Below are 43,295 nucleotides of genomic sequence, written 5' to 3'. Positions count from 1 at the left end.
TCGAGCTGGGTCAGTACGGTCGTGGGGGGCCGGGGGGGCGCGCCCGCCCCCGCGGCGACCGGGGCCGGACGGCGGGCCCGGGTGCGGGTGACCGCGGTCGCGGCCGTGCCGGCCGTCGCCGCGGCCGTCGTGGTCGCGCTCCCCGCCGGAGTACGTCCCGGCGTTCCCGTGATCCGCACCGGCGCGAACGGCCGTCCCTCCGTCGTGATCGTGCCGAACCGTCCGGGCTGGAACCTGGTGCGGGTCCCGGGGCCGGCCGAGCTGGGCACCGACCCCGGCGCGCTGTCGGCCGCGGCGCCGGTCCCGGGCGTCGAGGGATGGTGGGCGATGGCGCGGCTGGCCCCGGGCCCGGGACGGCTGTGGATCCGGCACGGCGGGCACGAGTCGGCGATCCGCGTCGACACCGGCACCGGCACCGCCCGGTCCACGATCTCCTGGAACGACGGGCCCGAGTGCGTGAGCGCCGCGCTCGGCGGGCTGGCCGCGGGCCGCGACCGCACGCCGCGCCGGTGCCCGGCCGACGCCCTGGACGAGCTGGACGCCGCGGCGCTCCGCTCGACCGTGGCGTTCGTCGCCCGGCGCGGGGTGCGCTCGGTCATGCTGCGCCACGACTCCTCCCCGCGTTCCCGGGAGGCCGCGCGGCGGGTGCGCGAGGCGGCCCGCCGGCTGGGCGTCGCGGTGACGGACGAGCCGCGGCCGGATCGTCCCGTCATCGTCGTCTCCGGATGGCGGGACGCGCACGCCGTCGTCGGCGACGTCGCGGCGGGAAGGGTGCGCGGCTCCGGCACGTACCTGGCCCCCTGGCTGCTCGCGCCGGGGCTGCTCACCCTCCCGGCCGGGCAGCTCGTACCGCTGCGCTTCTCCCCGCGCGGCGACCTGCCGATGGCGTACGCCGCGTCGCTGGCGGAGAGCTTCCCGGGGGAGCCGCCCACCGCCGTCGGGTACGACGCGTGGCTGGCCGCGGGCGGGACGGAGCGCCCCCGCACCGCCCGGCTGTACGCGGCGTCGCCGGTGCGCTTCCCCGCGCCCGGCGGCGCGGCCGGCCATCACACCGGGGACGGCTGGCTGCCCGGGGGCACCATCACCGCGATCTCGGGGCCGCTGCGTTAGCCGCGCGAGGGGCGAACGCACGCGGCGGTCCGCGACCGCGCGGGCGTCCTGGCCGGAACCGGCCCGTTCGGCTAGCATGACGGCATGGGCGTTGACTATATGAAATTCAAGCAAGCGGCGCGCGAGTCGTTCGAGGCCGGCGACTACGCGCCGATGGCCGAGCGGCTGGCCGGGGCCGCGGAGGAACTGGTCGCCGCCTGCGCGGCCGGCCCCGGGGTGCACGTCCTCGACGTGGGGGCCGGGACCGGCAACGCCGCGGTCGCCGCCGCGCGGGCGGGGGCGCGCGCCACGGCCGCCGACCTGACCCCGGCGATGGTCCGCGCCGGGCGGGAGCGGACCACCGCGCAGGGCCTCCCCGTCGAGTGGGACGAGGCGGACATCGAAGATCTCCCCTACGAGCCGGCGACCTTCGACCAGGTGCTCGCCGTGTTCGCCGCCAACTTCGCGCCACGGCCCCGCGCGGCGGCGGAGGAGATGCTGCGCGTGCTGCGCCCCGGCGGCGTCCTCGGCCTGGCCAACTGGACGCCCACCGGCTTCGCGGCGAGCATGTCGCGCGCCCTCGCGGACCTCGGCCCCGCCCCCGAGGCGTGCGACGACTTCTCCTCCCCGTTCCTGTGGGGCGACGAGGCGGAGCTGAAGGCGCTGCTCGGGCCGTCGGCGGAGCCGGTGCGGCTCGAGCGCCGGGGGCTCGTCTGGCATTACCCGTCCGCCGAGGCGCTGTGGGAGGAGTTCGAGCGGAACGGCGGTCCGGCGGCGGCCCGGGAGACCATGCCCGAGCGGGAGTACGCGCGCATCCGGGAAGCCGCGCTCGCGGTCGTCGCCGAGCACGCGGAGCCGGCGGCCGACGGCGGCATGGCCGTCACGAACGAGTACCTCCTGGCGGTCTTCCGCCGGACGGGCTGAGGCCGCGCCCCGGGCACGGCCGCCGTCCGCGGACGGGCCGTCCCGAACAACCCGTCCGCGGACGGCCGCGTCAGGCGGTGCCGCCTGCGGGCTCGGCCACCTCGCGTTCGGCGGTCCCGGCCGGCTCGGTCCGCTCCCCCCGGAGCCCGCGGACGGCCGTCAGGGTCACGCCGAGCAGCAGGAGCACGCCCAGCGCGGCGTACGCGTCGCCGGGAACGTGCTGGGCAAGGCTCCAGTCGAGCTCGCGGTTCTCCAGCATCGGCAGGCGCTCGTACCAGCCGTAGGAGAACACGGCGAACGTGACGGCGGCGGCGGCCGCCCACCCCCACGAGCGCGTCCGCAGCGCGCGCCCGGTGAGGACGACCAGTGCGGGGGCAACCCACACCCAGTGGTGCGTCCAGGCGATCGGCGCCGCCAGGAGCGCGCCCAGCGCGTTGATCATGAGGGCGAGGGCCGGGTCGCGCTCGCGCAGCGCCCACCACATCGCGACCGCCGTCGCGGCGACCACCAGCAGCACCAGCACGATCCACCAGGCCTGCGCGCCCGGCACGTCGAACCGCGCCAGCACGGCCCGCAGGTTCTGGTTGGCGGCCATCGGCACGCCGCTGAGCGCCCGCACCGGCGCCATGCCGCCCGAGAAGTAGTTCCACGCGGTCTCGGGCATCGCCGCGAACCCGACGGCGGTCGCCACCAGCGCGGTCGCCCCGCTCACCACCAGCGCGCGCACGTCCCGCCGCAGCAGGAAGAACAGCAGGAAGGCGGCCGGGGCCACCTTGACGGCCAGCGCGATGCCCACGAGCATGCCGCGCGGCCAGCGCGGCCGCTCGATGAGGCAGTCCAGCGCCACCAGGCCCATGAGGAGCACGTTGATCTGCCCGATGCCGAGCGTCTCGCGCACCGGATTGACCAGCACGGTCGCCACCGGCAGCGCCAGCATCGTCACCACGAGGGCGCCGCGGGCACCGCCGGACGGCCAGGTCCGCCGGGCCGCCGCGTACAGCGTCGCGGCCACCGCCAGCACCGACAGCGCGAACCACCCGGTCACCACGACGGACCAGGGCAGCACGCCGAGCGGGTACAGCAGCACCAGCGCGAAGGGCGGATAGATGTACGGAATGGCCCATCCGGCCCGGGTGGGCGGCAGCTGGCCGTACACGTCACCGCCCGCCAGCCACTCCTTCACCGCCACCCGGTACAGGTCGACGTCGATGTGCGGCAGCGGCATCGGCCGGACGCGCAGCAGCACGATGATCGCGATGATCTCGGCCACGACGCCGATGGCCATCAGCAGGCCGAACCGGCGTACCGCCAGATCCCCGGCACGCTCCATGATCGGTTTGCTCTCGGTCAACGCGCGTCACCCGCCCAACGTCCGGCTGCACTTCCCGCAGGCCGCGGTCCGGGTTCCGGAGCACCGCCGCCCGGCGCCAGTATCGCTATATATAATTATAGTGTCAATCCTCAAAACATGCGTTTTAGGAGATAATCTGGATAGATAGTTTATTTTTCGATACCAGCGAGAGGGGCGTGCCGTGCCGGGCCCTGACAACCCGCCGCTGCACATCGTCGTACCGGTGCGGAACGAGCAGGACAACGTGGAGCGCTTCTACCGGCAGGTGCGGGCCGAGGTCCGCCTCCCACGGCGCCTCATCGTGGTCTACGACGCGGACGAGCGGGCGACCCTGCCGCCGCTGCGCGCCATCGCGGCCGCGGACCCGACCGTCCGGCTGGTCGAGAACGCCTGGGGACGCGGCGGGCGCGGCGCCGTCCGCACCGGGTTCGCCCAGGTGGACGAGGGCCCGGTCCTGGTGGCGATGGCCGATCTGTCCGACGACCTGTCCCTCGTCCCCGAGATGTACCGGCGCTACCTCGCCGGCGCGGACATCGTCTGCCCGAGCCGCTGGGCGCCCGGCGGCCGGCAGGTCGGCGGGCCGGTGGTCAAGCGGCTGCTGTCCAGGACCGCCGGCGTCAGCCTGCACCGGCTGCGCGGCGTGCCCACCCGGGACGTGACGAACAACTTCCGGCTGTACGACAAGGCGCTCCTGGACCGGCTCGACCTGGACGAGAAGGGCGGCTTCGCCCTCGCCATGGAGATCACCGTCCGCGCGTTCATGGACGGCGCGCGCATCACCGAACTGCCCACGACATGGCGGACCCGCACCGCGGGCCGCTCCAAGTTCCGGATGTGGCACTGGCTGCCCGCCTATCTGAAGTGGTACCTGTGGGCCCTGTCGCACCGGCGGCGGGGACCGCGGCCCGCGCTCACCCGCGGCCGCCCCGAGGACGGCCTCCCCGGCCCCGCCGTCGGCTGACGCCCGCCGGGCGGCGCGGACGAGGCGGGCGCCCCCTTACCGCGCGACCGCCGGCTCGGGCGGGGGCGCCGGGTGCGGCACGACCGGTTCGATCCCGATCCCGGCGAGCTTCCTGCCCAGCATGCGCTGCAGGTTCCACGGCAGAATCAGCCCGTGGGTGACCTCGTCCGCGCGGAGCTCGGCGTCGTGCCGGATGCGCAGCCGGGAACCCGGGGTGTACTTGCCCACCTTCAGCGGCGAGGTGTCGGTGACGTACGCGAGCAGGGCGCCGTCGATGCCGCAGTAGTTGAGCAGGGTGTTGCCCTTGGTCGCGGCGCCGACGCCGACGATGCGCCCTCCCCCGGCCCGGATCTCGTACAGCCGGTGCATCAGGGACGTCTTCAGGCGGACCACCCGCCGCATGAACGCCCGGTAGGTCTCCGGCGCGAAGTAGCGCCGCTCCTCCTCCCGCCGCACGAGCTCCTCCACGCGGGGGTCCTCGGGCAGATGACGGGCGAGGTAGACGCGCATGGTGCCGCCCATGTAGGCGTTGAAGGACACGTGCGCGACCCGGAACCCGTACTCCGCCCAGAACCGCCTCAGCGGCGCCAGGAAGAAGTAGCACACGTGCTCCAGGTAGATCGTGTCGAACGACGTCTCCTCCACCAGCGTCCCCGCGTACGGCACCTCCAGGGCGAGGACCCCGTCGGGGGCCAGCAGCGCGTCGGTGTCGCGCGCGAAGGCGCGCTGGTCCTCGATGTGGTTGCCCACGTTCGTCCCGGTGACCAGCCTGGGGCGGGCACGGCGCACGATGTCGTCGACGACCCCGGCGTGCAGGAAGTCGGGAACGGTGGGAATCCCGGCGCGCTCGGCCAGCCGGGCGATGTTGGGCGAGGGGTCGATCCCGAGGACGGCGCAGCGGGCGTGCCCGGCGATCCCGGCCAGCAGCGTGCCGACATTGGAGCCGATGTCCACCACCAGGTCGCCGGGGCCGATGCCCGCGACCCGCACGGCGTCGCGCGCGAGCTCGTCGAAGTGCGCCAGGGAGACGGCGGAGTTGGAGGAGGTGTAGCTGTACTCGCTGGCCTGGTAGCGCGTCGCCGCGGGGACGACGTGCCCCGTCATCAGGTGGCCGCAGCGGGCGCAGGCGACCACCGTCAGCGGGTAACGCGTCTCGGGTTCGCGCAGCTGCGAACGCTTGAGGAACGTGTCGGCGAGCGGATGCGGGCCGAGATCGATGACCGGGGTCAACCCGGGCTCGCCGCACAGGAAGCACGCCCTGGTGATCATCGCGGTGCCCGGCTACCGCCGCCGGTACAGCAGCACCGTGAGCGGCAGGAAGACGATGGTCAGCGCCGCGCAGATGCCGAGGAGCACGCCGATCTCCCCGGCCGTCGCGGTCCCGTGCATGAGGCCGCGCGCGGCGGTGGCCGCGTGCGTGGCCGGGTTCAGGTCGACGATGAACCGCATCCACCCGGGCATCGTGTCCGGGTCGACGAAGATGTTGCTGGTGAACAGCAGCGGGCCCAGCACCATCATCCCGGCGGTGGTGATCGTGTCCGGGGTCGGGACGACCACGCCGAGCGCGGTGAACACCCACCCCACGCTGATCGCGAACAGCAGCAGGGCGAGCACGGTCAGCACCACTCCGCCCACCCCGGCGTCCGGCCGGAAACCCAGCGCCAGCCCGACGAGCACGCCCACCGTCAGCACGATGGTGTAGCGGACGACGCCGCCGAAGAGCGTGCCCACCACCGACGCGGGCTGCCAGAAGGGCAGCGTGCGGAAACGGTCGTGGACGCCGCCGGTGATGTCGGTGTTCAGCGCCGTCCCCGCGTACAGGGTGACGGTCATGACCGACAGCACCAGGATGCCGGGCAGCAGGTACTGGAGGTACTCGCGCGTGGACCCGCCGATCGCGCCGCCGAACAGGTAGGTGAACATCAGCAGGAACACCAGCGGCATCACGAAGATGTCGATGAGCTGCTGCGGTGCGTGCTTGATCTTGAGCAGTGCCCGTTCGCCGTGGACGAGCACCGCGGTCGCCGGGCCGGGCGGCGCGAACCGCTCGCGCTCCCAGAGCCCCCGCCCGGACGGGCCGGGCGCGCCGGGCGCGGCCCGCCGTGTCTCCTCCGTCGTCATCGCGCGTCCTCTCCCCTCGCGTCCACCGGCGCCGCCGGTTCGTCCCGCGGGTCCGCACCGGGGACCGGCACGGCGCGGGCTCCCTCGCTCCCCGCGACCCCGTCGGCGGCGGGCCGTCCGGTGAGCGCCAGGAACACCTCGTCCAGGCTCGGCTGGCCGAGCGCGAAGTCGCCGACGCCCACTCCCTCCCGCGACAGCCGCGCCAGCGCCCGTCCGGCGCCCTCGGCGTCGTCGGTGCGGACCGACAGCGCGGCGTGGTCCGACTCCCGCCGGACGGCCGCGCCCAGCTCCTGCGCCAGCACCCGCTCGGCCCGCTCGCGCTGTCCGGCGTCGATCAGCCGGACGCGCAGCACGCCCGCGCCGACCGAGGTCTTCAGCTCGCCGCTGGTCCCCTCGGCGACCACCGTGCCGTGGTCGACCACGGCGATCCGGTCGGCGACCCGGTCGACCTCGTCGAGGTACTGGCTGGTCAGGAGCACCGTGGTGCCGCCCCGGGCCAGCTCGCCGACCACGTCCCACACGTACGCGCGGCTGCGCGGATCCAGCCCGACGGTCGGCTCGTCCAGGAACAGCAGTTCCGGCGCGCCCACCAGGCTCGCGGCGATGTCCAGGCGGCGCCGCATGCCGCCCGAGTACGTGCGCGCCTGGCGGCCGGCCGCGTCCGCCAGGCCGAACGCGTCGATCAGGTCGCGGGCACGGCCGGCCGCCGACGCGCGCGGACGGCCGAGCAGCCGGCCCAGCAGCGTCAGGTTCTCCAGGCCGGTCAGGTCCTCGTCGACCGAGGCGTACTGGCCGGTCAGGCCGATCCGGCCGCGCAACGCGCCCGGATCCGCGACCGTGTCGTGCCCGAGGACCCTGGCCCGTCCGGCGTCGGGCCGCAGCAGCGTGGCCAGCATCCGGATCGCCGTCGTCTTCCCGGCCCCGTTCGGGCCCAGCAGGCCGAACACCGTTCCGTACGGGACGGTCAAATCCATGCCGTCGACCGCACGGACGTCGCCGAACCTCTTGACCAGACCGGCGGCCTCCACGGCCGCGTCGGCGTCTACCTCCACCGAATCCCTCCCGGCGTGCGTATCGGTTCGCGCTCGGGCAGTTCGTTTAGAAAGCTATAGGAGCCGATCGGAGGCGGCAACCTTCACCGGATCGACTTGCCGTCGGAGCCGTGCCCGGTCTGCCCGCTGAGCTGCACCCGCCGCATGCTCTCCCACGTCTCCGCCCACGGTTTCCGGAGGCCCGAGCACAGCCAGATCGGCTCCCCCGCCGAGCCGCGCTCCAGCCAGTCGCCATCGGGCACCCGTCCGGCCGGGCGCACGTCGTCGAAGTACTGGAGCAGGTCCGCCCGGTCGCTACCGATATATATGGCGTTCGTCGCCGACTCCGGAGGCCGTCCGAAATACCAGTAGCCGCCCTCCGGGCTGTAGGCGCGGGAGACGCCGTGCGACGGCCCGTACCGGTCGATCGCGGTGGCGAGACCGTACTGGTGCGAGACCACCGCCGTCGCGGACCGCCGGGCGGGCTCCAGCCGCTCGTGCACGTCGAACACGGCGGCGACCTGCTGCCGCCAGTGCGGCACCATCGTGTCGGCGGCCAGCGTCGGCGCCAGCGTGATGACGGTGGAGACCGCCAGCGCGGCCCAGAACACGCCCTTCGCCCACTTCGGCCGCGGCCTGCGCAGGAGCTCAACGGACGCCGCGGCCCAGCACAGCGGGAACAGGCCCATCGTGTAGTAGCCCTTGCCGTTGGCCGCGATGTAGAGCACCACCAGCCCGACGACGAACCATCCCAGGAACCGGTAGGGCCGCAGCTCGGGGGAGCGCAGCAGCCGCCAGGCCCCGTAGAGGAGCAGCGCCGCGGCCACCACGAAGCCCGCGTACACCAGGGACATCGGCAGCAGCGCGACCCGGTTGACGAACGGGTCGCCCTCGCTCGACGTCTGGCCGACGCGCTCGAGGTGCCGCCAGCCGTTCGCCGCGGACCACAGCACGGTGGGGACGAGCGACAGCACCGACACCGCTCCCGCCACCCACAGCATCGGCCGCCTCAGCAGCTCCCGGGGCCCGCACGCCAGGGTGACCACCACCGCCACCGCCCAGAACTCCAGGAAGTGGAGCGAGACCTGCAGGCCGACCGCGGTCACCGCGCCCACGCCCAGCAGGAACCGGTCGTCGCGCCGGTTCAGCCACATCACCAGCAGCAGGATGGCGGCCGTCCATGTCAGGACCTCGAACGGGTGGGCGTTCATCCGGCTGCCGAGGCTGAAGAACGACGAGGTGGCGAACACAAGTGCGGCCAGCACCTGCGCCCGGCGCCCTCCCCCGAGCTCCCTGGCCAGCAGCGCCGTGAGGACCAGCGCCGCGACGACGGCCAGGACCGCCGGAAGCCGCAGCACCGTCTGCGAACCGGACGCCAAGGCGTCCATGGCCCCGGCCAGGGCCGGCACGAGCGGCGGCTGGTCGGCCCACGTCGACCCCAGGTACCGCTCGCCGACCGCCAGGAAGTACAGCTCGTCGCCACCGTGGTCGAAAAGGGGGTTGGTCAGCACCCGAACGAGACCGGTCAGCGCCGCGACGGCCGCGACCGGCCGCCAGGCGACCGGCGGCAGCGGCCCGCGGCCGGGCACGGCGGACGCCGCGTCCGGCGGGCGCGCGCCCGGTTCGGTCCGCGGGCCGGCGCCGCCGCCCTCGACCGGCGGCTCGGCGCCGCGCACATCACTGATTCCCACTGGCCTGCTCCATCCTTGCGGTCGCGCTTCAGTCGGGCCGGGTCCCCGCGGCCACGAGGATCTCGCCGGTCGGCCGGACCGGCCCCTCCGGGAACTCCGCGGCGAAGGCGCGCACCGCGTCGTCGCTGATCGCCTCGCGGCGCTCCTCCTCCAGCGAGGAGTACAGCGCCAGCACCGGCCCGGCGGTGCGGACGAACATCGCCCACGCCTGGACCGGGTCGGCCGCCTCGAAGATCGGCGCCTCGAACACGCGGGTCTCGACGCCGGTGAATCCGGCGTCCCGCAGCAGCTCCGCCAGTTCGTCCGGCGACGACAGGTCCACCGGGCCGGGCTCGTCGCGGGCGGGGGTCGTCGTGGGCATGGGCAGGTGCCGGGCGAGGACCTCGTTGCTGAGCCGGAACGGCACGCAGCGGTCGGCGGCGCCGATCGTCATCGCGGCGAACCGCCCGCCGGGCCGCAGCGCGTCGCGCACCGCGCGCAGCGCCGCGGGCCGGTCCGGCATGTACTGCAGGCCCGCCCGGCAGGTCGCCGCGTCGAAGGCGCCCGGCGGCACCGCGAGGTCGCACTCGGTCTCGATCGTCCGGAACCGCGCGTTGGCGATGCCGGACTCCTCGGCGCGGGCGGCGGCCGCCGCCACCATCTCCGGGCTGATGTCGAGCCCGAGCACCGATCCGCGCGGGCCCACCCGCTCGGCGATCTCGAAGGCCGGGTTGCCGACCCCGCAGGCGAGGTCGAGGACCCGCGCGCCCGGCGCGACGCCGGCCAGCCGCAGCAACGCGTCGTTGATCGCCCGTCCGGGCTCGGTGAAGTTGGCCCGGTACCGGGCCCATCCGGGGGCCGACAGCGCCCACTCGGCGCGCTGCCGATCGCGCACGGCTTCGGCGTTCACGGTCCTCTCCTCACAGGGTGGCCCGGGTGCGGGCGCGGGGTCGTGGTCGGAGTCGGGGTCGTGGTCGGAGTCGGGGTCGGGCCGGGACGCGCGGGCGCGCCCCGGCGGGCGTCACCGGAGATCGGCGTCCGCGACCGCGAAGAGCACCCCGTGCGGACGGGCGTGGCCGCGCTCGCCGTGCGGCCACGAGGTGCGGTCGAAGTCGACGCAGGGTTCTCCGGTGACCTCGTCCCGGAACGCCCGGTCGATGCTGAGGCCGGTGCGCGGATGGAACCGGGTGATGCAGACCTTGTGGTCGCCGTCGATCCCCGTCTGCGCCACGAAGTAGTTGCTGGTGGCGATGCGGCGGATGCTCTTCGTCTCGTGGTAGCGGCCGTCCCACCCGAGCCGGAAGTTGTCCATCGCGCCCCAGTGCGGGCCGGTCCCGACCCGGCCCTGCGGGCCGCCGAGGCCGCCCTTGATCTGCTGGGCGTCGATCAGCGCCGGGCAGTCCCGCTCGGCGCCGCCCTCCGACACCTCGGCCGGCGCGTCGATCTCGCACCGGGGATCGTCGCCGGACGCCAGCAGCCTGCGCACGTCCAGGACGAAGACCATGCCGCTCGTCTCCCCCTCGGGAAGGCGGGGGTCCGAGCCCATGACCGCCTGGAACAGGTACCGGTCATCGGGGCTGACCTGGAGCCAGCTGCTTCCGGCGTTCGAGCCGGTCAGGTCCAGGCCGAGCCTCTCGTACGCGGCGGTGCTGTCGAACACCTCGCGCCACTCCGGCTTCTTCGCGGTGATGTCCGGCGTGTAGAACACCGCGCCCCCGGCCATCGTCGACGCGAACGCGCCGCGGTGCTCACGCCCGTGGGTGACCGCGGTTTCCATGACCATGCGGTCCTCGTCGAACGCGGGGAGCTGGTCGGGACGCGGCCCGGTGGGCAGTTCCGACACCGACAGCAGGCGCGGCCGGTCCCGGTCGGAGATGTCGAAGATCCGCAGGGTGTCCCGAAGGAGCCGGGGATCGCTCTGGTTGGTGTCGGGGTCGAGGTAGTTCCGCACCTCGGCGAAGTCGCTCATGATGAGCCGGTCGAGGTCCTCGCGCACCTGGATGCCGTGCGGATTCGCGCAGGTGGCCTCTTCGATGGGCGGGATGTTGCGGCATTTGTCGGGATCCTCGCCGCCGGCCAGGGCCGCGGGCGTCTCGCTCCGGGTCCGGCCGTCCGCGCCGATCCGGACGAGCTCGCCCGGGGAGCCGGCGAAGCCGTTGCCGATCCGCGTCTCCCCGTTGGTGTAGCGGCACGGACCCGACACGTCGGGCCCGCCCATGTACGAGCCGTAGGCGGCGCCGTCGCTCGTGGTCACGAAGGCGTCGGGCACCGAGCCGCACGGCGTGTCCTGGGAGAGGTTGACCCCGGTCAGCCGGATCTCGGGAAGCCGGGCGACGTCGAAGACGTACGTGGTGTCGGTGAACATCGTGCCCGCGAACACGCGGCGGCCCTTGTGCCACATGTACTGCATGTGGTGCGGCTCGCCGTTGACGAGCGGGCTGACCGTCGCCGTGTTGACGACCTGGCCGTACGTCCGCGACCCCTCGGTCGCGTCGATCACGGCGAGGAAGTCGGGGGCGGCGCCGTCGTCCCCGGACGCGGATCCGTGCCGGTGCCCCTTCGCGGCGCCGTCCTCCGGGTGGTTCGCGGCGCCCGTCCAGACGAGCAGCCATTCGCGGCGGGGGTGCCGCGGCACATCCCTTCGCACTATATGATTTGTCACCGAATACGTCTTGCCGTCGGATCCTTCAACGCTCGAGGTCGTCACCTTGACCTCGGCGCGGGCGGACCGGTGGAAGCCCACCAGCACGCTCGTCACCATGAGCACGGCGACGACCAGGGCGATCGCCGGTCGCCGCCACCGAAGCGTGGACGCGGGCACAGGGACCTCCTCAGTCACTATCCTTTAAAAAGATATAGTTAACTGTGGAAGGTGACAAGCCTCCGGATCGCGCTCATAACGGACGGCCGAGCGTCTCCAGGTACCAGTCGCGCGTACGGCGGACGCCCTCGCGCAGGTCCACCTCGGCGCGCCAGCCCAGCGCGGTCATCCGGCCGATGTCGAACCCGAGGGAGGCCCGGCCGTTGGGCCGCGCGTCGTCCCAGACGATCTCGCCGCGGTAGCCGGTGATCTCGGCGACGGTCTCCGCGAGCCGCCGGATCGTGACGGACCGGCCGCTGGCCAGGTTCAGCGGGCCGTCGCCGCGCAGCGCAGCGACGGCGAAGCCGCGGGCGGCGTCGTCGATGTACAGGAAGTCGCGGGACGGGCTGCCGTCGCCCCAGACGACCACCTGGTCGCGGCCCTCGCGGCCCGCCTGGACGAAACGCCGCACCAGCGACGGCAGCACGAACGTGGAGCGCTCGTCGAACCGGTCGCCCGGCCCGTAGACGTTGGTGCAGATCGGGTAGGCGTAGTCGAGCCCGTACTGGCCCCGGTACGCCTCCAGCATCGCGAGCAGGGCGCGCTTGGCCTGCGCGTACGGGCCCTCCGACCAGTGCGGCGGCCCCTTCCACAGGTCGTCCTCGCGCAGCGGCGGCGGCACCCCGTCCGGGTAGCCGCCGACGCTGCCCGCCACGACGACCTTGCGCGCCTCCGCCCGCCGGGCCGCCTCCACGACGGCGAGGCCCATCCGGACGTTCTCGTAGAACGCCTCCCCGCCGTGCTCGATCTTGCCGCGCACTCCGGCCACCCATCCGGCCAGGTGCACGACGAGCGTCGGCCGGAACGCCTCGAAGACCGCGCGCACCGCCGCCTCGTCCAGCAGGTCGCAGTCGGCCCGCCGCGGCGCGAGCAGCGCGGCGGGCCGCGCGTCCCGCAGCAGCCGCAGCAGCGCGGTGCCGATGAATCCGCCGGAGCCGGTGACGAGGACCCGCTCCCCGGAGAAGTCCCGGACGGCACCGGGCCCGGCGGCGCGGGACGGCCCGCGGCGATCGGCGGCGTGACTCGAACCGGCCACCGGACGGGCGTCAGCCGTGCAGCGCCCGGTAGTGCGCCTCGAGCTCCTCGACCCGGCCGGACGGGCGCGGGCCGCGGCCGCCGAGTTCGTCGGCGAGCCGTTCCAGCCTCGCGTGCCACTCGGCGAGGTCCCCGACGCGGCGGTCGGCCGGCTCGTCGCCGGGCAGCAGGTGGGTCAGGTGGACGCGCGCACCGCCCGGCCCCTGCTCCAGCCGCCAGCGCACCGTGCCGGCCGACTCCGTCCGGAACTCCAGCACCTTGGGCGCGTCCACCTCGGTGACGCTGCCGCCCGCCGCGCGGCCCGCCGTGAAGCCGGACGGGACGGCGTCGCCCGCCGCGAGGTCCGTCTCGTCGGGGGCGGCACCCGCCAGGGCCTTCCAGGCCGCGTCCTTCGGGTACGGCAGCTGGCGCTCGAAGGAGATCGTCCAGCCGTCCGGGCCGCGCTCCGCGGAGCCGTCCGGCGGGCCGAAGCTCGCGACGTACTCCTCGTGCAGGCTCGCGTAGTTCTCCGGGACGGTGACCTCCTTGCCGTCCAGCACCTGCTCGAGCGCGTCCAGGCAGGTCTCCCAGCCGGTGGCGAAGCTGGCCGCGCCCGCGCGGTCGCCGAAGGCGTTGACGAACACGAGGACGCACCCGTCGCCGTCCGGGGTCAGCTCGTAGCGCATCAGGCGGTCGTCGCCCGCCCCGTCCAGCGGCAGCCCCTCGCTGGACTCGACGAACTCCAGGAGGCGGGGCGGGTCGCAGGCGGTCACGGTGCCCGGCGGCATCCGGATGCCGCCGGGGAAGGACTGGCGGACCGTGCCGCCCTCGCGCAGCTCCAGCTCGATCTCGGCGGGGAACCACTCCGCGAGCACGGCCGGGTCGCTGACCGCGCGCCACACCCGGTCCACCGAGTGGGGCAGCCGCCGTTCGAACCGCACGCTGTACCGACCGTCGGCGATCTCCAGGGTTCCGGCAACGGGCATCTCACCCTCCGGTGATGCGTGTTGTGGATGTCGGACCACGGGGAAGCTATCACTTCAGGTACATATAGAGAAGCGGTCCGCCACGATGGGCGCGGCGCGCCCGTCACCGGCGGGCGCCCACGAGCAGGCCCCGTCCGAACGGGCCGCCTGGGAGCAGTTCGACCGTGCATCCCGCGCTGCGGAGGGCTCCCTCGTACTCCGCCCGCTCGAACAGCGTCACGACCTCCGTCTCGGTGAAGACGTCGATGCCCGTACGGGGATCCGCGACGACGAACCGGACGTCGATGTGGACGGCGCGCTCCTTGCGGGTGGAGTGGGAGACACGGGAGATGATCCGGTCCCCGTCCTGGACCAGGTGGCCGCCGACGTAGCCCTCGACGAACCGCTCCGGGAACCACCAGGGCTCGATCACCAGGACGCCGCCGGGGTTCAGGTGCCCGGCCATGCGGGCGACCGCCGCGTACAGGTCGCCCACTTCGGGCAGGTAGCCGATCGAGGACGACAGGCACGCCACGGCGTCGAAGGTCCGGCCGAGGTCGAAGTCGCGCATGTCCCCCGCGTGCACGGGCACTCCGGGGAGACGCCGCACCGCGATCTCCCGCATCGCCTCCGCGACCTCCAGCCCGGCGACGTCGTCGAACAGGGCGGCGAAGCGCTCCAGGTGGGCGCCGGTGCCGCACGCGACGTCCAGCAGCGACCGGGCGTCCGGACGGCGTTCGCGGACCAGCCCGGCGACCTGGCGGGCGTCGCCCTCCCAGTCCTTGCCGCGGCCGGTGAACACGGCGTCGTAGATTTCCGCGTGCCGTCGTCCGTAACCCATCGCCGGTCCCGTCCCGTCAGGCGTCGTGGGCGGCGGCCGGCGTGGGGGCCGCGCCGGAGGCGGGGGCGGACCGGCGCGAAACGGACGCGCGCACCGTCTCGACGATCAGGTCCACGTCGGCGTCCCCGAGTCCCTGGTGCAGCGGGAGGCAGAGCGTCCGGTCGGCGGCGTGCTCGGCGCCGGGGAGCCGGGCGTCCGAGCCGTAGATCGGGACGCGGTGCAGCGGCGGGTAGCGGAACGTGGCGTACACGTTCCGGCGGTACAGGTCCCGCGCGACCTCGTCACGGACGCGTTCCTCCTCGAACTGCACCCAGTACATGTAGTGGGAGGTGCGGTGCCCGGCGGGCGGCGGGGGCGGGAGCAGCAGGCCGGGCAGCCCGGCCAGCTCGGCGTCGTAGCGTTCGACGACCTCGCGGCGGCGACGCAGGAAGTCGGGGAGCCGGCGGAGCTGGACGCAGCCGATCGCGGCCGTCACGTCGTTCATGATCGAGCGGCGGGAGAAGGAACCGACCTCGAACTCCCACCACCGGGTGTCGGTCTCCTTCGCGTGGTCGAAGCCGCTGAACTGCTCCAACCCGAAGTAGGCCCGCTTGCGGCCGCGCCGCACGGCCTCGGGGTCGCGCGCGTACAGCATCCCGCCGTCGACGGTCACCGCGATCTTGCCGTGGTCGAAGCTCCACACCCCGAAGTCGCCGAAGGTCCCGCAGGCCCGCCCGCCGGCCCGCGAGGCCACCGCGCACGCCGCGTCCTCGATCAGCAGGAGGCCCCGGGCGCGGCACAGCTCGGCGATCGCGGCGATGTCGCCCGGGTAGCCGGCGTAGTGCAGGACGAGAACCGCCCTGGTCGCCGGGGTGAGCGCCGCCTCGACGTCGGCGGCGGACGGGTTGAGGGTGCGGCGGTCGACGTCGCAGAAGACCGGCCGCGCCCCGTGGGCCGCGACCGCGTTCGCCGCCCCGACGAAGGCGATGGCGGGCAGCACCACGTCGTCCCCCCGGCGGATCCCGGCCAGCTCCATCGCGAGGAAGGTGGCCTCCGTGCAGGAGTTGAGCGTCATGACCTGGTCGCGGCCGACGCCGAGGTGCGCGGCGAAGGCGTCCTCGAACGCGCGCACCCGCGGTCCCTTGCCGATCCAGTTGCTCTGGAAGACCTCGGCCACCGCCGCGAGCTCCTCCTCGCCCAGCATCGGCTGGAACGCGTTGATCATCCCGTTCTCTCCCGGAAGTCGCCGTCGCCCGCAGGGCCGTCGGATAGATACTTATATTTCATATAGTATGATCGCTTCTCGGATACGGGCAAGGGACGGCCCCGCAGGTGCAGCTCCGTCAGCTCGGCGACGGCGGCCGCCCCCGCGTCCTCGCGGCGGACCCGCCGCCCGAGGTCCGCCGCCCGCCGCACGATCTCCCGGCTCTCCAGCGCCTCCCGCAGGGCGGCCGCCAGGCCCGCGGCGGTCAGCCGCGACTGGGGCAGCGGCGGCGGGGCGACGCCGATCCGGTGCATGGCCCGCGCCCAGGAGGGCTGGTCGCCCCCGAACGGGCAGACGACCTGCGGCCGCCCGGACGCGACGGCGGGCGTGGTGGTGCCGCCGCCGTGATGGACGACGGCGCTCACCCGCGGCAGCAGCCACTCGTACGGCGCCTCGTCCACGAAGCACAGCCGCCGGGCCCGCGTCCCCGGATCGTCGACGCGGATCCCGCCCGCGCCGCCGACGACGACGGCCCGGACGCCCGCCCGCGCGACCGCGTCGGCGACGATGCGACCGCTCGCCGCCGGATCGCGCCCCACCGCGCTGCCGAACCCGATGCACACGGGCGGCTCCCCCGCGTCCAGGAACGCGGCCAGCGCGGCGGGCGGCCGCCAGCCGGGCGGCGGAGGCAGCCGCAGGTACCCGATGGTCCGCACCGCCGGCGGCCAGTCCGGGGGCGGCGGCAGGACGTGCCGGCTCGTGGCGTTGAGCACCAGCCGCGCCCCCTCGCCGACCCGCCGCGCCGCCGCGCGCCCGGACCGTTCGCGGGGCAGCCGCAGGGCCTCGCGCCGCCACCGGCCGACGGTCGGCGCGGTGAAGCGCCAGGCGAGCGCCGGCAGCTCGTACGTCGCGCGGTTGAGGCCGCGCGGGAGCCGCGCGGGAGCGGGGTACAGCGGGTTGGGAAAGGCGCTCGTCGGCAGGTACATCGGGTCCAGGACCACCAGCGCCCCGGGGACGCCCAGCCGTTCCGCCAGGTGGTGCCCCGCCATCGGGAACGCGTGGTGCGCCACCACGTCGGGCCGCACCGCCCGCGCCGCGTCCCAGGCGTCGTCGAGCACGCGCCGCAGGGCGGGTCCCCCGGCGGCGAGCGTCCGCACCAGCGACATCCGGCGCAGCACGCCGCGCCCGCCCGCCATGGTCTCGCGCAGGCCGGCGGCCAGTCCCGCGTCGAGGGCGGCGAACTCCACGCCGTGCGCGGCGGCGAACGGCGCGAACGGCGCCGGGCCCGCGAGGACGGCCTCGTGCCCGGCGTCCCGCAGCGCCCTGCCCAGTGCGACGAACGGCTCCAGCTCGCCCCGGGTCCCGTAGGTCAGCAGCAGCACCCGCACGGCGGTCTCCTCTCCGGCGGACGATCCCGGCCGGATCGTTCGCGGCGGCCCCCTTGGCGACGGATGCCCCGAATCTTAGTATATGTTTTTAAAGTTGAGGAGTCGTCGATGGTGCTACGGAACCGGAGCCGCGCGCAGCGTGAGCCCGCGCGGGCCGCCGGTGCGCGGCGGTCGCGGCTGATCGTCCTGGCCGCGGTCCTCGGGGTGGTGATGGACGGCGTCGACATGAGCGCGGTCGCCGTCGTCAACCCGCTCATCGCGCGCGATCTGGACGCCGGGCTGGCACAGCTCCAGTGGGTGACCAACGCCTACGTGCTGGCCACGGCCGTCGCGCTCATCACGGGCGGGACGCTGGGCGACCGGTTCGGGCACCGCCGGGTGTTCCTGGCCGGGCTCGGCGGGTTCGCGGTCGGGTCGGTGCTGGCCGGGACCGCCGGCTCCGCCGAAATGATGATCTTCTGGCGGGTGGTGCAGGGGGCGTGCGGCGCGGTGCTGATGCCGTGCTCCCTGGCGATCCTGCGGCTGGCCTTCCCGCCGGACGAGCTCAAGCGGGTCATCGGGATCTGGGGCGGGATGATGGCGCTCACCATCGCGGGCGGGCCGTTCGTCGGCGGCGTGGTGGCCGACCTGGCGGGCTGGCGCTGGATCTTCTTCGTCAACGTCCCGATCGCCGCGGCCGCCGCGATGGTGACCCTCGCGGCCGTCCCCGCCGGGCGGGCCGGGGCGGCGCACCGGCCGCTGGACCCGGTCGGCGCCCTCCTGCTCGGCGGCGTGCTGTTCGGTGCCGTCTGGGGTTTGATCCGCGTGCCCGGCGCGGGATGGGGCGATGCGGGCGTGCTCGGCGCGTTCGCGGCGGCGGGCGCGCTGCTGGTCGTGCTGGCGGTACGGTCCGCCCGCGTCCCGCATCCCCTCGTGCCGCCCGCGCTGTTCCGGTCCCGGCCGTTCTCCGTCGGCATGGTGATCTCGACCATCGCGCCCGTCCCCATGTTCGGGGCGGTCTTCTTCATCGGGCTCTACCTGCAGAACGTGCGGGGCCTCGGCCCGGCGCAGGCCGGCGGCGTCCTGGTGGCGGTGCTGGCGCTGTTCGCGCTCTCCGCCCCGGTGGCCGGGATGCTCAACCAGCGGCTCGGGCCCCGGCCGCCGCTGCTGTGCGGGGCGGCGCTGAGCACCGCCGGGCTGCTGGGGCTGTCGCGGCTGGACGTGGACACGCCGGTGGCCGCGCTCGTCCCGTTCCTGCTCCTGCTCGGGCTCGGTGTCGGGTGCACCGCCCCGGTCGCCGCCGAGGTCGTCGTCGCGAACGCCCCGCCCGAGCTGGCGGGTGTGGCGTCCGGGCTCCAGCACACCGCCGGGATGGTGGGCATGTCCCTCGGCATCTCGGTGTACGGCACGCTGGTGTCGGCGGGGATCGGCGCGGTCCTCCCCGACCGGCTCGCCGCCGCCGGCCTCCGGCAGGACGCCGCCGCCGGGATCACCGCGCGGACCGGCGAGATCGCGCAGGGCGCGGTGCCGGCGCCGGACGGGCTGCCGCCCGCGGTCGCGGAGGCCGCCGCGGGCGCCGTCCACGCCGCGTTCGTCCATGGGGCCGGGCTCGCCCTGCTGGCGGGCGCGGCCGTCGCCGCGGCCCAGATCGTGCCGGCCGCCTTCGCGAGCGTCCGCGGCGGGCCCGGACGGCCGGACGACGCCGTCACCCCGCAGGCCACCATGGATCGCTGACCGCCGCGCAGACCCGGGCGGACACGGCGCCGCCCAGGCCGCGTTCCAGCCGGGCCGCCGCCTCCTCCAGCCACGGCCGTGCCGCCGTCCCGGTCCCGACCTCCACCAGCGCCGGGCCGCGCCCGCGCCGCGCCTCCGCCGCGAGACGGTCCGGGACGCGGCCCGACAGGAAGACGTCCGCGCCGCTCCGCTCGGCCGCGGCGAGCAGATCCGTGCCGTCGGCGTGCGGGCCTCGCGCGTCCGGGCACTCCGCGCCGGACGCACCCGCGCCGAGTACAGGGTCGCCGAGCACGTCGTCGCCGGACAGGCCGCCGAGCGCCACGGTGCGCACGGGCCGCTCCGGATCGCCCGCCGCGCGCACCCCCGCGGCGCCCGCGCCGAGCAGCCGTGCCGCGCGCGCCGCGAAGGCGGACAGCGGCATCGCGGCGGACAACTCCCCGATGCGGGCGGCCGCCCGGCCGTCCGCCCGGCCGCCGGGGCGCGCGGCGAGCTCGACCAGGTAGTACGGCGGTTCCTCGTAGGGATGCGCGGCCGTCAACGCGGCGACCACCGCGGCGCGGCGGGCGCGGGGCAGCATCATCTCCACCCGGGTCTCCGGCACCGTCTCGGTCCGCCCCGCCGCGCCGACCGCCGGACGGGCCGAGTCCTGCGGCACGAACGTGCCGACACCGGCGGCCGTCCACGCGCAGCGGTCGTACGCACCGATGCGGCCGGCGCCCGCCGCCGCGAGCGCGTCGATCACCCGGTCGGCGGCGGCGTGCGGCACGGAGGTGACCACGAGGTCCGCCCGTTCTTCGGCGGGCGGCAGCGGACGGGCGCCGCCCAGGCCCAGCCGCTCCGCCAGGACGTCCGAGGGGCCGTCGGCCTCCCCCGCCCCGCGGATGTAGAGCGCCACGCCGCCGGCCCCCAGCCGGTGCGCGAGCCGCGCCGCGTCGGCGGAAGCCGCGGCGCCCGGGAACGCCGGACGCCGGACGACGAGCAGCTCCGCTCCGGCCGCCACGGCCTCGTCGACGCTCGCGTCCGCCACGTCCACCGCGAACAGCGCGATCCGCACGCGCGAGCCGGGCTCGCCGCACACCAGCCCGGCCGTTCCGCCTCCGGCGGCGGAGCCCGGGGGGACGGTCTCCGTGCCGCCGGCGGGCGGGAACGCGTCCAAGACCGCGGCCACGCGTTCCAGCGGGACTCCGGCGGGCAGCGGGTCAGCGAAGCGGTTCTGCACGGAAGCTCTCCTTGAAGACGAGGAGGGTGGTCAGACGGCCGCGGGCGTGCTCCAGGAGGGTCCGCGCCCCCGCCTCCGCCGCGCCGGCCGTCACCACCCGCGCGTCCGGCGAGTACAGGTCGCTGAGCAGCACGCAGGTCATCGGCTCCGGCGCGTCCCGCGCCGCCCGGAGCACGAGCCCGATGTCCCCCGCCGTCATCTCCACCAGCGCGCAGGGCAGCCCGGCCGCGAGGTACCCGGCCAGTTCCCGCAGCAGGTGCTCGCGGGTCTGGCCGTGGCGGGCCGGCAGCCCCGACAGGTAGGCGTACCCCAGGTCGAAGGGGTCGCGGGCCAGGCTCCGTCCCAGCTCTCCCGCGGCGGCCAGCCCGATCGGCACACCCGGCACGACGACCAGCCGCCGCCGGACCGGGGACAGGCCCTCCAGCACGTCGTAGGTGTCCGGGTTCCCCTCGACGAGCAGGACGACCTCGCCGACCCCGGCGTCCTGCAGCCGGTCCACCGTGTCGCTGATGCCGGTCACCGTCGCGTCGTAGTTCATGGCGTCATAGGGCACGGCGTGGCGGCCCGCGGTCGTCCGCAGCCCGAGCGCCGGCAGGGTGTTGCGGAACGTCCAGTCGGTCGCGACCACCGCCTCGGCGCGCGCCAGGGCACGGCGCACCCGCGCACCGTCCCCGCGCACCCACGGCCCCACCCCGACGGCGGTCAGCAGCTGGAAGGGCGGCGGGACGCGCGGACGCCGGTCGCGGTGCAGCCGCCGGATCGCCGCGGCGCGGGCGGCCACGAACGTACCGGGGACGACGAAGTGGCAGCGCCGCCACGGTTCGCGGGCCCCGCCCGGCGCGGGGCCGGGCGGGCGCAGCCAGTGGCCGCCCGTCGCGTCCGCGAGCGAGGCCGCCGTCCGGGCGGCGGCCCGGCCCACCAGCGCCACGGGCCGTCCCGCCGCCAGCGCGGTCGACGCGATGCGGTGCGCGCCGGACGCGGGCGGGTCCGTCCGCAACGCGACGAATCCGGCCGACACCGGGGACAGCGGATGCCGCCGCCCGGACGCCTCGACGGTGATCCGGTCGCGGACCAGCGCCGCCGCCCGGAAGACCGCGGGACCGTACAGCAGGGCGTCCGCGCCGTGGACCGCCCCCGCCTCGACCGTCATCGCTCAGCCGCCCAGCGCCAGGACACGGTCCACCAGATCGGCCGGGGCCGGCATCCGGGCGATCTCGTCGCGGACGTCCCGCGCCGCGTCCCGCAGCCGCGCGTCGTCCAGCACCCGCCGGATCGACGCGGCGTCCAAGTCGCCGGCGGCGGTGACCAGCCCGGCGCCGCGCTCCCGCACCACGTCCGCTTGCAGGAAGCTGGGCGCGCCCGACGGGACGACGAGTTGCGGGACGCCGCCGTCGAGGGCGGCGAGGATGGATCCCGCGCCGCCGTGGTGGAGGATCGCCGAGCAGCCCGCGAGCACCGCGCGCAGCGGCACCCACTCGCGCAGGAGGCGCACGTTGCCCGGCGGGTGCCGCAGCGGTCCGTCCGCCTCTCCGCTCGGGACGACCCCCGCCATCAGGAGGACGAACTCGGCGTCGATCTCCCGTGCCGCTTCGAGGGTGCGGTCCAAGAACAGCGCCATGTCGGGCGCCATGATGTTGGTGCCGACCGTGACGGCGATCCGGCGGCGGTCCGGCGGCCCGGTCAGTTCCGGGGGCAGGACGCCGCCGCCGTTGAACGGCACGTAGCGCATCGGCCAGGCGCCGTCGTCCGGCGCCATGCTCGGCGGGGCGACCTCCAGCGAAACCCGGCGGCGCGGCGGTCCCGCCACGCCGAGCGCGTCGAACGTCTCGGGGATCAGCTCCGGAAGCCGGTCGAAGTAGTCGTCGCCGCGCAGCAGGCTGGAGCGGTGCTCCACGACCGGCACGTCCGTCGCGGCCGCGGCCAGCAGCCCGCCGCCCTGCAGCTGGGAGGTCACGATCAGGTCCGGCCGCCACCGGCGCGCCAGCGCCGTCATCGCACCGGCGTACCGGCGGGTGACCTCGGCCAGCAGCGGCCACCCGTCGGCGACCTTCGTGGCCCGGAGCCGGACGATGTCGGGCCGCCGGGCGTTCAGTTCGGCGACCGAGGGGCACCGCCCGTCCGGGTCGAAGTCGGCGACGAGCGCGCCGGCGTCGGCGACCGACAGGGCGGGCCCGGTCGTGCCGAACAGCACGTCGTGGCCGGCCGCGCGCAGCGCCCACGCGAACGGGACGAGCGGGATGGTGTGGCTGACCAGCGGGGTGGTCAGGAAGAGCACGCGCATCGCCATCTCCTCGCGGCCGTCCGCTACCGGCGCAGCGTCAGCGGAAGGTCGGCGAACCCCCGCAGATTGTGGCCGGGACGGCGGCGGGCGGGACCGCCCGGCTCGATCACGCGGAACCCCGTCACCAGCTCGGCCAGCAGTTCCCGCACCTCCAGCGGCCCGACGTGCGCGCCCAGGCAGGAGTGGATACCGCCGCCGAAGGCCAGGGAGGACCCCTCGTCGCGCAGGACGTCCAGCCGGTCGGGGTCGGTGAACCGCCTCGGGTCGCGGTTGGCCGCGCCCTGGACACTCACGACGATCTGGTCGGGTTCCAGATCGAAGCCCGCCACGGTGCACGGCTCCAGGGCGGTGCGCGGGTTGAGGTTGAGCGGCGGGTCGAAGCGCGCCAGCTCGTCCACGGCGCGGGGGATCCGGCCGGGGTCCTCGCGCAGCAGGGCGAGCTGCGCGGGCTCCTCCAGCAGCGCGTACAGCGCGTTGCCCAGGAGGTTGGGCGCGGTGTCGATGCCCGCGTTCATGAGGTTCGCCGCCGTCGCCACCAACTCGATCTCGTCGAGCGGGTCGTCGTCGGCCGGGGCGACCAGCCGGCTCAGCAGGTCGTCGCGGGGTTCGCGGCGGCGCTCCGCCAGCAGCGCGCCGAAGTACTCGGCCTGCTCGATCTCGGCGCGGGCGCAGGCGGGCAGTTCCGCCGCCGCGGTCTGCGGGTCGAAGATCTTCATGGCGTCCAGTGCCAGGGCCATGACGTGGTCCCGGTCGGCGTGCGGCACCCCGAGGAGGTCGCCGAGGACGGTCGTGCCCAGCGGGTAGGCCACCAGCTCCATGAAGTTCCCGCCGGGGGTGCCGGCCAGCTCGTCCAGCAGCTCGCGGGCCCGGGCGCGGACCGAGTCCCGGAGCGTTTCGACGAAGTGCGGGCCGAAGGCGTAGGCGACGCGCCGCCGGATCCGGGTGTGCAGGGGCGGATTGGCGTACACCATGGTGCGCTTCCACCGGGTCATCACCGGCTCGATCAGCTCGGGCGGCAGGCTGGTGAGGTTGAGCACCGACTCCCTGCCCCGGCCGAGCTCGCGGCGGCGCAGCGCCGGTTCGACGTCGGCGAAGCGCGTCAGGATCAGCATCCCGGAGTCGGTGACGAAGGCGGGGGCGTTGGCGTGGAACCAGCGGTAGGTCTCGTAGGGCTCGACGTCGGGGGGATTGTTGATGATCCCGAAGAACTTCTCCTCCGCGCGTTCGCGGAGGCCGGCGGGAACGTTGGGCGCGGTCACTACCACTCCACTCGCAGAAACGGACGCAGGATAACTACCTGTTTTTAAAGTATGGATGGGTCGGGTTCGGGCGTCCCCGTCGCGGCGTACCGGGCGTCCGCGGCGCGGTAGGCGTCCAGACCGCCGCCCACGTCGGACCACCACCCGGCGACCTCGGTCACGGCCAGCTCGCCGCGTCGCGCGTACCGGCGGTTGAGGTCCCAGATCTCGGTCTCGCCGCGCGCCGACGGGCGCAGCGTGCGGATCTCGTCGAACACGTCGCGGTGGTAGAGGTAGCAGCCGAGGTCGATCAGCCCGGGTTCGTGCCGATCCGGGTCCTTGTCGCCCAGGGCGACGACCCGGTCGCCGCGCACCGTCAGCGACGTCTGCGCCGCGGTGTCCGGCACCCGCGCCGCGACGATCCGCGCCCCGTCCGGGCGGCTCGCGAACGCGGTCACCGCGGGTCGCAGCGCCCCCTCGATGAGCACGTCGCCGCAGGCCACCAGCAGTCCGTCGGTGCGCACGTGGTGCTCGACCCGGGCGATCGCCGACGGCATCCCGCCGGCCGACGACGGCTGCCAGACGTAGGCGAGGCTGCGCAGGCCCAGCTCGCGGCCGTCCCGCAGGGCGTCCAGGAATCCCGACGCGTGCCGCTCGTCGATCACCAGCAGGACGTCGCGGACGCCCGCGCGGACGAGCTGGTCGATCACCCGGGCCACCAGCGGCCGTCCCGCGACCGGCAGCAACTGCTTGCTCGTCCGGGCGGTGAGCGGCGCCAGCCGGGTGCCCCTGCCCCCGGCCAGCACCACCCCGGTCACCGGCGACGCCGCGCTCACGCGTCCCCGCCCGCCGCGCCCGCCGCCGCGTCCTCCGGCCGCGCCGCCCGCAGGAGCAGGGCGGTGGACGGCAGGAGGAGCCCGCCGTCGCCCGAACGGTACCGCTCGGCGGCCGCCGCCACCGCCGCCCACGTGCCGGGATCGTCCGCCGACCCGAACGCCTCCCGCACCGCCCGCAGCAGGCCCGGCGGCATCACCGCCCTGGCGAACTCGGCGTACTCCTGCGGGGACGCCACTCGGAACGGCACCACGTGCTCGGTCACCGACACCTCGGCGAATCCGGCGCGCCGCACCTCCGCGGCCAGCGTCCCGGCCTCGGCCATGCTGAAGGGTCCCGGCGTCCCCGGCGGCGGCGGGGGAAGCCGCAGCCGTTCCCTGACCGCGGCGTGGCCGAGCGCCATCATGGGCACCCGGGCCGGCGGCGCCCAGAGCGCCGCCGCGAGCACTCCCCCGGGTCGCAGCAGCCGGGCCAGGGAGCGGAAGAGAGCACCGTGGTCGACGGCGAACATCAGGCCCCACCGGCTGAGCACGACGTCGAAGGAGCCGGGCGGGAGGCCCGGGGCCTCCGCGTCGGCGACGGCGAACTCGACGTTGCCGGCACCGGCGGCGCGCCGCCGGGCCGCCTCCAGCATCCGCGGGGAGATGTCGATGCCCAGGACGCGCCCGGACGGCCCGACGACGCTCGCCGCGCTCAGCGCGGGCTCGCCCAGGCCGGTCGCGACATCGAGGACGGCGTGCCCGGGCCGCACCCCGCCGAGCTCCAGCAGCCGCCGGGTGACCGCGGCCGCCCCGCGCTCGAACGTCGCCAGCGTCCGCTCCCATCCCGGGCTGACGGCGTCCCAGGTCTCGCGCTGCTCGTCCTTCACGGACCGGGAATCCGGCCGCCGAACGGTCATGCCCACCGCCTCCTCGTCTTCCGGGTCATCTCCGGGACGCCTACCGGCGCCGCCGGGCGTCGTCTGCCGGGTACGGCCGTCCGGGCGAGCGGGTAGTCGCCGCCGCCAGATGGTCGGGGGTGGTGCCGCAACAGCCGCCGAGGATCTCGGGCGCGAACTTGTCCCGCCATCCGTGCAGCAGGTCGGCGAACTCGTCCGGCGACAGCGCGGGCGGTACGTACCGGTCGACGTGCGTCCAGCGGTCCGGCGCGCCGCGCTCCTCGATCCCGGGAGAGACGCCGACCGGCCCCGAACAGGCGTCGCGGAGTTCGGCGAGGGCGCGCTCGGCGTCGGACGGCGCGGAGCAGTTGACCAGGACGGCCTCGGCACCGTCGCGTTCCGCCGCGGCGGCCGCGGCCGCGAGCGGCTCGCCCGACAGCAGCCGCGCGCCGTCGCCGCACACGAACGACACCCAGGCCCGTCCGCCGGCCGCCTGCACCTCCTCGAGCGCGATCCGCGCCTCCCGCGCGGTGTTCATCGTCTCGACGAGGACGAGGTCGACGCCGGCCCGCACCAGCTCCGTGGCCAGCCACCGGTGCTCGTCCCGCAGTTGCGCGTCCGGTGGCACCAGGTCGGGCCGGTAGCAGTCCTCGACCGGGGCCATCGAGCCGGCGACGCGGGCCCGGGCGGCGCCGCGCGCGGCCCGCGCCACCCCCACCGCCGCGTGCACCATCCACGTGAGGCCGGCGGTGTCCAGCCCGATCCGCTCCAGCGCCCGCCGGTTGCAGCGAAAGCTGTTCGCGGTGATCACGTCGGCCCCCGCCGCCAGGTACCGCTCGTGCACCCGCCGCAGACCGTCCCGCCGCGCCTCGGTGTTGAGCGCCAGCGTCGTCCACCAGGGCGCGCGCATGGGCAGGCCGGTGCGCTGCAGTTCGGTGGCGACGCCGCCGTCCAGCCAGGTCGTCGCTCCGTCGGTCATCGGTCCGGTTCCTCCTCCTGCCGCAACGCGGCCTCCAGATCGGCCACCAGGTCCGCCGGGTCCTCGATCCCCGCCGAGACGCGGACCAGCCCGTCGCCGATGCCCAGCTCGGCGCGGGTGCGCGGCGGGACGTTCGCGTGGGTCATCAGGGCCGGGCACTCGACGAGCGAGCGCACTCCGCCGAGGCTGACCGCGCACGTATAGAGCTCGAGCCGGTCCATCAGCCGCACCGGGTCGCCGAGGTACTCGAAGCCGACGATCGAGCCGGGCGCCGCCATCTGCCGGGCGGCCACCGCGTGCCCGCGATGGCCCGCGAGCCCCGGGTAGTACACCCGGCCCACCCGGGGCGACGCGCACAGCGCCTCGACGATCGCCCGCGCGTTGTCCACCTGCCGTGCGGTGCGCAGCGACAGCGTCTTCAGGCCGCGGTGCACCAGGAAGCAGTCGAACGGGCCGGGCACCGCCCCGGTCGTCGCGCGATGCTCGGTGAACGCCCGGTGCAGCCGGTCGTCGTCGCAGACCAGCGCGCCGCCCAGCACGTCGGAGTGCCCGGCGATCGACTTGGTGGTGCTGTACAGCGTGACGTCCGCGCCGAGCCGCAGCGGCCGCTGCAGCGCCGGCCCCGCGAAGGTGTTGTCGACCACCACCAGCGCGCCGCGCTCATGCGCGCGCCGCGACACCTCCGCCACGTCCGTGATCTTCAGCAGCGGGTTGGTCGGCGTCTCGATCCACACCATCGCCGCCTCCTCCGCGAACGTCGCGTCCAGCGCGGCGGCGTCGCCGAGGTCGGCGTGCCGGACGGTGACGCCCTGCCGGGCGAGCAGGGCGAACAGCGCGCGGGTGCCGCCGTAGACGTCGTCGGAGGCCACCAGCCGCGACCCCGGTTCCAGCAGGGAGAGCACGGTCGCGGCCGCCGCCTGGCCGGAGGCGAACGCGGTCGCGGAGCGCGCGTCCTCCAGACCGGCCAAGCAGCGTTCCAGGGCCTCACGGGTCGGGTTCTCGCCGCGCCCGTAGAAGTAGCGGGGCGGATCCTGGACGCGCCGCTCGTACGTCGCCGCGACGTGGATCGGGGGGACCACGTCGCCCGTGCCGTCTACGGCCTCCTGCCCGAGCCGCACCAGCTTGGTGTCGAACCGCATGATCACAGGAACCGCGTCGTGGGGTGCTCGAGCGTCCACACGCCCGGCCGCACCGAATGCAGCAGGTCGACGGCCCGCTCGATCTCCTCGACGGTGTTGTAGACGGCGAACGACAGGCGCACCGTGCCGAGCAGGCCGAGGTCGTCCAGGAACGTGCTGGCGCAGTGGACGCCGCAGCGCACCGCCACCCCGTGCCGGTCCAGGTGCCCGCCGACGTCGTACGGGTGGAGGCCCTCGACGACGAAGGAGACGATGCCGCTCGGGGTCTCCTCGGGGGCGCCGACGACCCGCACGCCCGGGACCTTGCGCAGCGCCGTGACCGCGTGGTGCACGAGCTTCGCGTCGTGCTCGCGGACGTCGTCCCATCCGATGCCGGCGACGTAGCCGAGCGCGGCCGCCAGCCCCACCGCACCGGCGACGTCCGGTGTGCCCGCCTCCAGCCGCGCGGGCGCCGGGACGTACCGCACCGGCTCGTCGCGGGACACGCCCTTCACCGTCCCGCCGCCGACCCGGTACGGCGGCAGCCCGGCGAGCAGGTCGCGCCGCCCGTACAGGACGCCGACGCCGGTGGGGCCGTAGACCTTGTGCGCGGAGAAGCAGTAGAAGTCGGCGTCCAGTTCGCGCACGTCCACCGGCATGTGCGGCACGGCCTGCGCCCCGTCCACCACCACGGGGACGCCGGCCCGGTGGGCGTCGCCGATCAGCTCCCGGACGGGATTGACCGTGCCGAGGACGTTCGACACGTGCGCCACTGCGGCCAGCCGGGTGCGGGGGCCGAGGCAGGCGGCGAAACCCGCCCGGTCGATCCGGCCGCGCTCGTCGACGGGGGCGACCGCCAGGCGCGCGCCCGTCCGCTCGCACAGGCGCCGCCACGGCAGCAGGTTGGAGTTGTGCTCCATGCCGCCCACGACCACGACGTCCCCCGCGCCGACCCGCTCCCGGCCGAAGGTCTCGGCCAGCAGGTTGATCCCGTCGGTGGTGCCGCCGGTGAAGACGATCTCGTCGGGGTGGCCGGCGCCCAGCGCCTCCTGCACCGCCGCCCGCGCCGCCTCGTACCGCTCGGTGGCCCGCCGGGCGAGGGCGTGATGGCTGCGGCCGATGTTGGCCGTGGCGGTGGCGTAGTGGTCGACGATCGCGTCCAGCACCCGCGCCGGTTTCTGCGTCGTCGCCGCGTTGTCGAGGTAGACCGGCTGCGCGCCGTCCACGGTGGTCCGCAGGATCGGGAAGTCGTCTCTGACGTCGGTCATCCGGGGTCCTCCTCAGGCCGGAACAGGCCGGCGAACGCGTCCAGGAACGAATCGGGGAAGGCGAACACCTTCTGTTCGGGGTATGGGCGCCGGGGCGCCGGAACCGAGCGGTGCGGCCCGTAGAAGAACCAGCAGGTCTGCCCGATCTGCTCGGTGAACAGGGCGGGCCACGCCTCCGCCGGGTACAGCCGCCCCTGGACGCGCGTGGCCGCGAGCTCCCCCGCGGGGCCGAAGCCGTATCCGGCCATCACGTGCCCGAACAGGTCGTGGACGGCGCGGAACAGGTCGTTGTGCAGGAACTCGTACCGGCGCACCCGCACGCCGGACGGCTCGCGCAGCGGGTGCGGGCCGGTGTCGGACGGGGGGCCGTGGGCCGCGGCGGTCGCCAGGACCCGGAGGCGGCGCGTGGCGGTGACGCGCTCGCGCAGGTCCCGCGAGTCGCGGTAGGGCGGGCCGTCGCCGCGCCACGGTTCCACGGCGAAGCCCGCGGCGCGGACGGACCGGTACAGCAGCAGGTTGTTCTTCTTGAGTATTTCGTAGCTTCGGAGCAGCTCGGGGCTTTCCCGGCGACGCGGAGCCCGCTGGTAGTAAGCGGCGACCTCGCGGCAGAAATCCTCGTCCAGCACGATGCGGGCCCGTTCGAGGGGAGCCTCCCGGCTCCGCGAGCCGTGGCGTTCTCCCAGCTCAACGGTGACGTGGTAGGCGGCCAGCCGCCGCAGGTCCCGGCAAGCCCGATCGCGGTCGGCCACCTCGACGACTCCCTCCGCGCACCAGGACGGCGTATTGCCATCTTATCTCGGCAACTTGATAATCATATAGCAACGACTCGGATGGGAGAAACGATGACCAGCACCGCGTCAGCGCCCCCCGCACGCCCCGGAACCCCCCGGTACGGCGGAACCCTGCGGCTCCGGGGGCCCGGCGGCGTCGACCACATCGACACCGCCAGCGCGTACTACGCCACCTCCGCGCAGATCCTGCGCGCGCTGGCCCGGCACTTGTTCGCCTATCCCGCCCAGGACGACCTGTCCGATCCCGGCAGGGCGTTCACCCCCGCCCCCGACCTCGCGGCGGAGATCCCCACCGTGGAGAACGGCGGGGTGAGCGCGGACCGGCGGACCTACACCGTCCGGCTCCGCGACGGGGTGCTGTGGGACTCCCGCCCGCCCCGGGAGGTCACCGCGCACGACGTCGTCCGCGGCTTCAAGCGGCTGCCCAACCCGGTCTCGGGCGCCGGCGCGCTGACGTACTTCACCAGCACGATCGAGGGCATGCGCGAGTACTGCGACGCCTACCGGGACGCCTTCGCCGGCGTCGAGCCGACCGCCGCCGCGATGGCCGCGTTCCAGAACTCGCACGCCATCTCCGGGCTGCGCGCGCTCGACGACAAGACCCTGGAGTTCCGGCTCCTGCGCCCCGCCAACGACTTCCTCAACATCCTGGCGACCGGCTTCACCGCCCCCGTCCCGGTCGAGTACGACGCCTACGTCCCCGACAGCATGGAGTTCCGCCGCAACACCCTGTCCTGCGCGCCCTACCGGCTCGTCCATTACGCCGACGACGGCTTGGAGATCCGGATGGAACGGAACCCCGTGTGGCGCCAGGAGACCGACGTGATCCGGGGCCAGTACGTCGACCGCATCGAGATCGAGGTCGCCGACGTGCCCGTCCCGGAGATGGAACGGCTGATGGACGCGGGCAAGGTCGACCTCGCCTGGTCCTACACGGCCGTGTCGTGGGACCGGCCCAAGCCCGGCCAGGACGCGCCGCCGCGCAGCTACCCGGGTTTCGCCCTCAACCCCTATCTGGTCTTCAACCTGCGCAGCCCCAATGCCGGACGCGCCACCGGCGACCCGCGGGTTCGCAAGGCCATCGCCTACGCCGTCGACAAGGTCGCCGTCGGGGAGATCCTGGACGAACTGGACGCGCCCAATCAGCCGCTGGGGTCGGTCATCCCGGCGGGGAGCATCGGCCACCGCGGCTACGACCCGTACCCGACCCCCGGATCACGCGGCGACCTGGCCAAGGCCCGCGAGCTGCTGGTCGACGCCGGATACGGCGAGGGACTCACGCTCGTCGCCGCCGTCCGCAAGATCGGCATCCACCTCAAGGTCATGGAGTGCATCGCCGCGCGGCTGGAGAAGATCGGCGTCACCCTCGACTGGCGCTACTACACCCAGGCCGAGTACTACGGGTCGGCCCTGTCGGACCCGGAGGCCGGACGGGCGGGCGCGTGGGACATCGCCGAACCCGGCTTCACCCCCGACTGGTTCGGCAACAACGGACGCGTGATCGTCCAGCCGCTGTTCCAGACCAACGACGTCCCCGGAACGACCAACTACGGCGGCTACAGCAACCCGGAGGTCGACGCGTTGATCGAGCAGGCCCTGCAGGAGCCCGACCCGGAGGCGGCCGAAGAACTGTGGCACCGGGTCGACGTCCTGATCATGGACGACCTGCCGGTCGTGCCCATCCTGTCGTTCGCGGCCATGACGTCCCGCTACCACGGCAAGCGCGTCCGCAACCCCGTCCACGTGCCGCAGATCGAGTTCTTCGACATCACCAACATCTGGCTGGACCCCCCGGAGTGATCCCGCCCGGCGGGCGCGGCGGGGACGCCGGTCGCGCCCGCCGACGCCGGCCTCAGCTCGTGGGCGACGCCACGTAGTCGTTGGCGGCGTACCAGTCACCGCGGCCGGCCGGCACCAGGTCAAGGACCTGCCAGACGGGCGACAGCAGGTCGATGCCGCGTTCGGGCAGCTCCGCGTCGACGCTGGCCTGCATCGTGTACCGGTGGCGCACCCGGTCGCCGGCGCGGTCGAACACGCTCAGGCCCGGCCGCTGCGCGCCGTCCGGCCCCTCCACCGCGAGGTCGCCGTTGAACGCGCTGTCGTGAGCGGACAGCAGGCGCACCCGGTTCCACCCGCGCCGGCGTCCCCAGGCGCGCAGCTTCGGCAGCGGCGCCTTGGCGACGACGGCGAAGGCCGCCCGGCGTTCGACGTGGTGGACGACGCCGTTGAAGCCGTCGACCCACATCGAGCACATGGGGCACGCCTCGTCCGCGTCGGGCGCGAACATGAGGTGGTAGACGACGAGCGCGTCGTGCTCGCCGAACAGTTCGCTCAGGGCACGCGCCGTCACGGGCTCGTCCTCGGCGAGGTCCCGCGGCCCCTCGGCCAGGCTGTAGTCGGGCAGGACCGGCCCCGGCGGCAGGGCGCGCCGCGCGGCGGACACCCGCTCGGCCTGCGCGAGCAACTCCTTCTCGGCGGCCAGCAGCCTTCGCCTCGCCTCGACGTGTTCGGTTCCGGCCCCGGCCGGCCACAGCGGCCGTGCCTCGGTGAGATCGCCCACCGGGCGTCCTCCGTCCAGTATCGGGAACGATACCGGCAGGCTATAGGAATCTGAATCAGCCGGTGGCTCTTCGGCACCGGAACATCACCCGGTGTGGCACGGGCCCCGTCCCGCCGTCGGGGGCGCCCCGCATCGGCCGTCCCTCGGACAGTTCCACCAGGGCGAACCCGCAGACGCGCAGCTCGTACAGGTAGCCCTCCAGCGTGCGGTGCCAGATCGTCGCGCCGTCCCAGGTGCGCTCGCCCTCGTCGAGGTAGCCCCGCCGCGCGCCGTCGTCCGCCGCCGCGCCGGACTCCCCGTCCGGTGACGGGCGCGGGGCGGCCGTGACCAGGGGATGCGGGACGGCCAGCACCAGCCGTCCGTCCACCGCCGTGTGGTGGCGGGCCGTCTCCAGGAGCCGGGCGATGTTGCGGACGCGGTGCAGCGCCATCCAGGAGACCACCAGGTCGAACGTGCCGAGCCCGGCTCCGGACCAGTGTTCCAGGTCCGCGAGGGGGACGCCCGTGTAGGCGGCGCCGCCGTCCGGCGCCCAGTGCCGCAGCTCCGGCACCGTGCACCCGAGGTCCAGGACGGCGCCGCGCGGGTCCCCGAGGAAGGCGCGGAACACGCTGTGCAGGCCCAGTGCGTCCATGGTCATGGGCTGGTTCTCCTCCCCCGGTCCCCGCGGGTTCAGCCGGCGCGGGCGCCGAACAGCCCGAGGTTGAGCACCGGCTTGGCGGTTTCCTGGAAGTCGATGTCGGGGTCCAGGTCGCGGATGGCGCCTTCGATCACCAGCAGCGACAGCAGCGGAAAGATCAGCTCGGCCGCGGCGTGGATCCCGAAGCGCCGCTGCAGGTCGAACATCTCGGCGGCGAACGCGATCAGGCTGAACTCGCGGGCCGGGAGCCCGTGGCTGCGTTCCACGAGGTCCGCCATGCGGGTGAGGAAGCCCTCCAGGTCGGCGTCCGGACGGACGCCCGCCGCGCTCTCCACGACGATCTCGGCGCAGCGGCGGCCCCGGCCGGTCGCCATGTTGAGGAAGAACTCGGCGAACAGGCGGCGCAGCCGGTCGCTCAGCTGCACGCTGAACCCCGCGTCCAGCACGACGACCTGACCGTCGCGGGTGAAGTAGAGGTTGCCCGGGTGCATGTCGCAATGCACGAAACCGGTGACGAACAGCATCCGGTAGACGGCGGTCAGCGCGGATTCGGCGAACCTGCGGCGCATCGCCGGCGGGCACGCCGCGGCGGCGTCGATGTCGAGATCGGGGATGAAGTCCATGACGATGCAGGCGGGCCGGCACTCGTCGGGGTGCACCCGCGGCACCCAGACGCGCGGCACGGGCGTCAGGGCGTCGCGCAGCCGGGCGAGGCTCTCCGCCTCCCGGGTGAAGTCGAGCTGCCCGATCACCGCCTCGCACATGTTGTGGACGACCTCGGTCACCGGCATCCCGCGCAGCGGCGGAAGCCGCGCCGCCAGGCGCGCCCCGCCCCTGATCAGCGCCAGGTCGTCGCGCATCACCCGGACGATCCCGGGGCGCCGCAGCTTGACCGCGACCCTGCGGCCGTCCGGGAGGGAGGCCGCGTAGACGCACGCGACGCTGCCGGCCGCCACCGCCCGCGCGTCGAACTCGGCGAACGGCGCCGCGGCCGCCGGCCCGGGCGCACGTGCGACGCGACCGGACGTCCCGTCCGCCGGGGAGGGCACGTCCGCGTAGACCTCGCGGAGCGCGCGGCGGGCCTCGGCGGGACTCACCGGCGCCACCGAGTCCTGCAGCCGGGACAGTTCGTCGCACAGGTCCGCGGGCAGGACGTCGCGGCGGGTGCCCAGCACCTGGCCGGCCTTGACGAACGTCGGGCCGAGCGCCATGAGGACGGCGGTGAGACGCCGGTACAGGTGGGTCCGCGCCGCGCCGCGGTCGCCGCGCACGGCGTGCAGCGCGGTGCGGGGCAGGGCTAGCGCGCACATCGCCGCGACCGTGACCGCGACGCGCAGGGCCCGCAGCGCCAGCGACGGTGCCCGGCCGAGGACCGTCCCGTCATGCACGGGACATTCCCGGTATCTCGATGGCCCGCAGCTGCAGGGTCGTGTAGTCGCAGTACCAGATGAGGCTCCCGTCCCAGGCGATCCCGGTCGGGTTGCCGTGCACCGACACCGACGCGACCTCGGCGCCCCGCTCCAGGTCCAGGAGATTGATGGACGCGCCGTGGTGGTCGGCGTAGGCGACGAAGCCGTCCGAGACGGTGATCCCCGCCACCGGCCGGTTCACCTGGAAGGACGTGATGAGCCGCAGGTCCGCGGGGTCGCGCAGGTCGATGGTGCGCAGGTCCTCGTAGCCGAGCCAGAGCCCGTGGTGAGTCGCCTCCAGGCCGCACAGCACGTTCTGCGGCCTGGGGTTGGGGCGCTCGGCCAGCACGTCGCCGGTCTCCGGGTGCAGGACCCGCAGGTCGCGGCGGTCGCCCGCCACCTGCACGAGCCGGCCGTCGATGCTGGTCAGGTCGGTGCGGACGCCCGGGCACGGGATGCGGCGCGTCACCTCGCCGGTCCCGGGGTCCAGCTCCATGATCTGGTTGGAGACGGCCTCGGAGAACCACAGGTGCTGGCCCGTCCAGGTCAGCCCGCACAGTTTGAGCGCGCGCACGGGGATGTCCCGCACGGATCCGGCCGCGAACGGCATCGTCATCTCCTCTTGCTGAGAGCGCAGTCCAGCCGCCAGTCGGTCACCTGGCGGACATCGTCGGGCGGCCGCACCTCGACGCGGAGTTCGTCCCCCGCCGAGACGGGCGTGTGCCGCAGCGGCCAGACCCATACCGCCCAGTTGCAGCCGGGGTACGACGGCATGTTCGACAGCGAGATCCCCTTGGTCAGGGTGGCGGTGAAGTACCCGGCGACGGCGTGGAGCCGGCCGGGCCGGTCGATCTTCAGGGTCCGCGCGGTCCGCCGCACCGGGCGGGCGCCGCCGGGCCGGTGGTCGGCCAGCGTCACCGGCTCCCCGAGCAGCCGGGGCGGCCGCTGGAAGAAGTAGAGCTGCGCCTCGGGGTGCGCGTGGTCCCGCACCGCGTCGAGCCGGAACCCGAAGTAGTCGTCGCTCCACAGCCCCCAGCCCTCCCGGTCGAACTCGATGGGCGCCAGGTGCGTGACCAGCCGGTTCGGGACGACGTGGCCGCCGCGCGCGAGGTTGCGGCGGTTGAAGGCGCCGAGCACCTCCATCATCTGCTCCTCGGGACCGAGGTTGCCCATCATCTCCGAGACGACGACGTCGGCCTTGCGCGGCAGCCGGACGGCCCGGGCGTCCCCCTGGACGATCGTGAGCCGCCCCTTGAGGTCGTTCTGCTCGGCGACCGTCGCGGCGACGGCGGCCGTGACGGGGTCGGCCTCGATCGCGTAGACGTGCTCGGCGCCGTGCCGCAGCGCCAGCAGGGACAGCGCCAGGGTGCCCGCGCCGACGTCGGCGACCACTCCGCCGCGGACGGTGTTCTCCAGCGCGCGGTCGTAGGCGATCACGCGCGGCCGGTCGGCGAGCATGGCCTGGTGCATCAGCAGCCGCCGCTGGTCCACAGCGTCCTCCCGTCCCGGGCCGTGTTCCTTCCGGGCGTCCCGGGACGACGCCCGGAAGGAACCTCCACGGGGGCTAGAACTATAGGTTTTTCAACCATCAGAACCGACCCCCTCGGTCATGTCAAGCGACCCTGCGGCGGGTTCAGATGTTGACCGCCGCCGTCTCGCCGACGTGGGCGTCGCGCATCACCAGGCGGACGCCGCTCAGGCGCGCCCTGACGTCGCCGTCGGTTCCGACCAGCGGGGCGTCGCCGCCGCCCATGGCCAGTTCCGTGCCGGTGGGCTCGAGGTCGCGCAGCCGGCCGGCCACGTGCACCGGGCTGGCCGCGTACAGGTTGCCCCGCGGCGTGACCAGCTCGAACTCGGCGTCGATGTGCAGGTCGGCGGGGTAGCGGACCCGGCTGAGGCTGTCCTCGTTGCCCTCGCCGAGGGTCCCGCCGGACACCCGCGGCCAGCTCGCCCGCAGCATGACCCGCCCGCCGAGCGCCTCGCAGGTGCCGACCATCGCGACGCGGGCCATCTGCGCCAGCACGCCGGCGCCGTCGTGCTTCTCCGGCCCGAAGAGCAGGATCTCGGTGCCCGCCGCCTTGCGGTAGTCGCCGGCCAGCTCGATGGTCTCGGTACGGCCGTCGACCTCGACGTCCACCGAGCCCTCCATCGACACCTGCATGATCATGGAGGGGTCGACCAGCATCGACATGCACGGACCGGCACTGGCCGCGAAGAACACCGTCGGGGTGATGCCGACCGGGTTGTTCTCGTCGTCGGCCGGGTACCACGCCTCGGGCAGCGTGGTGCCGCCCACCACGTTCGGCGCCTTGACGACCTCGAACGGGCCGTCGCCGCGCGGCGACCCGAGGTAGGGGCCCGTGAGCGGCTTCTTGTACGGCGGGATGCCGTCCGCCACGCCGTAGATGTCGATGACGTTGCGGTGCGCCAGCCGCAGCGTGCTGGTCTCCAGGATGCCGAAGCGGCGGATGTAGAACTCCGCGGGGAAGTTCTTGCCGGGGACGATCTGCCGCACGTGGCCGGTGTTGGGCAGGAACGGGTTGGACAGGACCTGGATCCTGTCGTCCAGCTCGTAGCTGTAGCCCTTGATGCCGACCTCCGGCGCGCTGACCAGCTCGAGGGTCAGCTCGGCGTGCCCCTTCTCGTCCACCCGGTGCTCGAACCCGGGCATGGGCCACTTGTTGAGCTGCACGAAGCCGGACAGGTTGATGGTCTCCCGCCGGCCGGCGTAGTAGTCGTCCCCGAACACGACCGTGGCCGCCGCCAGGATGTGCGGCCGGATCGGCTTCGGTTCGAGATTGAGGGACTCGTAGGTCTCACGGAGAGAGCTCAAGCCAGACACCTCCAGGGTCTGTTGAGTTCGTCGTGCCGAGGCGGCCCCGGCCGCGCGGTCCCGAGGACACCCATGGATGCTTCACTATAAATTTCTATAGTGAAGGGTCAAGGGCCTCGAGGAACGCCAGCCGCCCTCCAGGCCCGGCGAAACCGCGCCGGACGATCACCGGAGCGACGTCCGGACACCGCGCCCCCGAGCGCGCCGGCCGAGCGGGCCGACGTCCCCAAAGTTCATCCGACCAGCGAGTACACCCAGAATCATCGATGGCGCAGGCGTCGACCATGGGATGCTTCTGCAGGGACACGAGGGCTCCTCTCGGCACCGCCAGGGGGCCGCCCTGTTCGCCAGGAGCGAACAGCCTTACCGCCCCTCCACTGGCAGTACGCACACCAGTGACTTTAAAATACAATAGCAAATTCCATCGCAGCGTACGGATCGAGGGCGTGGTCGACTCATGACGGAGCACGTGCTGGTGACCGGCGGCGCGGGATTCGTCGGCTCGGCGTACGTCCGGACCCTGCTGGCCGAGGACGTCGCGCGCGTCACCGTGCTCGACAAGCTGACCTACGCGGCCGACGCGGCGACGCTCGCGTCCGTCCTCGCCGACCCGCGGGTCCGTTTCGTCCGGGGCGACATCTGCGACGCCGCACTCGTGGACACGGTCATGCGCGGCCACGACACGGTGGTGCACTTCGCCGCGGAGTCCCATGTCGACCGCTCCATCGACCGGGCGTACCCCTTCGTGATGAGCAACGTCACCGGAACGCAGGTCCTGCTCGACGCCGCGCTGCGGCACCGCATCGGCACGTTCCTGCACGTCTCGACCGACGAGGTGTACGGCTCCCTCGACAGCGGCTCCTGGACGGAGGCCGCACCGGTACGGCCTTCATCCCCCTACGCCGCGACCAAGGCGGGCGCGGACATGCTCTGCCTGTCCTACGCCCGGACCCACGGGATGGACGTGCGGATCACGCGCTCCTCGAACAACTACGGTCCGTACCAGCACCCGGAGAAAGTGATCCCCCTGTTCGTCACCAATCTCCTGCTCGGCCGGAAGGTCCCGCTCTACGGCGACGGCCTGAACACGCGCGACTGGCTCCATGTGGACGACAACTGCCGCGGCATCCGGCTCGTCCTGGAGCACGGCAGGCCCGGCGAGGTCTACAACCTGGGCGCGGGCAACGAAGTGACCAACCTGGAGCTCACGACCGCCCTTCTCGGCCTCTTCGGGAAGGGTCCGGAAATGATCGAGTGGACCCCCGACCGCAAGGGCCACGACCGGCGCTACTCGCTGGACTGCACGAAAGCGGCCGCCGAACTCGGCTACCGTCCGACCCGCGACTTCCGAACCGCGCTCGCCTCCACCGTCGAGTGGTACCGCGCAAATCGCGACTGGTGGGAGCGGCTCCGCGGCCACCCGGCACGCCAAACGGCCAAAGGCCGTGCGCAGGTGCGCACCCGCCAGTGACCGACCATCACCGCGTGAAAGCAGCAACGCTTTTCCGTCAGCGGCCCCGGGCGCGCTACGAGATCGTCAGTTCGAAGCCGACCACAGTCCGGCGTCGGTGGCCGTCGCAGGTCAGGACCGGGACGCGGAGGAGGCGGTGGCGCCGGCACGGGAACGGTTGGCGCGGATCTCGTCGTGGTGGTCGGCCGCCCAACCGATCAGCTGCTTGACGATCTCGTTCAGGCCGCCGCCGAGCGGGGCGAGCGCGTACTCGACGCGCGGTGGCACCTCGGCGTAGGCGGTGCGGCTGATCAACCCGTCCTCTGTGAGCCGGCGGAGGGTGTGGGTCAGCATGCGCTGGGAGATGCCCGGGATCTGGCGCTGCAAGTCGGTGTAGCGCATCGGCCCGCCCTCCAGGACGGCGATGATCAGCATGCTCCACTTGTCGCCCACCCGGTCGAGCACCTGTCGGATGAAGTCCATGTGATCGGCGGGGATGCTCGCGCACGGCCCGACCGAAGCCGCCATCCCGATACCCGCGCTGTCCTGCATGGCGCCCGTTCCTCTCCGTCGCGCACACCGATGTGCCTTTTGTATCGCCTTCCATACTGGCTCATAATGGCGTTACGAACAAACAGTAGGAATTGGAGGTCAGGCCATGAAGGTAGAGATCTGGTCTGAGATCACCTGCCCCTGGTGCGGCCTGGGCGGCCATCGGTTGGATCGGGCCGTGGAGCGATTCGAGCACGGCGGCGACGTAGAGGTGGTCCACCGCTCGTTCCCTCTGGGCAGTGGCCTGCCCGAGGACCGCACGTTCAGCGTCCGCGACTATGTGCTGGCCAAGTACGGCGCCGTCCCCGGGCAGGCCGGCGTACCGGATATCGAAGGCATGGCCGCCGCCGAGGGCCTGACCCCCTACCGCGTCCTGGACAACCGAGTCGGGAACACCGACCGCCTGAACCACACGCCCGCCGGGCGTCCGATCTCCGCATGTCCCGGCGGTCACGACACGGAAGGAATCTGACCATGCCCACTCTCGCCATCGTCGGCGCCGGCCCCGGCATGGGCCTGGCCGTCGCCCGCACCTTCGGCGGCCGCGGCTTCGACGTCGCCCTGATCGCCCGTACCAAGGAGAAGCTGGAAACGCTCGTCGATCAGCTCGGCAAGGAAGGCATCACGGCCGCCGGGTTCCCCGCGGACATCCTCGATCGCGCCTCACTGACCGATGCCCTGGCCGCGGCCAAGGCCCGCTTCGGCGGCATCGACGTACTGGAGTATTCACCCGCCCCGCACTCCCCGGTGCCCGGCCTCACCCTGGCCGCTCCCTCGGAGGTCACGGTGGACAATCTGCAGCCGATGATCGAGTAAGGCTTCTACGGCGCCGTCACGGCCGCCCGGACGGTCCTGCCCGCGATGCGCGAGGCGGGCGCCGGGACCCTGCTGTTCACCACCGGCGGCGGCTCGGTGGACCCGGTGCCGATGTTCGGCAACGCCAACGCGGCCCAGGCGGCTCTGCGCAACTGGGTGATCAACCTGAACAAGGAACTGGCGGGCACCGGCGTATACGCCGGTCACGTGGTGATCGGCGTGTGGATCGGTGAGGGCGGTCCGGAAGGCGGCCCGACGGCCACGCCCGAGCAGATCGCTCCCCTGTACTGGGACCTGCACGAAAACCGCGACCGCTCCGAGGCCGTCTTCAACGCCTGACCGGCCGACTCACCTTGTAGTTGTGCTCCAGCGGCCGCCGCCCCGGCCACGGACCCAAACGGCGTCTTCATTCACTCCGGCTTCGGTGGGGCTTCGCTCTCAGGGCATGAACGAAGGCGGTACGAGCGGCCGGAGTCGATCACGGCCCCGCGTCGGCGACCGTCTCGCTCAGATCGCACAGGACGTCGCCCAGCCGGCGTGCCGCGTCCAGTGAGAAGGTCATCTCGACTGGATGCTGGCGGGCGAAGTCGCTCAATTGGACTCGTGTCAGGCCGGGTTCGCTGCTCAGGTGCGGTACCTGCGAGGTGAGAAGGACTCCCGCGCGATCCGGAGCGGGCGCGACCGGTCCGCCAGCCGACGGGAACGTAGTGGCCGGGACCGGCTGGAACAGAGGGCTCACGTGGCGGAACGCCGACGACGAGTCGATATTTGAGCCGGGCGCGAAATGGTCTCCGTGGCACCACTCTGGGCAGGGATGCGCATGGACCCGCCGACCGTCGCCGGTGATGACGGAGTTCGCGCGTCGACGTCCCCTCGCCCGTTGCCATTCCGGCATGTTGTTCGCGCTGAGAGAGTCGGGCAGATCACGGAGGCACTCGCCCATCCGACGTGCCCCGTGCGCGGAGAATTCCAGGACCAACCCGTTGTGATCCGGCTTGATCACGGCGATGTGCGTGCTCCCCCGGCCGGTGGCCGATGCCCGCAACACCACCGTCACCCTGGCCGGCTCCGGCCCCGCGCAGGAATACGACACCTCGGCGTTCTCGGCATGCAGGGGACGGCTCTGATGGTGGAACGAGTGCAGATCGAGCCCTGAGTACGGAAGGCGCTGCTCTCCCACGCACCAAGCGGGACAAGAGCGCGATTCGCCGCCCGTGTCCATCATCGCAAGACTCCTCGATTCGCGGTCCGCCCGGAGCCGGAGGCTCGATGCAGCGGCGACACCTGGACCGTCCACCGGGCTTCCACCATCGCGCGCGCTCACCAGTATGCCGCCGGTGCCCGCGAAGGGAGAGCCCGGCGGGACGGAGCTGCACTGTGCGGCCGAGGGGGCGTGCCCCTGCGGCCCGGCCCCGCAGGCGGCACGGAACCAGATCTGAGACCGAAAGAAGGTGCGGCCGGCCGAAACATGGCTGGCTGATCACGCCGACGTCAAGGTGGCCCACCGGCTCTCCCGCCTCCCTTCTCTCGATGTGGGCCGGTCCCGGACGGGCGCGGCCGCCGCCTCCTTGGGGCCGCCGAGGTGGTGATCCTGCGTTGTCGAAGGTGTGCGCCTCGGGGACGGTGACGATTCGGCGTCAGCTTCCTGGAGGGCGGACGGCTTGTGGTGCGGCGAGTCGAGCGGGTTCGTGCCAGCGGCGCAGAGCTTCGCCGGCCCGGAGATGGGTCGATGGGGCCAGGTACGACGCCTCGGCGCCGGCTTCGCGCGGGGCGGCTGCGGCCAGGACGCCGTCCGGGGCGTTCCGGAGCGACGAACGCGCGGCCATGTGCCCGGGCGTAGCCCAGCCCCGGGTTGTGCGTTCGGAGCTCGTCGGGGCCGAGCCCCACCGCTCGGCCACACCCGGGCGGAACCTTTCGACCAGCACGTCCGCGGCGGCGACGAGATCGCGGACTCGTCGAACGTCCTCCGGCGACTTGAGGTCGGCGGAGACGACCGTCCTCCCCCGGCGCGTGGCGTCCCAGGCCCGCGCGTCCGGCTCCTCACCGGGTCGTTCGATCCGTACGACGTCCGCGCCGAGGGACGCGAGCAGCATGCCGGCGTGCGGGACGGGTCCGATGCCGCCGAGCTCGACCACGCGGACACCGTCCAGGAGCGGGGCGCTCAAAGGACGGGTCGAAGGCGAGGAGGGCGGAGTTCTCGATCGTGGACGCGTCGACCTCCTCGGCGGCGGCGAGCAGGCGCACCGTCTCGGGGTTCTTGCGGTAGTCGCCCTGGCGGTGTTCCTTGGTGACCTTGCTGAGCACCTGGGTGAACTTGACGGCGACCTCGGGCCGGTCGAGGAGCGTCCGGCCGGCCATGACGGCGGTGCCGGTCACGCCCGGGGCGTAGCCCGCGATCGGGACGAGGTCGGGGTTCTTGGCGGCCTCGACCTCGAGGGGTGCGGAGACCCAGGCGGGCGAGACCGCGCCGTTCGCGAGCGCGTTCAGCGCGTCGGGACCGACCAGCGGCGAGGAGAGCTTGACGTCGTTGATGCCCAGCCCCCCCTTCTTCAGCGCGTTGTCGAGGATCAGGCCGCTCACGCCGGTGCCGCCGGTGGGGGTGCTGACGTCGGCGCCCTTGAGCTTGGAGATGTCGGGGGCGGGCGCACTCGACTCCTACACCGAACTCCGCGCGACGGTGCATCCGAGCGGCTGACGGCGCCGCGCGACGGGGCGGCCTGGGTCATGGAGTTCCCGCTTCGGCGGCGGTACACGTCCGTCTGCGTAGGGGTTCAGGTATCGATCCAGGGGGCGAATCGGGCGCGGATCTCTGCTTCGTCCAGGGCGAAGTCGTCCGGCGTGTAGCGGTGGGCGCCCTTGGCGTCGCGGGGGTGCGCGGCGTGGTAGCGGTCGATCATGCCCGCCGGGTCGTCCGGGGTGAGGCCCGCGGCGTCGTAGACGCGGTGGAGGACGCCGGCGGTGTCGTGGACGAGGTCGTCGTAGGCGATGTCGAGGATCGTGACGGCACTCGCCCGGGCGCTGCGCCGGAATGCGTGGGCGCGGCGCAGCCACAGTTCGGTCTGGTCGGTCTGGAAGCGGCCCACGTCGGCGGGGTCGACGTGGTCGCTGTAGGTGGAGCGGTAGACGCAGAACAGGCTGGCGCCGGAGGCGATGGTCTGGACGATGTCGCGGTGCAGGAAGACCACGATGGCGCCGGGGAACGCGGCGGCGAGGGCGGGGAGTTCCGCGCTGTGGGCGGGGGCCTTGAGCAGCCAGCGGCGGCCGTCGCCGCCGTCGAGCGTGGTCAGGACGTGCCGGTGCCGGTGGTAGACGTCGGTGAAGT

General features: G+C 73.9%; 42 protein-coding genes (1 of these 42 only partly in view). 9 read left to right on the top strand and 33 right to left on the bottom strand.

Annotation, left to right across the window (positions count from 1 at the left end):
- A partial coding sequence (locus tag AB0L25_RS15130; RefSeq protein ID WP_500172253.1) for a hypothetical protein occupies nucleotides 1-1,110 on the top strand: 1,110 nt, incomplete at its 5' end.
- Nucleotides 1,111-1,194: 84 nt separating this feature from the next.
- Complete coding sequence (locus tag AB0L25_RS15125) at nucleotides 1,195-2,013, top strand: class I SAM-dependent methyltransferase (RefSeq protein ID WP_500172251.1); 819 nt, start codon at nucleotides 1,195-1,197, stop codon at nucleotides 2,011-2,013.
- Nucleotides 2,014-2,083: 70 nt separating this feature from the next.
- On the opposite strand, the gene AB0L25_RS15120 is transcribed toward AB0L25_RS15125, so the two are convergent.
- The gene (locus AB0L25_RS15120) at nucleotides 2,084-3,364 is read right to left on the bottom strand and encodes a glycosyltransferase 87 family protein (protein ID WP_500172249.1); all 1,281 of its coding nucleotides are present in this window, start codon (nucleotides 3,362-3,364) and stop codon (nucleotides 2,084-2,086) included.
- 181 nt (nucleotides 3,365-3,545) lie between these two features.
- Between AB0L25_RS15120 and AB0L25_RS15115 the strand changes: the two genes are divergently transcribed.
- Entirely contained in the window at nucleotides 3,546-4,325 is a 780-nt protein-coding gene (locus AB0L25_RS15115) for a glycosyltransferase (RefSeq protein WP_500172247.1), read from the top strand.
- A 36-nt stretch (nucleotides 4,326-4,361) separates the two neighbouring features.
- Here the strand turns inward: AB0L25_RS15115 and AB0L25_RS15110 are convergent, their stop codons facing one another.
- From AB0L25_RS15110 to AB0L25_RS15060, 11 genes are all read right to left on the bottom strand, one after another.
- Entirely contained in the window at nucleotides 4,362-5,594 is a 1,233-nt protein-coding gene (locus tag AB0L25_RS15110; protein ID WP_500172246.1) for a methyltransferase domain-containing protein, read from the bottom strand.
- Nucleotides 5,595-5,606: 12 nt separating this feature from the next.
- Nucleotides 5,607-6,446, bottom strand: a complete 840-nt coding sequence (locus tag AB0L25_RS15105; protein ID WP_500172244.1) for an ABC transporter permease — start codon at nucleotides 6,444-6,446, stop codon at nucleotides 5,607-5,609.
- Nucleotides 6,443-7,498, bottom strand: a complete 1,056-nt coding sequence (locus AB0L25_RS15100; protein WP_500172242.1) for an ATP-binding cassette domain-containing protein — start codon at nucleotides 7,496-7,498, stop codon at nucleotides 6,443-6,445. The genes AB0L25_RS15105 and AB0L25_RS15100 overlap by 4 nt, the downstream gene beginning before the upstream one ends.
- A gap of 83 nt (nucleotides 7,499-7,581) precedes the next feature.
- Nucleotides 7,582-9,168 (bottom strand): ArnT family glycosyltransferase, encoded by a 1,587-nt coding sequence (locus AB0L25_RS15095; RefSeq protein ID WP_500172240.1) that lies wholly within the window; start codon nucleotides 9,166-9,168, stop codon nucleotides 7,582-7,584.
- A gap of 28 nt (nucleotides 9,169-9,196) precedes the next feature.
- Complete coding sequence (locus AB0L25_RS15090; protein ID WP_500172238.1) at nucleotides 9,197-10,057, bottom strand: class I SAM-dependent methyltransferase; 861 nt, start codon at nucleotides 10,055-10,057, stop codon at nucleotides 9,197-9,199.
- A gap of 111 nt (nucleotides 10,058-10,168) precedes the next feature.
- Nucleotides 10,169-11,968, bottom strand: coding sequence for a hypothetical protein (locus tag AB0L25_RS15085; protein WP_500172236.1), 1,800 nt, complete (start codon nucleotides 11,966-11,968; stop codon nucleotides 10,169-10,171).
- A 73-nt stretch (nucleotides 11,969-12,041) separates the two neighbouring features.
- Nucleotides 12,042-13,043: an NAD-dependent epimerase/dehydratase family protein gene (locus tag AB0L25_RS15080; RefSeq protein WP_500172234.1), complete on the bottom strand. Its 1,002-nt coding sequence runs from the start codon at nucleotides 13,041-13,043 to the stop codon at nucleotides 12,042-12,044.
- Between the two features lie 10 nt (nucleotides 13,044-13,053).
- Nucleotides 13,054-14,007, bottom strand: a complete 954-nt coding sequence (locus AB0L25_RS15075; protein WP_500172232.1) for an SRPBCC family protein — start codon at nucleotides 14,005-14,007, stop codon at nucleotides 13,054-13,056.
- 103 nt (nucleotides 14,008-14,110) lie between these two features.
- Nucleotides 14,111-14,827 carry a class I SAM-dependent methyltransferase gene (locus AB0L25_RS15070; protein ID WP_500172230.1) on the bottom strand — a complete coding sequence of 239 codons (717 nt, stop codon included), beginning with the start codon at nucleotides 14,825-14,827 and terminating at the stop codon, nucleotides 14,111-14,113.
- Between the two features lie 16 nt (nucleotides 14,828-14,843).
- A complete protein-coding gene (locus tag AB0L25_RS15065; RefSeq protein WP_500172228.1) occupies nucleotides 14,844-16,031 on the bottom strand; it encodes a DegT/DnrJ/EryC1/StrS aminotransferase family protein in 1,188 nt (395 codons plus the stop codon).
- A complete protein-coding gene (locus AB0L25_RS15060) occupies nucleotides 16,028-17,398 on the bottom strand; it encodes a glycosyltransferase (RefSeq protein WP_500172226.1) in 1,371 nt (456 codons plus the stop codon). The genes AB0L25_RS15065 and AB0L25_RS15060 overlap by 4 nt, the downstream gene beginning before the upstream one ends.
- A 108-nt stretch (nucleotides 17,399-17,506) precedes the next feature.
- Between AB0L25_RS15060 and AB0L25_RS15055 the strand changes: the two genes are divergently transcribed.
- Entirely contained in the window at nucleotides 17,507-19,111 is a 1,605-nt protein-coding gene (locus AB0L25_RS15055) for a DHA2 family efflux MFS transporter permease subunit (protein WP_500172224.1), read from the top strand.
- Here the strand turns inward: AB0L25_RS15055 and AB0L25_RS15050 are convergent.
- The 10 genes from AB0L25_RS15050 to AB0L25_RS15005 are packed head-to-tail and all read right to left on the bottom strand — an operon-like array spanning nucleotide 19,083 to nucleotide 29,674.
- Nucleotides 19,083-20,330, bottom strand: coding sequence for a Nif3-like dinuclear metal center hexameric protein (locus AB0L25_RS15050; RefSeq protein ID WP_500172222.1), 1,248 nt, complete (start codon nucleotides 20,328-20,330; stop codon nucleotides 19,083-19,085). The two genes, AB0L25_RS15055 and AB0L25_RS15050, sit on opposite strands and share 29 nt — an antisense overlap.
- Entirely contained in the window at nucleotides 20,311-21,480 is a 1,170-nt protein-coding gene (locus AB0L25_RS15045; RefSeq protein ID WP_500172220.1) for an SAM-dependent methyltransferase, read from the bottom strand. Before AB0L25_RS15045 ends, AB0L25_RS15050 begins: the two co-directional genes overlap by 20 nt.
- A 3-nt stretch (nucleotides 21,481-21,483) precedes the next feature.
- Complete coding sequence (locus AB0L25_RS15040; RefSeq protein ID WP_500172218.1) at nucleotides 21,484-22,611, bottom strand: nucleotide disphospho-sugar-binding domain-containing protein; 1,128 nt, start codon at nucleotides 22,609-22,611, stop codon at nucleotides 21,484-21,486.
- Between the two features lie 23 nt (nucleotides 22,612-22,634).
- The gene (locus AB0L25_RS15035; RefSeq protein WP_500172216.1) at nucleotides 22,635-23,870 is read right to left on the bottom strand and encodes a cytochrome P450; all 1,236 of its coding nucleotides are present in this window, start codon (nucleotides 23,868-23,870) and stop codon (nucleotides 22,635-22,637) included.
- Nucleotides 23,871-23,914: 44 nt separating this feature from the next.
- Entirely contained in the window at nucleotides 23,915-24,685 is a 771-nt protein-coding gene (locus AB0L25_RS15030) for a sugar phosphate nucleotidyltransferase (protein WP_500172214.1), read from the bottom strand.
- The gene (locus AB0L25_RS15025; RefSeq protein WP_500172212.1) at nucleotides 24,682-25,581 is read right to left on the bottom strand and encodes a class I SAM-dependent methyltransferase; all 900 of its coding nucleotides are present in this window, start codon (nucleotides 25,579-25,581) and stop codon (nucleotides 24,682-24,684) included. The genes AB0L25_RS15030 and AB0L25_RS15025 overlap by 4 nt, the downstream gene beginning before the upstream one ends.
- 40 nt (nucleotides 25,582-25,621) lie before the next feature.
- Nucleotides 25,622-26,539 carry a homocysteine S-methyltransferase family protein gene (locus AB0L25_RS15020; protein WP_500172210.1) on the bottom strand — a complete coding sequence of 306 codons (918 nt, stop codon included), beginning with the start codon at nucleotides 26,537-26,539 and terminating at the stop codon, nucleotides 25,622-25,624.
- The gene (locus AB0L25_RS15015) at nucleotides 26,536-27,678 is read right to left on the bottom strand and encodes a trans-sulfuration enzyme family protein (RefSeq protein ID WP_500172209.1); all 1,143 of its coding nucleotides are present in this window, start codon (nucleotides 27,676-27,678) and stop codon (nucleotides 26,536-26,538) included. The genes AB0L25_RS15020 and AB0L25_RS15015 overlap by 4 nt, the downstream gene beginning before the upstream one ends.
- Before the next feature lie 2 nt (nucleotides 27,679-27,680).
- A complete protein-coding gene (locus tag AB0L25_RS15010) occupies nucleotides 27,681-28,925 on the bottom strand; it encodes an aminotransferase class V-fold PLP-dependent enzyme (RefSeq protein ID WP_500172207.1) in 1,245 nt (414 codons plus the stop codon).
- Complete coding sequence (locus AB0L25_RS15005) at nucleotides 28,922-29,674, bottom strand: hypothetical protein (RefSeq protein WP_500172204.1); 753 nt, start codon at nucleotides 29,672-29,674, stop codon at nucleotides 28,922-28,924. Before AB0L25_RS15005 ends, AB0L25_RS15010 begins: the two co-directional genes overlap by 4 nt.
- Before the next feature lie 93 nt (nucleotides 29,675-29,767).
- Between AB0L25_RS15005 and AB0L25_RS15000 the strand changes: the two genes are divergently transcribed.
- Nucleotides 29,768-31,516, top strand: coding sequence for an ABC transporter substrate-binding protein (locus tag AB0L25_RS15000; protein WP_500172202.1), 1,749 nt, complete (start codon nucleotides 29,768-29,770; stop codon nucleotides 31,514-31,516).
- Between the two features lie 52 nt (nucleotides 31,517-31,568).
- On the opposite strand, the gene AB0L25_RS14995 is transcribed toward AB0L25_RS15000, so the two are convergent.
- The 6 genes from AB0L25_RS14995 to AB0L25_RS14970 form a co-directional block, all read right to left on the bottom strand.
- Nucleotides 31,569-32,276 (bottom strand): DUF899 family protein, encoded by a 708-nt coding sequence (locus AB0L25_RS14995; RefSeq protein WP_500172201.1) that lies wholly within the window; start codon nucleotides 32,274-32,276, stop codon nucleotides 31,569-31,571.
- A gap of 55 nt (nucleotides 32,277-32,331) precedes the next feature.
- Entirely contained in the window at nucleotides 32,332-32,913 is a 582-nt protein-coding gene (locus AB0L25_RS14990; RefSeq protein WP_500172199.1) for a methyltransferase domain-containing protein, read from the bottom strand.
- A 32-nt stretch (nucleotides 32,914-32,945) separates the two neighbouring features.
- Complete coding sequence (locus AB0L25_RS14985; RefSeq protein ID WP_500172197.1) at nucleotides 32,946-34,301, bottom strand: ABC1 kinase family protein; 1,356 nt, start codon at nucleotides 34,299-34,301, stop codon at nucleotides 32,946-32,948.
- The gene (locus AB0L25_RS14980; RefSeq protein WP_500172195.1) at nucleotides 34,294-34,932 is read right to left on the bottom strand and encodes a YncE family protein; all 639 of its coding nucleotides are present in this window, start codon (nucleotides 34,930-34,932) and stop codon (nucleotides 34,294-34,296) included. Before AB0L25_RS14980 ends, AB0L25_RS14985 begins: the two co-directional genes overlap by 8 nt.
- A 2-nt stretch (nucleotides 34,933-34,934) precedes the next feature.
- Nucleotides 34,935-35,813, bottom strand: coding sequence for a class I SAM-dependent methyltransferase (locus AB0L25_RS14975; protein ID WP_500172193.1), 879 nt, complete (start codon nucleotides 35,811-35,813; stop codon nucleotides 34,935-34,937).
- 142 nt (nucleotides 35,814-35,955) lie between these two features.
- The gene (locus tag AB0L25_RS14970) at nucleotides 35,956-37,155 is read right to left on the bottom strand and encodes a DUF6004 family protein (RefSeq protein ID WP_500172191.1); all 1,200 of its coding nucleotides are present in this window, start codon (nucleotides 37,153-37,155) and stop codon (nucleotides 35,956-35,958) included.
- 457 nt (nucleotides 37,156-37,612) lie between these two features.
- On the opposite strand from AB0L25_RS14970, the gene rfbB reads away from it, so the two are divergent.
- Nucleotides 37,613-38,626 carry a dTDP-glucose 4,6-dehydratase gene (rfbB, locus tag AB0L25_RS14965; RefSeq protein WP_500172189.1) on the top strand — a complete coding sequence of 338 codons (1,014 nt, stop codon included), beginning with the start codon at nucleotides 37,613-37,615 and terminating at the stop codon, nucleotides 38,624-38,626.
- Nucleotides 38,627-38,737: 111 nt separating this feature from the next.
- On the opposite strand, the gene AB0L25_RS14960 is transcribed toward rfbB, so the two are convergent.
- On the bottom strand, nucleotides 38,738-39,088 hold the full coding sequence (locus tag AB0L25_RS14960; protein ID WP_500172187.1) for a winged helix-turn-helix transcriptional regulator: 351 nt from the start codon (nucleotides 39,086-39,088) through the stop codon (nucleotides 38,738-38,740).
- 175 nt (nucleotides 39,089-39,263) lie between these two features.
- On the opposite strand from AB0L25_RS14960, the gene AB0L25_RS14955 reads away from it, so the two are divergent.
- From AB0L25_RS14955 to AB0L25_RS14945, 3 genes are read left to right on the top strand one after another with little or no spacing between them, the layout of a single operon-like run.
- A complete protein-coding gene (locus AB0L25_RS14955; RefSeq protein WP_500172185.1) occupies nucleotides 39,264-39,629 on the top strand; it encodes a DsbA family protein in 366 nt (121 codons plus the stop codon).
- Nucleotides 39,630-39,631: 2 nt separating this feature from the next.
- The gene (locus AB0L25_RS14950) at nucleotides 39,632-39,973 is read left to right on the top strand and encodes an SDR family NAD(P)-dependent oxidoreductase (protein ID WP_500172183.1); all 342 of its coding nucleotides are present in this window, start codon (nucleotides 39,632-39,634) and stop codon (nucleotides 39,971-39,973) included.
- 45 nt (nucleotides 39,974-40,018) lie between these two features.
- Nucleotides 40,019-40,312, top strand: coding sequence for an SDR family oxidoreductase (locus AB0L25_RS14945; RefSeq protein ID WP_500172181.1), 294 nt, complete (start codon nucleotides 40,019-40,021; stop codon nucleotides 40,310-40,312).
- A gap of 139 nt (nucleotides 40,313-40,451) precedes the next feature.
- Here AB0L25_RS14945 and AB0L25_RS14940 read toward each other — a convergent pair whose 3' ends face one another.
- The 4 genes from AB0L25_RS14940 to AB0L25_RS14925 form a co-directional block, all read right to left on the bottom strand.
- On the bottom strand, nucleotides 40,452-41,198 hold the full coding sequence (locus AB0L25_RS14940) for a hypothetical protein (RefSeq protein ID WP_500172179.1): 747 nt from the start codon (nucleotides 41,196-41,198) through the stop codon (nucleotides 40,452-40,454).
- Nucleotides 41,199-41,610: 412 nt separating this feature from the next.
- Entirely contained in the window at nucleotides 41,611-42,066 is a 456-nt protein-coding gene (locus AB0L25_RS14935) for a CoA transferase (protein WP_500172177.1), read from the bottom strand.
- Nucleotides 42,014-42,553, bottom strand: a complete 540-nt coding sequence (locus tag AB0L25_RS14930) for a substrate-binding domain-containing protein (RefSeq protein WP_500172175.1) — start codon at nucleotides 42,551-42,553, stop codon at nucleotides 42,014-42,016. Before AB0L25_RS14930 ends, AB0L25_RS14935 begins: the two co-directional genes overlap by 53 nt.
- A 191-nt stretch (nucleotides 42,554-42,744) precedes the next feature.
- Nucleotides 42,745-43,295 carry the 3' end of a sulfotransferase family protein gene (locus tag AB0L25_RS14925; protein WP_500172173.1) on the bottom strand. 658 nt of this gene lie beyond the right edge of the window, so only the last 551 of its 1,209 coding nucleotides appear in the window; the start codon falls outside the window, past its right edge — the gene reads right to left on this strand; it ends in the stop codon at nucleotides 42,745-42,747.

It is taken from the genome of Spirillospora sp. NPDC052242, assembly GCF_040679555.1.
Classification (GTDB): Bacteria; Actinomycetota; Actinomycetes; order Streptosporangiales; family Streptosporangiaceae; genus Spirillospora.
The sequence above is the reverse complement of the archived record's forward strand: the minus strand, read 5'-3'. Positions and strand labels throughout refer to the sequence as shown.

Bases quoted from the DNA above. Each gene is read 5' to 3' on its own strand.
- AB0L25_RS15125 (WP_500172251.1), top strand. From the start codon at position 1,195: ATGGGCGTTGACTATATGAAATTCAAGCAAGCGGCGCGCGAGTCGTTC.
- AB0L25_RS15110 (WP_500172246.1), bottom strand. From the start codon at position 5,594: ATGATCACCAGGGCGTGCTTCCTGTGCGGCGAGCCCGGGTTGACCCCG.
- AB0L25_RS15105 (WP_500172244.1), bottom strand. From the start codon at position 6,446: ATGACGACGGAGGAGACACGGCGGGCCGCGCCCGGCGCGCCCGGCCCG.
- AB0L25_RS15075 (WP_500172232.1), bottom strand. From the start codon at position 14,007: ATGCCCGTTGCCGGAACCCTGGAGATCGCCGACGGTCGGTACAGCGTG.
- AB0L25_RS15070 (WP_500172230.1), bottom strand. From the start codon at position 14,827: ATGGGTTACGGACGACGGCACGCGGAAATCTACGACGCCGTGTTCACC.
- AB0L25_RS15065 (WP_500172228.1), bottom strand. From the start codon at position 16,031: ATGATCAACGCGTTCCAGCCGATGCTGGGCGAGGAGGAGCTCGCGGCG.
- AB0L25_RS15055 (WP_500172224.1), top strand. From the start codon at position 17,507: ATGGTGCTACGGAACCGGAGCCGCGCGCAGCGTGAGCCCGCGCGGGCC.
- AB0L25_RS15045 (WP_500172220.1), bottom strand. From the start codon at position 21,480: ATGACGGTCGAGGCGGGGGCGGTCCACGGCGCGGACGCCCTGCTGTAC.
- AB0L25_RS15040 (WP_500172218.1), bottom strand. From the start codon at position 22,611: ATGCGCGTGCTCTTCCTGACCACCCCGCTGGTCAGCCACACCATCCCG.
- AB0L25_RS15025 (WP_500172212.1), bottom strand. From the start codon at position 25,581: ATGACCGTTCGGCGGCCGGATTCCCGGTCCGTGAAGGACGAGCAGCGC.
- AB0L25_RS15020 (WP_500172210.1), bottom strand. From the start codon at position 26,539: ATGACCGACGGAGCGACGACCTGGCTGGACGGCGGCGTCGCCACCGAA.
- AB0L25_RS15015 (WP_500172209.1), bottom strand. From the start codon at position 27,678: ATGCGGTTCGACACCAAGCTGGTGCGGCTCGGGCAGGAGGCCGTAGAC.
- AB0L25_RS15010 (WP_500172207.1), bottom strand. From the start codon at position 28,925: ATGACCGACGTCAGAGACGACTTCCCGATCCTGCGGACCACCGTGGAC.
- AB0L25_RS15000 (WP_500172202.1), top strand. From the start codon at position 29,768: ATGACCAGCACCGCGTCAGCGCCCCCCGCACGCCCCGGAACCCCCCGG.
- AB0L25_RS14990 (WP_500172199.1), bottom strand. From the start codon at position 32,913: ATGACCATGGACGCACTGGGCCTGCACAGCGTGTTCCGCGCCTTCCTC.
- AB0L25_RS14980 (WP_500172195.1), bottom strand. From the start codon at position 34,932: ATGCCGTTCGCGGCCGGATCCGTGCGGGACATCCCCGTGCGCGCGCTC.
- rfbB (WP_500172189.1), top strand. From the start codon at position 37,613: ATGACGGAGCACGTGCTGGTGACCGGCGGCGCGGGATTCGTCGGCTCG.
- AB0L25_RS14960 (WP_500172187.1), bottom strand. From the start codon at position 39,088: ATGGACTTCATCCGACAGGTGCTCGACCGGGTGGGCGACAAGTGGAGC.
- AB0L25_RS14955 (WP_500172185.1), top strand. From the start codon at position 39,264: ATGAAGGTAGAGATCTGGTCTGAGATCACCTGCCCCTGGTGCGGCCTG.
- AB0L25_RS14950 (WP_500172183.1), top strand. From the start codon at position 39,632: ATGCCCACTCTCGCCATCGTCGGCGCCGGCCCCGGCATGGGCCTGGCC.
- AB0L25_RS14945 (WP_500172181.1), top strand. From the start codon at position 40,019: ATGCGCGAGGCGGGCGCCGGGACCCTGCTGTTCACCACCGGCGGCGGC.
- AB0L25_RS14940 (WP_500172179.1), bottom strand. From the start codon at position 41,198: ATGATGGACACGGGCGGCGAATCGCGCTCTTGTCCCGCTTGGTGCGTG.
- AB0L25_RS14935 (WP_500172177.1), bottom strand. From the start codon at position 42,066: ATGCTGCTCGCGTCCCTCGGCGCGGACGTCGTACGGATCGAACGACCC.